Annotated in this window: 51 protein-coding genes (1 of these 51 only partly in view); 25 read left to right on the forward strand and 26 right to left on the reverse strand. The window is 69.3% G+C overall.

What is annotated here, in order from left to right; translation table 11 throughout:
* Positions 1-215 carry the final stretch of a nucleotidyltransferase domain-containing protein gene (locus B0I28_RS23440; protein ID WP_106366291.1) on the forward strand. 586 nt of this gene lie to the left of the window's left edge, so 215 of the gene's 801 nt are visible here — the last part of the coding sequence; the start codon falls outside the window, past its left edge; its stop codon occupies positions 213-215.
* Here B0I28_RS23440 and B0I28_RS23445 read toward each other — a convergent pair.
* Positions 187-735, reverse strand: a complete 549-nt coding sequence (locus B0I28_RS23445) for a hypothetical protein (protein ID WP_106366292.1) — start codon at positions 733-735, stop codon at positions 187-189. The two genes, B0I28_RS23440 and B0I28_RS23445, sit on opposite strands and share 29 nt — an antisense overlap.
* A 131-nt stretch (positions 736-866) precedes the next feature.
* On the opposite strand from B0I28_RS23445, the gene B0I28_RS23450 reads away from it, so the two are divergent.
* From B0I28_RS23450 to B0I28_RS23490, 9 genes are all read left to right on the forward strand, one after another.
* The gene (locus B0I28_RS23450) at positions 867-1,508 is read left to right on the forward strand and encodes an alpha-ketoglutarate-dependent dioxygenase AlkB family protein (RefSeq protein WP_106366341.1); all 642 of its coding nucleotides are present in this window, start codon (positions 867-869) and stop codon (positions 1,506-1,508) included.
* 60 nt (positions 1,509-1,568) lie between these two features.
* Positions 1,569-2,483 carry an EamA family transporter gene (locus B0I28_RS23455; protein ID WP_106366293.1) on the forward strand — a complete coding sequence of 305 codons (915 nt, stop codon included), beginning with the start codon at positions 1,569-1,571 and terminating at the stop codon, positions 2,481-2,483.
* 52 nt (positions 2,484-2,535) lie between these two features.
* On the forward strand, positions 2,536-3,735 hold the full coding sequence (locus B0I28_RS23460; protein ID WP_146148212.1) for a hypothetical protein: 1,200 nt from the start codon (positions 2,536-2,538) through the stop codon (positions 3,733-3,735).
* Positions 3,736-3,893: 158 nt separating this feature from the next.
* On the forward strand, positions 3,894-4,253 hold the full coding sequence (locus B0I28_RS23465) for an ArsR/SmtB family transcription factor (RefSeq protein ID WP_106366295.1): 360 nt from the start codon (positions 3,894-3,896) through the stop codon (positions 4,251-4,253).
* 84 nt (positions 4,254-4,337) lie between these two features.
* Complete coding sequence (locus B0I28_RS23470) at positions 4,338-5,588, forward strand: MFS transporter (protein WP_106366296.1); 1,251 nt, start codon at positions 4,338-4,340, stop codon at positions 5,586-5,588.
* Positions 5,589-5,753: 165 nt separating this feature from the next.
* Entirely contained in the window at positions 5,754-6,503 is a 750-nt protein-coding gene (locus B0I28_RS23475) for a glycoside hydrolase family 12 protein (RefSeq protein ID WP_106366297.1), read from the forward strand.
* A 193-nt stretch (positions 6,504-6,696) separates the two neighbouring features.
* A complete protein-coding gene (locus B0I28_RS23480) occupies positions 6,697-8,730 on the forward strand; it encodes a glycoside hydrolase family 36 protein (RefSeq protein ID WP_106366298.1) in 2,034 nt (677 codons plus the stop codon).
* Between the two features lie 36 nt (positions 8,731-8,766).
* Positions 8,767-10,878, forward strand: a complete 2,112-nt coding sequence (locus B0I28_RS23485) for a beta-galactosidase (protein WP_106366299.1) — start codon at positions 8,767-8,769, stop codon at positions 10,876-10,878.
* A gap of 119 nt (positions 10,879-10,997) precedes the next feature.
* A complete protein-coding gene (locus tag B0I28_RS23490; protein ID WP_106366300.1) occupies positions 10,998-11,708 on the forward strand; it encodes a recombinase family protein in 711 nt (236 codons plus the stop codon).
* Here the strand turns inward: B0I28_RS23490 and B0I28_RS23495 are convergent.
* The 4 genes from B0I28_RS23495 to B0I28_RS23505 all read right to left on the reverse strand — a co-directional run bounded on the left by B0I28_RS23495 (position 11,665) and on the right by B0I28_RS23505 (position 14,620).
* Complete coding sequence (locus B0I28_RS23495; RefSeq protein ID WP_106366301.1) at positions 11,665-12,606, reverse strand: GNAT family N-acetyltransferase; 942 nt, start codon at positions 12,604-12,606, stop codon at positions 11,665-11,667. The genes B0I28_RS23490 and B0I28_RS23495 overlap by 44 nt on opposite strands.
* A gap of 69 nt (positions 12,607-12,675) precedes the next feature.
* Positions 12,676-12,831 carry a hypothetical protein gene (locus B0I28_RS27465; protein ID WP_181245921.1) on the reverse strand — a complete coding sequence of 52 codons (156 nt, stop codon included), beginning with the start codon at positions 12,829-12,831 and terminating at the stop codon, positions 12,676-12,678.
* A 2-nt stretch (positions 12,832-12,833) separates the two neighbouring features.
* Positions 12,834-13,952, reverse strand: coding sequence for a radical SAM protein (locus tag B0I28_RS23500; protein WP_106366302.1), 1,119 nt, complete (start codon positions 13,950-13,952; stop codon positions 12,834-12,836).
* A 77-nt stretch (positions 13,953-14,029) separates the two neighbouring features.
* On the reverse strand, positions 14,030-14,620 hold the full coding sequence (locus B0I28_RS23505) for a hypothetical protein (protein ID WP_106366303.1): 591 nt from the start codon (positions 14,618-14,620) through the stop codon (positions 14,030-14,032).
* Between the two features lie 226 nt (positions 14,621-14,846).
* Between B0I28_RS23505 and B0I28_RS23510 the strand changes: the two genes are divergently transcribed.
* Complete coding sequence (locus tag B0I28_RS23510) at positions 14,847-16,031, forward strand: helix-turn-helix domain-containing protein (RefSeq protein WP_181245922.1); 1,185 nt, start codon at positions 14,847-14,849, stop codon at positions 16,029-16,031.
* The gene (locus tag B0I28_RS23515) at positions 16,031-16,549 is read left to right on the forward strand and encodes an NUDIX domain-containing protein (RefSeq protein ID WP_106366342.1); all 519 of its coding nucleotides are present in this window, start codon (positions 16,031-16,033) and stop codon (positions 16,547-16,549) included. Before B0I28_RS23510 ends, B0I28_RS23515 begins: the two co-directional genes overlap by 1 nt.
* Before the next feature lie 27 nt (positions 16,550-16,576).
* On the opposite strand, the gene B0I28_RS23520 is transcribed toward B0I28_RS23515, so the two are convergent.
* The 5 genes from B0I28_RS23520 to B0I28_RS23540 form a co-directional block, all read right to left on the reverse strand.
* Entirely contained in the window at positions 16,577-19,603 is a 3,027-nt protein-coding gene (locus B0I28_RS23520) for a TrlF family AAA-like ATPase (protein ID WP_425433453.1), read from the reverse strand.
* 509 nt (positions 19,604-20,112) lie between these two features.
* On the reverse strand, positions 20,113-21,771 hold the full coding sequence (locus B0I28_RS23525) for a type 2 periplasmic-binding domain-containing protein (RefSeq protein WP_106366305.1): 1,659 nt from the start codon (positions 21,769-21,771) through the stop codon (positions 20,113-20,115).
* Positions 21,772-21,823: 52 nt separating this feature from the next.
* Positions 21,824-22,774, reverse strand: a complete 951-nt coding sequence (locus B0I28_RS23530; RefSeq protein WP_106366306.1) for a carbohydrate ABC transporter permease — start codon at positions 22,772-22,774, stop codon at positions 21,824-21,826.
* 14 nt (positions 22,775-22,788) lie between these two features.
* Complete coding sequence (locus B0I28_RS23535; protein WP_219926950.1) at positions 22,789-23,745, reverse strand: ABC transporter permease; 957 nt, start codon at positions 23,743-23,745, stop codon at positions 22,789-22,791.
* 249 nt (positions 23,746-23,994) lie between these two features.
* Positions 23,995-25,458, reverse strand: a complete 1,464-nt coding sequence (locus tag B0I28_RS23540) for an alpha-L-fucosidase (protein ID WP_219926951.1) — start codon at positions 25,456-25,458, stop codon at positions 23,995-23,997.
* Between the two features lie 200 nt (positions 25,459-25,658).
* Here B0I28_RS23540 and B0I28_RS23545 point away from each other — a divergent pair, with 200 nt between their 5' ends.
* Entirely contained in the window at positions 25,659-26,396 is a 738-nt protein-coding gene (locus B0I28_RS23545; protein ID WP_106366308.1) for a FadR/GntR family transcriptional regulator, read from the forward strand.
* On the opposite strand, the gene B0I28_RS23550 is transcribed toward B0I28_RS23545, so the two are convergent.
* The 4 genes from B0I28_RS23550 to B0I28_RS27470 form a co-directional block, all read right to left on the reverse strand.
* Entirely contained in the window at positions 26,366-28,369 is a 2,004-nt protein-coding gene (locus tag B0I28_RS23550; protein WP_106366309.1) for a beta-galactosidase, read from the reverse strand. The two genes, B0I28_RS23545 and B0I28_RS23550, sit on opposite strands and share 31 nt — an antisense overlap.
* A 22-nt stretch (positions 28,370-28,391) precedes the next feature.
* Complete coding sequence (locus B0I28_RS23555; protein ID WP_106366310.1) at positions 28,392-30,815, reverse strand: glycoside hydrolase family 2 protein; 2,424 nt, start codon at positions 30,813-30,815, stop codon at positions 28,392-28,394.
* 101 nt (positions 30,816-30,916) lie between these two features.
* The gene (locus B0I28_RS23560) at positions 30,917-31,921 is read right to left on the reverse strand and encodes a LacI family DNA-binding transcriptional regulator (protein WP_181245923.1); all 1,005 of its coding nucleotides are present in this window, start codon (positions 31,919-31,921) and stop codon (positions 30,917-30,919) included.
* Complete coding sequence (locus B0I28_RS27470; RefSeq protein WP_181245924.1) at positions 31,906-32,586, reverse strand: hypothetical protein; 681 nt, start codon at positions 32,584-32,586, stop codon at positions 31,906-31,908. Before B0I28_RS27470 ends, B0I28_RS23560 begins: the two co-directional genes overlap by 16 nt.
* A 335-nt stretch (positions 32,587-32,921) precedes the next feature.
* Here B0I28_RS27470 and B0I28_RS23565 point away from each other — a divergent pair, with 335 nt between their 5' ends.
* The 3 genes from B0I28_RS23565 (at position 32,922) to B0I28_RS23575 (ending at position 36,609) form a co-directional block, all read left to right on the forward strand.
* The gene (locus B0I28_RS23565) at positions 32,922-34,610 is read left to right on the forward strand and encodes a type 2 periplasmic-binding domain-containing protein (protein ID WP_106366312.1); all 1,689 of its coding nucleotides are present in this window, start codon (positions 32,922-32,924) and stop codon (positions 34,608-34,610) included.
* A 74-nt stretch (positions 34,611-34,684) separates the two neighbouring features.
* Entirely contained in the window at positions 34,685-35,662 is a 978-nt protein-coding gene (locus B0I28_RS23570) for an ABC transporter permease subunit (protein WP_106366313.1), read from the forward strand.
* Positions 35,659-36,609, forward strand: a complete 951-nt coding sequence (locus B0I28_RS23575) for a carbohydrate ABC transporter permease (protein WP_106366314.1) — start codon at positions 35,659-35,661, stop codon at positions 36,607-36,609. The genes B0I28_RS23570 and B0I28_RS23575 overlap by 4 nt, the downstream gene beginning before the upstream one ends.
* A 118-nt stretch (positions 36,610-36,727) precedes the next feature.
* Here B0I28_RS23575 and B0I28_RS23580 read toward each other — a convergent pair whose 3' ends face one another.
* Together B0I28_RS23580 and B0I28_RS23585 are read right to left on the reverse strand one after the other, a co-directional pair.
* On the reverse strand, positions 36,728-37,477 hold the full coding sequence (locus tag B0I28_RS23580) for an alpha/beta hydrolase family protein (RefSeq protein ID WP_181245925.1): 750 nt from the start codon (positions 37,475-37,477) through the stop codon (positions 36,728-36,730).
* 35 nt (positions 37,478-37,512) lie between these two features.
* Complete coding sequence (locus tag B0I28_RS23585; protein WP_106366316.1) at positions 37,513-38,334, reverse strand: helix-turn-helix domain-containing protein; 822 nt, start codon at positions 38,332-38,334, stop codon at positions 37,513-37,515.
* Between the two features lie 91 nt (positions 38,335-38,425).
* Here B0I28_RS23585 and B0I28_RS23590 point away from each other — a divergent pair, with 91 nt between their 5' ends.
* The 3 genes from B0I28_RS23590 (at position 38,426) to B0I28_RS23600 (ending at position 40,729) form a co-directional block, all read left to right on the forward strand.
* The gene (locus B0I28_RS23590; RefSeq protein WP_106366317.1) at positions 38,426-39,643 is read left to right on the forward strand and encodes a Gfo/Idh/MocA family oxidoreductase; all 1,218 of its coding nucleotides are present in this window, start codon (positions 38,426-38,428) and stop codon (positions 39,641-39,643) included.
* A gap of 116 nt (positions 39,644-39,759) precedes the next feature.
* Entirely contained in the window at positions 39,760-39,966 is a 207-nt protein-coding gene (locus B0I28_RS23595) for a hypothetical protein (RefSeq protein WP_106366318.1), read from the forward strand.
* A 4-nt stretch (positions 39,967-39,970) separates the two neighbouring features.
* The gene (locus B0I28_RS23600; protein WP_106366319.1) at positions 39,971-40,729 is read left to right on the forward strand and encodes a VOC family protein; all 759 of its coding nucleotides are present in this window, start codon (positions 39,971-39,973) and stop codon (positions 40,727-40,729) included.
* 28 nt (positions 40,730-40,757) lie between these two features.
* Here B0I28_RS23600 and B0I28_RS23605 read toward each other — a convergent pair whose 3' ends face one another.
* Together B0I28_RS23605 and B0I28_RS23610 are read right to left on the reverse strand one after the other, a co-directional pair.
* The gene (locus B0I28_RS23605) at positions 40,758-41,039 is read right to left on the reverse strand and encodes a DUF1905 domain-containing protein (RefSeq protein WP_106366320.1); all 282 of its coding nucleotides are present in this window, start codon (positions 41,037-41,039) and stop codon (positions 40,758-40,760) included.
* A 26-nt stretch (positions 41,040-41,065) separates the two neighbouring features.
* Positions 41,066-41,446, reverse strand: coding sequence for a DUF1761 family protein (locus tag B0I28_RS23610; RefSeq protein WP_106366321.1), 381 nt, complete (start codon positions 41,444-41,446; stop codon positions 41,066-41,068).
* A gap of 81 nt (positions 41,447-41,527) precedes the next feature.
* On the opposite strand from B0I28_RS23610, the gene B0I28_RS23615 reads away from it, so the two are divergent.
* Positions 41,528-42,166: a TetR/AcrR family transcriptional regulator gene (locus tag B0I28_RS23615; RefSeq protein WP_106366322.1), complete on the forward strand. Its 639-nt coding sequence runs from the start codon at positions 41,528-41,530 to the stop codon at positions 42,164-42,166.
* 38 nt (positions 42,167-42,204) lie between these two features.
* Here the strand turns inward: B0I28_RS23615 and B0I28_RS23620 are convergent, their stop codons facing one another.
* Genes B0I28_RS23620 through B0I28_RS23635 form a run of 4 tightly spaced genes read right to left on the reverse strand, consistent with a single transcriptional unit; the run spans position 42,205 to position 45,572 of the window.
* Complete coding sequence (locus tag B0I28_RS23620) at positions 42,205-43,377, reverse strand: ABC transporter permease (RefSeq protein ID WP_106366323.1); 1,173 nt, start codon at positions 43,375-43,377, stop codon at positions 42,205-42,207.
* Positions 43,364-44,032, reverse strand: coding sequence for an ABC transporter ATP-binding protein (locus tag B0I28_RS23625; protein ID WP_106366324.1), 669 nt, complete (start codon positions 44,030-44,032; stop codon positions 43,364-43,366). The genes B0I28_RS23620 and B0I28_RS23625 overlap by 14 nt, the downstream gene beginning before the upstream one ends.
* Complete coding sequence (locus tag B0I28_RS23630) at positions 44,029-45,072, reverse strand: peptidoglycan-binding protein (protein WP_146148214.1); 1,044 nt, start codon at positions 45,070-45,072, stop codon at positions 44,029-44,031. The genes B0I28_RS23625 and B0I28_RS23630 overlap by 4 nt, the downstream gene beginning before the upstream one ends.
* A complete protein-coding gene (locus tag B0I28_RS23635; protein ID WP_106366326.1) occupies positions 45,069-45,572 on the reverse strand; it encodes a hypothetical protein in 504 nt (167 codons plus the stop codon). Before B0I28_RS23635 ends, B0I28_RS23630 begins: the two co-directional genes overlap by 4 nt.
* A 134-nt stretch (positions 45,573-45,706) precedes the next feature.
* Between B0I28_RS23635 and B0I28_RS23640 the strand changes: the two genes are divergently transcribed.
* The 3 genes from B0I28_RS23640 to B0I28_RS23650 are packed head-to-tail and all read left to right on the forward strand — an operon-like array spanning position 45,707 to position 48,340.
* Entirely contained in the window at positions 45,707-46,372 is a 666-nt protein-coding gene (locus B0I28_RS23640; protein ID WP_106366327.1) for a response regulator transcription factor, read from the forward strand.
* Positions 46,369-47,511: a sensor histidine kinase gene (locus B0I28_RS23645; protein ID WP_106366328.1), complete on the forward strand. Its 1,143-nt coding sequence runs from the start codon at positions 46,369-46,371 to the stop codon at positions 47,509-47,511. Before B0I28_RS23640 ends, B0I28_RS23645 begins: the two co-directional genes overlap by 4 nt.
* A gap of 28 nt (positions 47,512-47,539) precedes the next feature.
* Entirely contained in the window at positions 47,540-48,340 is an 801-nt protein-coding gene (locus tag B0I28_RS23650; protein ID WP_245889085.1) for a Nif3-like dinuclear metal center hexameric protein, read from the forward strand.
* Here B0I28_RS23650 and B0I28_RS23655 read toward each other — a convergent pair whose 3' ends face one another.
* Positions 48,341-51,133 (reverse strand): AfsR/SARP family transcriptional regulator, encoded by a 2,793-nt coding sequence (locus B0I28_RS23655; protein ID WP_181245926.1) that lies wholly within the window; start codon positions 51,131-51,133, stop codon positions 48,341-48,343. It abuts the gene before it with no gap.
* 125 nt (positions 51,134-51,258) lie between these two features.
* Between B0I28_RS23655 and B0I28_RS23660 the strand changes: the two genes are divergently transcribed.
* Positions 51,259-51,978, forward strand: coding sequence for a hypothetical protein (locus B0I28_RS23660; protein WP_106366331.1), 720 nt, complete (start codon positions 51,259-51,261; stop codon positions 51,976-51,978).
* 94 nt (positions 51,979-52,072) lie between these two features.
* Here the strand turns inward: B0I28_RS23660 and B0I28_RS23665 are convergent, their stop codons facing one another.
* Complete coding sequence (locus B0I28_RS23665) at positions 52,073-53,341, reverse strand: hemolysin family protein (protein ID WP_106366332.1); 1,269 nt, start codon at positions 53,339-53,341, stop codon at positions 52,073-52,075.
* 35 nt (positions 53,342-53,376) lie between these two features.
* Entirely contained in the window at positions 53,377-54,123 is a 747-nt protein-coding gene (locus tag B0I28_RS23670) for a MerR family transcriptional regulator (RefSeq protein WP_106366333.1), read from the reverse strand.
* Between the two features lie 32 nt (positions 54,124-54,155).
* On the opposite strand from B0I28_RS23670, the gene B0I28_RS23675 reads away from it, so the two are divergent.
* Positions 54,156-54,623 carry a DUF6194 family protein gene (locus B0I28_RS23675; protein WP_181245928.1) on the forward strand — a complete coding sequence of 156 codons (468 nt, stop codon included), beginning with the start codon at positions 54,156-54,158 and terminating at the stop codon, positions 54,621-54,623.
* Positions 54,624-54,663: 40 nt separating this feature from the next.
* Here the strand turns inward: B0I28_RS23675 and B0I28_RS23680 are convergent.
* A partial coding sequence (locus B0I28_RS23680) for an enolase C-terminal domain-like protein (protein ID WP_281260952.1) occupies positions 54,664-55,404 on the reverse strand: 741 nt, incomplete at its 5' end.

Genomic DNA, 55,404 nt, shown 5'->3' on the forward strand with positions numbered 1-55,404 from the left:
GCGAGCGCGTGCTCGCCGTCAAGTCCGGGGCCGTCCCCGACCTCGACGCCGTGCTCGCGGAGATCGCCGCGGTCCGCGACCGCATCGAATCGCTCCTCGACGCCGGAACGACGCCGCTCCCCGCCGAGCCGGACACGGACCGCATCTCGGCGTGGTCGGTCGAGGCGCACCTGCGGCACTGGGCCGCTACCGCTCCCAGAGGGGATCGCCGTTGACCACCGCGAGCGCGAGCAGCGCATCCGCGGTCTCCTCCTTCGTCATGCCCGCGTTGTCGATCGCGCCCCCGCCGGTGACCACGACGTGCCCGCTCCTCGCGGTGAACCAGTAGTCGCTGAACGCTTCCGAATCCGCGTCGGCGAGCGCGTACGACGCCTGGTCCCACTCCGGCGACGGGTGCTCCTCCCCCTGCGCCCGGTCGGCGTACGCGTCGGCGGCGCTCTCCTCGAAGAGGTAGACGCTGAAGGTGACGTTCACGAAGTCGGCGTCGTCGATCCAGAAGAAGCACTCGACCGCGCTCGCGACCTCGCGCAGCGAGTCCGCGTCGGGGTCCCCGTTGTCGTAGACCGCGACCGCGGTGTCGAGCGCGTCGGTGTACACCTCGGCCTCGGTCCGCTCGAAGCCCGTCATCGCCGGGAACGCCTCAAGGACCTGCGCTTCTGTCGGGCACACGTCGGCGGTCGGGTGGAACTCGTACGGCAGCGCCTCCGCGTACTCGGCGGCGCTCGCGCCTGGCATCTCCGATTCCCAAGGGGCGGGCGGGCCCTGGCATCCCGCGGCGGCCAGCAGCCCGAGAACCCCTGCGATCAACACGAATCGGCGCACGATCCACCATATCCGGCGCCGTCAATCCCCTAGACTTGACGGCCGTGAGCGACGAGCTGTTCCCAAGGAGCCGGACCGAGGTGGCGCCCGGCGCCGTCCTCGTGCCCGACTGGCTCGACGCCGACGGCCAGCGAGACCTCGTCGCCGCCTGCCGCGAGTGGGCCCGGAACCCGGCGGGCATGCGCACGGTCCGCACGCCGGGCGGCGGCACGATGACCGCGAAGCAGGTGTGCCTCGGTTGGCACTGGCGGCCGTACGCGTACTCGAAGACCACCGACGACGGCGCCCCCGTCAAACCGTTCCCGCCCGAACTCGGCGACCTCGCCCGCGGGGCGCTCGCCGCCGCGTACGGCGAGGCGCCGCCCGCGGTGTACGACATGGCGCTGGTGAACTTCTACGACGCCGACGCGCACATGGGCATGCACCAGGACCGGGAGGAGCGCTCGGACGCGCCGGTGGTCTCGGTGAGCCTGGGCGACACGTGCGTCTTCCGGTTCGGCAACACCGAGACGCGCTCGCGGCCGTACACCGACCTGGAGCTGCGCAGCGGCGACCTGTTCGTCTTCGGCGGGCCCTCGCGCCTGGCGTTCCACGGCGTCCCGCGCATCCTCCCGGGCACCGCCCCGGCCGGGCTCGGTCTGACCGGGCGGCTGAACCTGACGCTGCGCGCGAGCGGGCTCGGGTGACGGTAAAGGTCACGTCCTTTTCCGTTTGTCACGCGCGGTCGGCGCGGTCATCATGGACCGATGCCCGTCCGCCATGTTCTGCTCGCCGTGGCCGTCGCCGTGATGTGGGGTCTCAACTTCATCGCCATCGACGCCTCGCTCCAGCACTTCCCGCCGATGTTCCTCGTCGCGCTCCGGTTCGCGCTCATCGCGATCCCCACGGTCCTGCTGGTCAAGCGCCCTGATGTGCCGCTGCGCTGGCTGATCGGGTACGGGTTCGGCTTCGGCGTGCTCCAGTTCCTGTTCCTGTACTGGGGCCTGGCCGCGGGGATGCCCACGGGTCTGGCGTCGCTGGTGCTCCAGGCGTCGGGGCCGTTCACGATGCTCCTGGGCGCGACGTTCCTGCGCGAGCGCGTCTCCGGGCCGCAGCTGCTCGGCATCCTCGTCGCGGTCGGAGGCCTCGCGGTGGTCGGCTGGCAGCGGGCCGAGCACGCGAGCGTGATCCCGTTCCTCCTGACGCTCGCGGGCGCGCTCGGCTGGGCGATCGGCAACGTCGCGAACCGGCAGGCGCGGGCCGCGAACCCGCTGCACCTGACGCTGTGGATGTCCGTGGTCCCGCCGCTGCCGATGCTCGCGCTCGCGCTGGTCGTCGAGGGGCCCTCGCGGATCGCGTTCTCGCTCACCGACTACAGCGACCCGGGCGCGCTCGCGGCCGTGCTCGGGCTGCTCTACACCGTGCTCGTCGGCACGGTCGTCGGCTCCGGCCTGTGGACCTGGCTCATGTCCCGCCACCCGGCGGGCGTGGTCGCCCCGTTCTCGATGCTCGTGCCGGTCACCGGCATGACCGCGGCCTGGCTCATCCTCGGCGAGACCGTCACGCTCCCCGAAGCGCTCGGCGGCGTCCTGGTCGTCGGCGGCGTCCTTCTGGGAAGCATCCGCCGCCGCAAGCCCCGGCTCCTGCCACCGGTCGCGGCGCCCGCGGCTGCGCAGGCTTAGACCGGTCCGGCAGCGCTGCAACCGCTCCCGCGGCGGGCGGCGTCTTCCACCCATGAAACGAAGAACAACATCATGGGCCCGCGCGGCCGGATCGATCGGCGGCGCGGCCCTCGTCATGACGGCCTTGGGCTGCAACGGATCGGACGAAGGGTCCGATGACGCGGCGGGCGGCGGGGGCCTCCTCGACGCCGCGCAGCTGATCGAGATCGCCAACGAGAACATCCGCCTCGACATGGAACTGAGCGCCGCCGAGGACCGGATCATCGCCGAATGCCTTGAGGCGCAGGGCTTCACCGTCCACGACATGGTCTATCTGGGCCAGAACGAGCCCTACGAGGTCGACACCGTGGTCTACTCCTATCCCGCCGACCCGTTCCTGCCGACCGTCGACGACGCGGCGCAGTACGGGTTCGGCTGGTGGGCCGACACCGAGGAGATGTGGGAGTCCCAGGAGACCCAGGACTACTACGAGGCGACCAGCGACCTCGGACCCGAGACGCCCGAGTTCGACAATTCCGCGTTCGACGCCCTCTCCGAAGCGGAGCGCCGTGCCTGGCGCGTCGCCTACCAGGGCGAGGAGGCGGTCGAGGCGCTCGAATACGACCCCGAGGCGGGCGGCGAGGACGCCGGCGGCGGCGAAGACGGCGCGCTCGACTTCGGCGGCGGCGGCGAGAGCGGGCCGGAGCCCGGCGGCTGCCAGCTGGAGATGATCGAGCAGCTCTACGACGCTCCATACCAGGTCGAGATCGAAGGGACCGACCAAGTGGACTGGGAGTGGCGCCCGCGGGCGCCGGAGATCGACCTCGAAGCCGCCGGCGCCGAGTACGCCGCCCGGATCGCCGACGCCAACGGCGGCTTCCTCGACTGCATCGACGAGCGCGGCTACCCCGGCTGGGAGTTCAACGACGAAGGCACGCTCGCGATGATCGACTACTCGTCGCTGCTGTACACCGGCGAGACCTACGACGAGGGGGTCCCCGACGGCGAGGACCGCGCCGAGGACACGAACCCGCCTGTGCCCGACCTCCCCGAGGACGTCCCCGACGACTTCGACGGCAAGCGGGCCTACGAGACCGACATGGCCGTGGCCTTCGCCGAATGCGGTGACGAGACCGGCTACCGCGACACCGCGACCTCGACGTACGACCAGGTGGTCGCCGAGCTGTACACGGCGATCGAGACCGACATCTACGCCTGGCAGGGCGAGATCAAGGACTACACCGCCAAGGCCCAGGAGCTGATCTCGGGCTGACCTTCGCCGCTCGGCCCCGTGGTGCGCGGGGGCCGGGCGGACGCGGCGAGGCATCGGAGACGGACACGGGGCGGCGGTTCGCGGGGAACGCGCCGACCCGGATCGGACCGGGATCGCGGAAGAGGCTCGGGCGGCCCGGGCGGACGTAGGATGGCGGCATGCCCGAACGCGAGACACCTGCTCCTGCAAAGCCCTTGCACCACGCCTCCCCCAGCGGCGAGCAGTTCGCCAATGCCGCATCGGTGTTCGCGCTCCTGGCCGACTCGACCCGCCTGCACCTGCTGTGGGTCCTCGCCCAGGACGAGGCCGACGTGTCCGCACTGACCGAGGCCACCGGGGCGGCGCGGCCCGCCGTGAGCCAGCACCTGGCGAAGCTGCGGCTCGCCGGGCTGGTGCAGCCGCGGCGCGAGGGGCGGCGGGCGGTCTACTCGCTCACCGACGGGCACCTGCGCAGGCTCGTCGTCGAGGCCCTGAGCCGCGCGGACCACCAGGTCACCGGGGAGCCCTGGCACCAGTAGGCTCGCACATATGGGCGACGTGTGCGCAAGTGCGCACATGATGGTACGGTCGGAGCATCAGCATCCCCGGACCGAGGACCCGCCGTGCTCTCCGTACTCTGTTCCCGCACCTACCGCCACCTGTTCGCCGCGCAGGTCATCGCCCTGACCGGCACCGGACTCGCGACCGTGGCGCTGAGCCTCCTCGCGTACGACCTCGCCGGGGCGCGGGCGGGCGCGGTCCTCGGGACCGCGCTGGCGGTCAAGATGCTCGCGTACCTCGTCGTCGGCCCGATCGCGACCGCCCTCGCCGAGCGCGTCTCGCGCCAGAAGCTCATGGTGGGCATGGACATCGCACGGGCCGCGGTCGCGCTGGCGCTGCCGTTCACGACCGAGGTGTGGCAGGTGTACGTCCTCGTCCTGGTCCTCCAGTCCGCATCGGCGGCCTTCACTCCCACATTCCAGGCGACGATCCCCGACGTCCTCACCGAGGAGGAGGACTACACGAAGGCGCTGTCGCTCTCGCGCCTCGCCTACGACCTGGAGAGCCTCTTCAGCCCAATGCTCGCCGCGGCCCTGCTGGCGGCCGTCTCCTACAACTGGCTGTTCACGGGCACCGCGATCGGCTTCCTCGCCTCGGCAGTCCTGGTGGTCTCGGTCGCGCTGCCGAAGCTCGCGCCCGCCGCGCACGGCGAAGGCCGGTGGGCCAAGACCACCCGCGGGTTCCGTCTCTACGCCGCAACGCCACGGCTGCGGGGTCTGCTGCTGGCGCACCTGGCCGTGGCCGCCGCGACGGCGATGGTCGTGGTCGACACCGTGGTCCTGGTGCAGGACGTGCTCGGCCGCGGCAACGGCGACGTCGCCATCGCGTTGGGCGCCTTCGGCATCGGCTCGATGACCGCCGCACTCGCCCTGCCGCGGCTGCTGCGGCGAGTCAACGACCGGACCGTCATGGTCCCGGCCGCGTTCACCCTCGCCGCGGGACTGGCGCTCCTGACCGCCGCACTCGGCGGCGGCGTCCTCGGCTGGGCGGGGCTCCTCTCGCTGTGGACGGTCCTCGGTGTCGCGACCGGCGCGATCCTCACCCCGACCGGGCGGATCGTCACCGCCTCCTCCACGCCGACCGGCCGGCCCGCCGCGTTCGCCGCGCAGTTCTCCCTGTCCCACGGCTGGTTCCTCCTCACCTACCCGCTCGCCGGATGGCTTGCCGCGCAGGCGAACACGGGGACGGCCGCAGCCGTCCTCGCCGCGGTGGCGCTCACTGCGGCCGTCGCCGCGCTCCTCGCCTGGCCCTCCCGCGACTCCGCCACGGTCACCGCGGCGCGCGAGACCGAGCAGAAGGTCCTTGCCGCATAGGCGCAATCATCAGACCTCTTTTTTGTTTGGTAAGGCAATCAAACATTGACATGTCTTCCGGGATATATAAGAATGTCCATGTATCAGGCCGGACTCCCACGCGCGGCGGCATCCGCGCGACGGGGTGGGAGCCGCACGGCCGTGCAGGCAGGAAGGAATGGTCAGATGAAAGCAGTCGACAAGAAGGCGGTCTTCGCGCAGATGGTGCTCGCCGTCCTCGTGATCGCCGGACTCCTGGGCTTCGCGACCCCGGCGCAGGCGCAGGTGTACTCCACGTGCGACCGCTGGGGCAGCTACACGCAGGGGTCCTGGACGAACTACAACAACATCTGGGGCGACAACGCCGGGAGTCAGTGCCTCACGGTGAACAGCATCAAGTCCTGGTACGTCGACGCGACGCACACCGGCGGCGGGATCAAGTCCTACCCGAACACCTCGACCAGGCTCCAGACCCCCCTGTCGCAGCTGAACTCGGCGGGCTTCTGGTACAACACCTCTTCGGCGCCGGTGGGCGGCAGCGACCACTGGAACTGGACGAGCGACCTCTGGTCGACGAACAACCAGGACGAGATCATGGTCTTCACCGACTGGTCGGGGAACTCCGCGGGCGGCTGGGGCAGCCAGATCGCGTCCAACGTGACCATCGGCGGCGTCCTCTACGCCTCGGTCTGGCAGGCCGACCCGGGCTGGAACGTCCTCCAGCTCATACCGGCCCAGAAGACGACCACCGGCACCGTCGACGCCTCGGCCGTGTGGCGCTGGGCGGCGGACAACGGCCGACTGCGCAACACCACGTTCGACACGATGCAGTTCGGCCTGGAGATCACCTCGACCAGCGGCGTGCAGAAGCGGTACTCGCTCAACAGCTACAGCGCCTGGTGGAGCAACACCTCCGGCGGCGGATCGAACATCTGATCCGAGCCGTCGCGCCCCGTCCCGGACCCGCGCGGTCCGCGGCGGGGTGCGACCCGTTCGCCGATTCATTCGATCTATTCGATTCGCCAGTCGCGCGATCTCCGAGATTCGGCGCGGAATTCTGGACGTTCTCCCCTTGACGCTTCAGTCGCCACTACGGGATGATCGTAAAGATATGACCTTTGATGCATCGATGAGCGGAACCGAGTTCGCCTGGGACCGGCCCGGGCTGCACCTGCGGTTCGCGTACGACGACGGGCCCGTGCGCCTCGTCCGGCTCGCCGCGGGCCCCGAGGCGGCGTCCGCGGTGGCGCCCTGCCCGATCGTGGAGCTGCACACCGGAGGCCGCAACCGCGAGCACAATACCCAGATCTACGTGCGGTCGGCGACCGGGGTGCGGCTGCGCTACGTCGACCACGAGTCCGACGGGGACGTGCTGCGCGTGCGCCAGCGCGAAGAGGGCCGCGGCATCGAGGTCACGACCGCCTTCCGCGCCGCCGGGCCAGGGCTCCAGATCACGCAGACCGTGCGCAACACCGGCGACCGCGACCTCGTGCTCACCATGCTGACGTCCGCGGTCTTCACGGTCCCCGGCACCGGGTACGACGTGCTGTGGGGCCGCAGCGAGTGGCTCGGGGAAGGGCGCTGGGAGCAGCGGCCGATCGCCGAGCTGCTGCCGGACCTGGCGTTCGCGCAGTTCGGGTACGCCGGCCGCGGGCATTTCGCGGTGACCAGCCACGGGTCGTGGTCGAGCGGCGAGGTGCTGCCCACTGGCGTGCTCGCCTCGGAGCACGGGACATCGGTCGCGTGGCAAGTGGAGACGAGCGCGGGGTGGCACTGGGAGCTGTCGCGCGGGGCGGACTCGGTGACCGTGGGGGTCCTCGGGCCGACCGACCTGGAGCACCAGTTCGCCGAGCGGCTGGCGCCGGGCGCGGAGTTCACGAGCGTGCCCGCGGGGGTGGCCGTGGCCGACGGCGGCCGGGACGCGGCGTTCGCGGCGCTGACCGGGTACCGGCGGGCGATCCGGGTGCCGCGCACGGCGGACACGCGGCTGCCGGTCGTCTACAACGACTACATGAACACGCTCATGGGCGATCCGTCCACAGAGAAGCTGCTGCCGCTCATCGAGGCCGCGGCGGCCGCGGGCGCGGAGTACTTCTGCATCGACGCGGGCTGGTTCTCGGCGCCCGGGGAGGGCTGGTGGTCCGGCGCGGGCGAGTGGCGCGAGGGCGCCGGCCGGTTCACGGACGGGCTGCTGGCGGTGACCGACGCGATCCGCCGCGCGGGGATGCGGCCGGGCCTGTGGCTGGAGCCGGAGGGCGTGGGCGTCGATTCGCCGGTCGCGGCGACGCTGCCGGACGAGGCGCTGTTCTGCCGGTACGGCGAGCGCGTCGTCGAGGGGAACCACTTCCAGCTGGACCTGCGGCACCCTGCGGCGCGCGCGCTGCTGGACGAGACCGTGGACCGGCTCGTCGACGAGTTCGGGATCGGGTTCTTCAAGCTCGACTACAACGTCAACATCGGCGCCGGGACTGACGTCGGCGCGGCCGCGCCGGGCGCGGGGCTGCTGGGGCACACGCGGGCGCTGCGGGACTGGATCCTCGCGGTGCAGGAGCGGCATCCGCGGCTGCTGATCGAGAGCTGCTCGTCGGGCGGCATGCGCATGGACCACCACCTGCTGTCGGCCGTCCATCTCCAGTCCACGAGCGACCAGCAGGACTACCGGCGGTACGCGACGATCGCCGCGGCGGCGCCCGCGAGCGTCCTGCCCGAGCAGGCCGGGAACTGGGCGTATCCCGACGCGGGCATGACGCCCGAGGCGACCGCGTTCGCGATGACCGCGGGCGTCATGGGCCGCATGTACCTCTCGGGGTTCCTGCACGAGCTCGGCGACGAGCAGTCCGCGCTGGTCCGCGAAGCGGTTGCGCTGCACCGGGACCGGCGCTCACGGCTCGCGGTCTCCCGCCCGGCGTGGCCGCTGGGGCTCCCCGGGTGGGACGACGAGGTGATCGCGCTGCTCCTTGAGGCCGATGCGGGGTCGCTGCTGGCGGTCTGGTCGCGCGGCGACGCCGCCGAGATCGCACTGCCCGAGCTGCGGGGGCGCGCGGTGCGGCAGGTCTACCCCGCGTCGCTGCCGGAGTGGAAGTGGACGGACCGGGACGGCGTGCCCGTGCTCGACGTCCCGCCGGGCCCGAGCGCCCGGATCTTCGAAGTCGCCCCTCACTGAACAACACCCAGATCACTTGACGACTAAGGAAACCTGATGTCCGACTGGCCCCAGCCGATCCTGTTCGGCGCCGCCTACTACTACGAGTACCAGCCCGACGTCCTCGGCGGGTTCGAGACCGAGAGCGCGAAACAGCGCCTGGAGGAGGACCTCGACCTCATGGCCGAGGCCGGGTTCTCGGTGATCCGCGTCGGCGAGTCCGTGTGGAGCACTTGGGAACCCGAGAACGGGCGCTTCGACCTCGACTGGCTCCAGCCCGTCCTGGACGGCGCGCTGGAGCACGGCATCGGCGTCGTCCTGGGCACGCCGACGTACGCGGTGCCGCCGTGGCTGGCGCGCCAGTACCCCGAGATCGCCGGGGACCGCCGCACCGGGGAGCGCATCCCTTGGGGCGGACGGCAAGAAGTCGACTACACGCATCCGGGCTTCCGGTTCCACGCCGAGCGCGTGATCCGCAAGATCCTCGCGCGGTACGCCGACCACCCGGCCGTGATCGGCTTCCAGGTCGACAACGAGCCCGGTCTCCACCTGTTCTCGAACGAGGGCGTGTTCCAGCGGTTCACCGACTACCTGCGGCACCAGTACGGCGACGTGGAGACCCTCAACCGCGAATGGGGCCTGGTCTACTGGTCCCACAAGCTGTCCACGTGGGCGGACCTGTGGCGGCCGGACGGCAATGCGCAGCCGCAGTACGAGCAGGCGTGGCGGCGGTTCCAGGCGGAGCTGACGACCGAGTTCATCGGCTGGCAGGCCGACATCACCCGCGAGTACGCGCACGAGGACCAGTTCGTCACCACCTGCATCTCCTACGGCAGGCCCGGGATCGACGAGCGGGCCGTGGCCGAGCGGATGTCGGTCACCGCCGGGAACCCGTACTACCGGATGCAGGACTCGCTCGCGCTGCCGCAGGCGCCGGCCGACGACCGGCACTGGTCGCAGGAGGGGGTCTGGGCGCTGTACCGGTCCGCGGACGCGATGTACGGGGCGCGGCAGGAGCCGTTCCTCGTGACGGAGACGAACGCGCAGGCCATCGGCGAGTCATTCCACAACATGCCCGCGTACGACGGGCAGTGGCGCCAGGCCGCGTGGGCGCTGGTGTCGCGAGGGGCGCGCATGATCGAGTACTGGCACTGGCACACGCTCCACTTCGGCACCGAGACCTACTGGGGCGGCATCCTCCCCCACAGCCAGCGGCCCGGCCGGACCTACCGCGAGCTCGCGCGCCTGGGCGCGGAGCTGCGGAAGGCGGGCGCGGACCTGGACGGGCTGGTGCCGGACGTCGACGTCGCGGTCCTGCACTCCAAGGAGAGCGAGTGGGCGCTCGCGGCGCAGCCCGCGCTGGCGAAGCCGGGCGGCGGCGCCGACCGCGACTCGTTCCACACGATCGCGGGCGCGTTCTACAAGGGGGCGTTCGACGCCGGTCTTCAGACGCGGGTGGTCCACACCGAGCAGCTCGGCGAGCCGGGCGAGGCGGTCGCGCAGTTCCCGGTGCTCGTGGCGGCGGGGATCTACGCGGCCGACGACGGTCTGCTGGACTGGCTGGACCGCTATGCGGCGGCGGGCGGGCACCTGGTGCTCGGTCCGCGCACCGGGTACGCCGACGAGGAGGCGCGGGCCCGCCTGGAAGTGAAGCCCGCGCGGCTCCACGAGGCGGCCGGCGTCTGGTACGACGAGTTCGCGAACCTGCCCGCGCCGGTCCCGGTGCGGGCCGCGGACGGCTCGCCGCTGCGCTTCGACGCGGCGGCCGGGGTGCAGTGGGCCGACGGCCTGATCCTCGAAGGGGCCGAAGCGCTCGCGGAGTACGAGCACCCGCACTACGGCCGGTTCCCGGCCGTGACGACGAAGGCGCACGGGCAGGGGCGCGTGACCTGCGTCGGCACGGTGCCCGACGCCGCGCTCGGCGCGGCGCTGTTCGCGTGGCTCGCTCCTGCCTCCGCTTGGCGGCCGGAGCACGCGAGCGTGACGGCGACCAGCGGCGTGACGGCCGCGGGCGAGACGATCCGCTTCGTGCACAACTGGTCCTGGGACGAGACCGAGGTGGCCCTCCCGGCCGCGGCGGTCGACCTCCTCGGGGAGGTCGAATACGCCGCCGGCGCGTCGCTTCCCTTGGGCCCGTGGGACGTGAAGGTCCTCCGCGAAACCCGCTGAAGACCTGAAGGCCGTATAGCCATCCCTAGCCCCCACCCATCCGTGGATGACGGTTTCACCAAACACCTACGCCCGCTTTAGGTCGTATGTGATGGTGTCACTAGTCATGAGGGATTGCAATGGCAAACAAGGGAACCACCCGCCGGGCTGCGCTGCGACGGACGGGTCTGCGGATCGTCGGGGTGGTCCGTCTGTCACGGGTGACGGACGTGACCACCTCGCCCGAGCGGCAGAAGGAGTCGATCGAGCGGTGGGCGGCCGAGGCTGGCCACCGCATTGTCGGCTGGGCCGAGGACCTCGACGTCTCCGGCTCGACTGACCCGTTCGAACGCGAGGAACTCGGCCCGTGGCTCTCGGAGCGGTCCGGTGAGTTCGACGGGCTGTGCGCGGCGAAGATCGACCGGTGGGCACGCTCGATCGTGCACTTCTCGCGACTGCTGGCCTGGTGCGAGGAGCACGGCAAGCTCGCCGCCACCGCCGACCGGCAGCTCAACACCGCCGAACCGTCGGGCAAGCTCATCGCCTACGTCGCGGCGATCTTCACCGAGATGGAACTCGACGCCATCTCCGAACGCGTCACCTCCGCCCGTGCGAAACTGCGCCAGCAGGGCAAGTGGCCTGGCGGCACGATCCCCTTCGGTTACCGCACCGCCCACGACGCTGAAGGCCGCACCACCGGCCTCGAGATCGACGAGGAACGCGCCCAGTGGGCACGGGCGATGGTCGCCAAGCGATTGGAGGGCTGGTCGTTCCAGAAGATCGCCGACTGGCTCAACGAGCAAGGCGTCACCAGCGGCAAAGGCAAACCAAAAGCCCCCGCGGTTCGCTGAGCACGGGGAACCCGATGATTAAGAGGGCCAGGACTCGTGTGTGCATGAGCCCGAGATCGCTGAGTCCGTCGGCTCGGCAGATCCGGTCCGAGGGGCTATCGAGTTCGGTCTGCAGAAGCTGGTAGGCGGCATCGTTGGCGCTGCCCCACCGCATCGCGGCCCGCCAGAGGGCTCGCCCGAATCCCCTAGCCCGGAACTCGGGCAGGACCGCGAAGTATTGGCCGAGCAGCCGCAGACGACCGCGCGAGTCGGGGAGGGTACGCATCGGGCCGATCGCACCGACGACCTTCATGGAGTCCTTGACAGTAAGCACCGGCCCGTCGTCGATTCCCTGGTCAATGCGCTCGGCCAGGAAGGGGAACCCCTCGCCCGCATTAACCGCAAACGCGCGGAAGCCGCTGGCTGATGCAGGGGGTTGTTCGACACACACGGCTACATGCTCGGAGTCCGTGCACGAATTGCTGCCGCGCACGAACGTCTTGAGCTGCACGCGGACGGTCCGCTGGGCGTGCCTGTCAGGCAATTTGCCGAACCAGACGAGTCGAGCACGGGCGACGCCATGGTCCGCTGCAAGCTTTGCCCCCACGTCGCCTCCCGTCCGGCGAGCGCGCTCAAGATTCCCGTAGCAGTAGAGGTCCACCGTGCCCGCACCCCTTTGATTGAGCACGGGGATGAGAACGTACGCGTCCGAATCGACGATCGCCTTGGTGAGGATGCGGGCGGTCTTCCTTCCGCCCCAGACCCGATCCTTGTCGTACGGGAGGTATTCTCCCGCCTCGGTGGTCGCGAGGAGTTCGGACCAGATCGCGGCGGCGTCCTCGTCGGGGTGGATCGGCCCGAGCGACGGCAGGCAGGGAGCCTTGCCGACCACCTCGGCAAGCGCTGCGGGATCGGTCATAGTCCCCAACCGTATCGGGAGCGCGCGGGCACCGGTGGGTATCCAGCACCGGTGCCCGCGCGATCTTCTCTAGTAGGGGTTGTCGTCCCCGGCGTTGCACGAGCAGGCGGCTGACTCGACGAGGACGTCGAGGTCATCGACGAACTCGGGCGCGGTCTGGTCGGTCTCGTACTCATCGGTCGATCTGAACGGCTTGAGTTCGAGGGTGATCGGCATCGCAGCCATGGCTATTCACCTCCCCTCGGTTCTCCGTGCTGGCAGTACATCCCCAAGGGGGCCTTCGACTCCTGGTACTGCTTTGCGAGCGGACGGCAGGTCCAGCAGGTACCGGAGAGCGCACATCCGGAGCAGCCCCCGGTGCGGAGCATGAGCCGGTCGGCGACCTCCTTGAGGCGGGTGAGTCCGAGCAGACCCTCGGTCATGAGCGAAATCGCGTCGTCGCGGCCGATCTTGCAGATCGACGCTCGTCCGAACGGGTCGGAGTGAAAGAACGTGTGCCCGGCGTTGCAGCCTTTGAACGGTTCACGTTTCCGCAGGTATTCGGTCGATTGGACTTGGAGAGGCTCACCGCCCCCGTAAATGGTCGGGCTCATGTTGACGAAGGTGTGGAACGGAAGGCCGAATGAGCGTGCGAGGTCCTCCATCGCCGCCACCTCGTGGTCGTTGGTCGAGGTGACGATGTTGTTGAGTTTGATCGGCAGACCGGCCTCAACTCCGGCTTCGAGCCCTGCGATGAACCGCCGGTACGCTCCGTGGCGCTTGGTGAGCTTGTCGTAGGACTCCTCGGTCGCACCGTAGACGGATAGCGTGATGCGGTACGGGCGCAAGCGCTTGAGCATGGCAAGGATGCGCGGGTCGGACAAGCGAGACCCGTTTGAGGAAACCGAGATCATCATTCCCAGTGCGAAGGCTCGCTCGTAGGTCTCCGTGAACAGTCGGTCGATCATCGGTTCACCGCCGGTGAGCTGGATGAACACCACGCCTGCGTCGCGCATGATGCTCAGAAGGCGGGCCCTTTCGGGCCAATCGAGCCCTTCGAATCGCTTCTGAGCGAGGTAGCAGTGCTCACAGTCGTAGTTGCAGCCGAGGTTCAGCTCGTAGGAGGCGCGCACGTATCCGTACATGGAGGGCTGGCGGATCAGGACCGTCGGGTCGAGCGGCGCGCCGGCCAGGTCGATTCCGAACTGGCGAGCCGCAGCGTCGACCAGCCAGGAAGGGGTTGGTGCGTCGCCGCCGAGGGCGGTGAGTCTGAGGAAGTCGGCCTTCGGGATGGTGATGCCTCCGCTCTCTCCGGGGCGCAGGACCAGGTATTTGCCCATGAACGGGGCGGCGATGAGTTGGTGCACAGCAGTCGCTCCTCGGTTGAAAAAGGGGGAGCGGGGCGCGCCGCCCACCAACGGCAGCCCCGCTGAAGGGAGATGGTTCAGAGCCGCCCTTGTTGAGCGGCGAGGGTGAGGATGTGCTCGGCTTCGCTGCGCCAGTGGCGCCTGCGCTCGTCGGGCGTTCCCTTCCAGCCGGGCCGTGTCACGAGGCCGCAGATCCGGCCGTTGTCGTGAAGCAGGTCAGCGACCGGCATGAGGGCGTTCTCGGTGTTCACTACGCTCAGCACCGCGTGCTCCGCGGCCAGGGTGGGCTCGACGGCGAACCGGAACCCGTCGAGGTCGAACACCCCGAGCACGCTCGTGGGCAGCGGCGCAGGCTGCACAGGCCGGGTGTTCCCAGCGTGCCAGTCGGCAATGAGCGAAGCGATGTGGCTCCGCTGCTGGACCTTCCATGCCGGGGTCTGCTCGTTCGAAGGCGCTTCCCATCGCATCTCGCGGACTACCCCGCCTGCGTGAATAGCGTGCCCGATCTTGATCGGATGGCCGTTGTAGTCCAACCAGACCGAGGCGTACCCGGTCTTGCGGCGTGCCTTGAGTCGCAGAATGTTCCCGGTCGAGGTCTGCCACTCTCCGAGGTTCTCGAACTCATTCACGCTGCCTTGCCTCGTCTCCTGCGTCGCCGTGCGCGCCATCAGGCCCCCAAAACTGCTGTGTCGGTACTCCGATCGGATGGGTGATGCGTTCTCTGTGGTGCATCGGTGACCGCCGTCTTGCGTTGGATGGCAACCCGCCCGTAGCCTTGATTTCAGCAGGCACAAATCGTCCAAACCAGAGCATCAATGCCGCACTCATGCGGCAGAAATGCGGCATCAGGCCGCTGAACTGGAAAGTCGCAAGACACCGAGGCGAAGGCGATCCGTGGGAAAACGACGAGACGCGTTCATCAGACGACGCAAGGCCATGGGCATCAGCCAGGAAGAACTCGCCGACCGGATCGGAGTTGACCGGACTACAGTCTCACGCTGGGAGCGAGGTGAAAACGACCCGCAACCGCTCTACCGCCGTAAGCTCGCCGACCTCCTCGACGTTGACAAGGTTGAACTGGATCGCCTCCTACTCGGCGCTGACGACCGAGCACCAGAGCAGATCACTTCAGCCCGTGATCTCACGCGGCCGCACCTCCACGAAGCGGCCATAACAGTCGATGACCTCCAGAGAATCGAGCAGACCCGCACCCACTTCCAGGAGATGTACCGCCGCGTCGGCGGCGTGCCGACGCTCCCGCGGATCAACGCCATTCTGGACCAGCGAGTCGCCCCCATGCTCCGCGCCGCCTACGAGAACCAACTCGGCCGCCAGCTCTTCCGCGCCGCAGGAAGCCTCACCGCGTTCGCCGGAGTCTGCGCCTACGACGCCGACCAACAGATGGCCGCCACCGCCCGCTTCGCCGAAGCCCTCAGCCTCGCCCGCGCCTCAGCTGACCTCCAGTTCGAGGGCTACCTCCACGCCCTCCTCGCCAACCAGGCCATGCACCTGGGCGAACTCAGGCAAGTCCTCGACCACACCGAGACCGTCCTCGACGCTCTCGGCGACCAGCTCAACCCCGCGCTCGTCTGCGACCTCCACACCCTCGCCGCCAAAGCGCATGCCCGAGCCGCGAACACCAACGCCTGCCACCGCCACCTCGAAGCCGCAGAGACGAACGCCGAGCGCGCCTGGAACGGCCCCAGCCTTCCCGAAGTCTCCTACATGACCGCCGGCCTCATCCAACTCCAGACCGCAGAAGCACTCCGCCGACTCGGCGACACCGCCGCCGCCCGCACCTACGCCGACGAGGCCATCCGAACTGCACCAGACACCCACCTGCGAGGCCAAGTCCACCGCTGGGCCGGATACGCCCTCGTCCTCACCGCTCAGGGCGAGATCGACGAAGCCGCCGACGCAGCCACAACCATGCTCGACCGAGCCATCGGCATGGAATCCGGCCGCCTCCACGACCGCCTCACAAGCGTCATGCGCGCCCTCCGCCCGTACTCGGCAGAAACCGCCGTAGCGAGTACGCTCGAACGCGCCGAAGTCCAACTCGCGGAACCGGGAGCATGATGCGCTGGCAGGTCAACTCCAAGCGAACCCTCTACCGCGACCAGTGGGTCCATCTGCAAACCGCAGACGTAGAGCTCCCCGACGGCCGCCACCTCGACCACCGCCTCATCGAAACCGGCCCCGGAGCGGGCGCCGTCGTCGTCAAGGACGAGAAGGTTCTCCTCCTGTGGCGCCACCGCTTCATCACCGACACCTGGGGCTGGGAAATCCCCATCGGCGGGATCGAAGAAGGAGAGTCTCCCGAGGCTGCCGCAAGACGCGAACTTGAGGAAGAGACTGGTTGGCGTTCCGTTGGAACAATGCACTACCTATGCTACATTCAGCCCTCTCCGGGGCTGATGACAGCCGAGCATCACATCTTCAAAACAGAGCTCGTTCAACATATTGGCGCACCTATTGACGGATTCGAATCTGAACGCATTGAGTGGATTCCACTTGCCGATATCGGATCTCTCATTGATAAGGGAGACATTAGTGCGGCAACGACAATGTCTGCACTTCTACGCTGCTTGATATAGAGAGTGCCAGAATCTAATTTCAACCGATCATCTGATTTCGGGAAATGATTCATACTTGAGTCGACGATTATCAAACGCAGGCTTGGTTCCTTCCAGAACGTTAAGGGCAAATTCTGCAACATTCAGTTCGGAAATGCTGCCGCATTTTACGGTGAACCTGTTTTCATTCAGCTTGCAGTGAATGATCTGATCTGCATCCCCGACAACTGCCAGATTCGCATTATGCGTGACAACTATTGTTTGGCGTCGACCTGCCGCCTCATAAATTGCAGGAACCAGCTTCGATGCAATAGTCTCGTTATCAAGGTTTTCTTCGGGCTGATCGAGAATTAGCGGAGTGGTTCGTCGATCTACTACAAGGTAGAATAGTGCGAGCACGAGGCCGCGCTGCCCCGGTGATAGCTGAGAAAGCGGCAGTCCATCACCGGTCAGACCGAATCTCACTTCGAGCCAAGAAAGATCGAAGATGCTCATTAGAAAGTCCTCGATATTGACCGTGCTCTTGATCGCGGAAGCAGGATCTCTAAAAGGTGATTCAGCACCTCCTCGCTCATGCTCTAGACGTTTAAGCGCATCAGAGAGTTCGCCGGCGAGTTGAGACCAATTAGTGCCTTCGACGCGCTGAGGCATCTCGTCAAGCCATTCAGGCAGAGAGCCATTTCGGCGTCCGTCGAGGGCTCCTGACAAACTAATCCAGCTTGGGAGGATTCGAAGATCCGCACTAAACTCGAGCCCGGCATTCTGAACAACTTCAGAACTTGAAATGAATCTGGACGCTGGCTCGTAAAGGCTGGAGACGGCATCAAGCTGCTCCTGAAGTACCGCGTGGATACGACCAGAGTGCGAAATTATTAGCTCGCGCAACTCATCCAATTGCCCAGGCGCTTGCACAATTTGCATCCGCAATGCCTCTAGACTTGAAAGCGAGTCGTTATCACTTTCGGTACCGATGATGGATGCGACACGCTCTTCAGACTGAAGGACTCGTTGACGCGCCCGCTCGCGAGCGGTATCCGCAATCACAAATTCCGCCGCTAGTTCACGCCGCTCCGCTTCCAGCACTTCAATTTCGAGATCCAGTCGATAATGCTCTGCCACGGTTGCCCGGAGATCTTCCTCGATTCGGTCACGCCAAGAAAGATACACCGACGAATCGACTGTAAACGATAGGAAGCGATCACTACCCTCTCCCATGAGAATCTGCGCCTCTGCGGCCAAATCGACAGCATCTGATCGCAACGCATCAGCCTGGAGTGCGATAGCATTCATCCTTGACAAAGCTTGACGAGTCTTCGCTTGGGCCTGCTCATTTTCTACGCGGGACGACAGTAGTACAGCTCGTTTGAGTTCTACATCTTCTGAGCGAGCTTTTAGAATGTCAAGTTCGGGATTTTTCACGCTCGAGGCGTCGATTTCGGCAAGAGCGGCCTGGTCGAACTTCAGCGCGGTGTTAGCTTCCGCCAACTCCTCTTCTCGCAATGTAAGTCTTCCCTCGACCTCCTTAAGACTATGCTCTGCAAGGAAAGCGGTAGTAGCGGTATACATAGAGATGACTGCACGCAAACTGTCTCGGATTCGATCTATTTCTGCCCTTGAGGCTTGAGCTTTCTGTGAAAGAAGTGCGTCAAAATTCTTCTCCTCAGCACGGTCCTCTTCTCGAATATGGGTAAAAAGGACGGTTCGCAGCTCCCGTTCAAACTCATCAGCTTCTCCGCCAACAGGATCGATATTGCACACTCGTTCCACAAATGCCTGCGGAAGATACTCCACCGAAACTGGAGTAGACCGATCGTATTCTTCGTGAAGTCGCACACGGCGGGCTGCCCCAGTTTCCCATCTTATTTCTGAGTAATATTCTTTAGCGACTTTTTTGTTGTTGGGCCGGAGAAACCGGCTTGGCGTCAGGAAGGCGAACTCTCCAATTCGGGAGGAATTTCCAGCCAGAGCAATGCAATCTAGCAGCGCAGACTTGCCCTGGCCCTTGTTGCCGACGACGGCCACAAATCCTGGATTGAGTGGAATGGAGTAGTCGAAAAGATTGTGTTTGGGATTCTCCGACCGGATTTCGATGTTGGTTATAAATCGCTCGGGATTCTTCCTGATTCGAGCAAGAGCGGGCGGTTCCAAGCCAACATAGACCCTGCGGTCAAATTCCTTTAGCGCATACGAAAGACCAGAAAATGTGGGAGTTGTATTCAACCATGTCTGACATGCCCCAAGTCGCATAGATTCAGGGGAGTCTGAAAAGTCATGCGCATCGCTGCAATCTAGGACACGAAAGTTTACCTCACTCGACCGCAATGACTTGACGTCACCTTCCCAACGTGAGGTATCGCTGTATGCCGTGAATATGAAATTTGCTTTATTGACCACATTTTTCTTGGCAGCAATCGACTGATCAGACCACTTAATATCAGCCCATTCCGTCTTGCCAATTCCAACTAGTGCTTTGTTTTGAAAGTATGGACTTTCCAGAACCTTCTCTACATCCGCTAGGGAGACATTGAGATTATTGAACCCTTCCTTGAGGTCTGATCCGTAGTTTTTCAGCTGAGCAACTGGAACAGATTTTTTGATCTTCTTGCCAAAATCGATTAGTGAATCACGGGTGATCGTGCCGCCCCAATTCAATTGGTCATGCTCCGGTGATAGTTTGACTCGAGGTTGCATCGCATTAATGAATTGGGCTTGGATCACGTCCGCCCCAAGCTCCGGATCAAATATGACGTGCAGATTTACCCTAGACAGCTTTCCATCCGTGCCACCGAACTGATCTAGGCGCATTTCAATGACCGGCAGAACTTCTTCTAGGTTCTGCAATTGCCCGTTTTCGAAGGCCGCACGGACTCTGCGGTAACCGTCGAGAAACCAGTAGTCATTGATTCCGATTACCTTAATCTCTTCAGGAACGCGTCCAAGCTCAGCAATGTAGCGATCCCAAACTTCATCGGTATTGCCTCCATACTGTTGAACGATTGACGCAGGGGTGTGGACGTGCAGGTCCCAGATGCCCCAGTCCGTTCCGCGCTGCTGCTCAGATACCTGTCCCATCATTTGCCATTCCTCCGGGAAGCGCAAATTGTTCGGCTTAAAAATGATCGTTAGATTCTGTCTGATTTGCTTGGATTGCATTCGCATCCAGCATTTCCAAACGAGGAGCGGATGGGTGGGTTTGACCGAGCGCCCCCGAACTTAACAATCTACCGGATTCGTTTTGATGCCAAGAGACAGGTTGGAGATGGTGAACAATCAACAAGATCAAAAGTTGTGGAACAACCCTGAACATGCCAGTGCTGATTCTTGTTGAAACCGAGGGTAAGTTACTCGATTATGCGCGATGCATGAGGGCGTTAGCTAACGAAACGGCTTCTTATCATAAAATCTACTCATACTTATCTATGATATGATGAACCTGCAGAAACACATTCGTGAAACCGTCATCTCCGGGCACCCAGAGGGGAACCGTAGGCGCCATCCTCGCCGACGGGTCCGACAAGAACCGCTCGCACACCGGCCCGTGTCCCCCGAAAGGGGACACGGGCCGGTGTCGTGGAGGACGGGGACTACTTCGACTCGTCCCAGGCCGTCTGGTAGATCTCGACGTAGCGGTCGGCGCCGAGGTCGGTGAGGTTCTGCTGGAACTCGTCCCAGTCGGCGTCGCTGTCGATGTCGCGGACGCCGGTGACGAATTCGGCGCTCGCTTGGACGATGAAGTTCTCGATGTTGGTCTGGATCGTGGCGAGCTCCGTGGCGGTGTCGCCGGTGATCTTGACCTCCCAGAAGGGGAACAGCTCGGCGGACTCGTGTCCTTCGTAGAGCTTCGTGGCCTCGAAGAGGCGGCGCTCGTAGCCTTCGGCCGTGTAGATGTCCGTCGCGGTGACCTGGCTGTTGCGGAACTCCGCGTCGGAGAAGAACTGCGCCATCGGGCCCCACGCGTTCTTCAGCTGCTCGCCGCTGGGGGCGGTCGTGAGCTCGAAGTTCGGTTCGAGCGACTCGTCGAGGGCCACGTCGCCCTCCTCGGGCTGGACCCAGTCGACGCCCTCGACGCCGAACTCGGCCTGAAGGTGTCCCTCGTAGGAGACCATGAAGTCGATGATCTGCATGAGCTTCTGCTGCTTGGCCTCGCTGGAGCGGTTCGTGATCACGAAGGTCGCGCCGGGCGCGGCGCCCGCGCCGCCACCGCTGTAGTAGGTGTCGTCGCCGCCGGGGCCGGCTAGCGGCGCGACCGGGTCGTACTGCGCGTAGCGGCCGTCCTCGTTGTCGGCGCTGACGAACCACGGGTGCATGACGGCGACCGATCCGAGGATCACGCCTTCCGCGCTGTTGCCCTTGGCGGTGAGCGCGTCGCCGTTCTGCGTGAACGCACCCTCGTCGATGAGCCCGTCGGCATAGAGGGAGGTGACGTACGAGATGGCGTCGCGCCATTCGTCGCGGGTCGCCTGCAGGGTCACCTGGCCGTTCACGGCGCCGAGGGCGGAGGGGTTGACGCCCTCCGCGTTCGAGTACATCTCGGCGGTGTAGAGGAACGGGTTCATCAGGTACGACAGGAGCGTGGCGCCGCCCGATGCGGAGAGCGGGATCTCGTCGGCCTGGCCGTTCCCGTTGGGGTCCTGGGTCTTGAAGGCCTCAAGGACGGTCCGCAGCTCCTCGGGCGTGGTGGGCTGCTCCAGGCCGAGGGTGTCGAGCCACGCGGAGTTCATCCACAGCTTCGACGGGTACGAGCAGTGGTAGCAGTCGTTCCACGCGGGGATGCCCCAGATCTTGCCGTCCGGGGCGGTCGCCAGCTCCTGGAAGCCGGGCTCCTTCTCGAACGCGGCGGTGAGGTTCGGGGTGTCCTCGCCGATGAGGTCGTCGAGCGGGAGGATCACGCCCTGGCCGCCGAGTTTCACCAGCTCCTCCATGGAGAACTGGTCGACCCACGGGATGAGCATGTACGCGTCGGGGTAGTCGCCGCTGGCGAGGGAGATCTGCCGCTTCTCGGCGGCCGCGGTCCCGTCCCAGTTGGTGGTCTCGAACTTGAGGTCGACGTCGAACTTCTCTTCGATCAGTTCGGTGAACGCGTTGTTCTCAAGGTCCTGGCCCTGGGCGGCGTCCTGGGGGGCGAAGATGGTGATCACGTCGTCCGGAGTGGTCTCCGGTCCGGAAGAGCACGCGGCGAATGCGAGGGAGGCGACGGCGAGCGCCGTTCCCGCCGCTGCGGCTCGGGCGAATCTGCTGGTCATCGTTGACTGCCTTTCGATGAGGAGTGGTGACGGGGATGAGGAGTGGGCGCGGTCAGCCCTTGACGGAGCCGAGCATCACGCCCTTCGTGAAGTGCCGGGCCACGAACGGGTAGACGAGGAGCACGGGCACCGTGGAGATCACGATGAGCGAGAACTTCATCAGGTCGGCCATCTGCTGGGCCGCGAGCTGGTCGGCGATGTTCGTGCCGCCGCGGGTGTTGACGATGAGGATGTCGCGCAGCACCAGCTGGAGCGGGTAGAGGTCCTCGCTGCGCAGGTAGATCAGCGCGGAGAAGTACGAGTTCCACTGGCCGATGCCGTACATGAGGGCGATGACCGCGAGCAGCGGCTTCGACAGCGGCAGCACCACCGACCACAGGAAGCGGAGGTCGGAGGCGCCGTCGAGCTGCGCCGCCTCGTACAGCTCGCCGGGGATCGAGGAGCGGAAGAACGTCATCGCGATGAGCACCTGCCAGGCCCCGATCGCCGCGGGCAGGATGATCGCCCAGCGGGTGTCGAGCAGGCCGAGGGCGCGCACGACCATGTAGGTCGGGATCAGGCCGCCGGAGAACAGCATCGTGAACAGGACGCCGCCGATGAGGATCTTGCGGCCCACGAGTTCGGTGCGCGAGAGCGGGTAGGCGATCATCACGGTGAGCGCGACGCTGACGAGCGTGCCGACCACGGCGTAGAAGACCGAGTTCCCGAAGCCGGTGAGGATCTGGTCGTTGCTCAGCACCGCCTCGTAGCCGATGAACGTGAACTCGACCGGCCACAGGAACACCCGCCCGCCCGAGACCGCCGCGGGGCTGGAGAACGAGCTGGCCACGATGTTGATCAGCGGCACGAGCACGATGAGCAGAAACGTCGACAGCAGGATGTAGACGCCGACCATGAAGACGCGGTCGACGCGCGTGTCCTGCACGGTCGTGGAGCGGCGGCGCCGCGGCTTCGGCTTCTCGGTCGCCGCAGCGGCCGGCGGGGTCGCGGTTTCGAGTGTCATTGCAGGCGCTCCCTTCACCACAGGCCGTTGCCGGTGATGCGCTTGGAGACGGCGTTGACCGCCAGGAGGAGGATCAGGTTGATCACGGAGTTGAACAGCCCCACCGCCGTCGCGAGGCTGAAGTCGGCGCTGAGCAGGCCGATCTTGTACGTGTAGGTCGCGATGATCTCCGAGGTGGAGAGGTTGAGCGGGTTCTGGAGCAGGAACGCCTTCTCGAAGCCGACCGCCATGATGTTCCCGACCGACAGGACCATCACGACCACGACCGTGGGGGCGATCCCGGGCAGGTCGACGTGCCAGATCTTCCGCAGGCGCGAGGCGCCGTCGAGCCGCGCGGCCTCGTACAGGCTCGGGTCGATCCCCGCCAGCGCGGCCATGTAGATGATCGCCGAGTACCCGGCGGTCTGCCACACGTCGCTCCAGACGTAGACCGAGCGGAACGCGTTCGGGTCGGAGAGGAGGTTCGCGTTCACCCCGAAGAAGCCCATGACGTCGGCCATGAATCCGATGCGGGGGGTGAAGATCAGGATGAGCATCGAGACGACGACGACGGTCGAGAGGAAGTACGGGGCGTACGTGACCATCTGGACGGTGCGCTTGAAGAACCGGGCCCGGACCTCGTTGAGCGCCAGCGCGAGCAGGATCGGGACGGGGAACCCGGCGAGGAAGCCGTAGAGGCTCAGCATCAGCGTGTTGCGGATGAGGTCCCAGGCGACGGGGTTGGCGAAGAACCGCTCGAAGTGGCTGAGGCCGGCCCAGGGCGAGCCCCAGATCCCCTGGACCACGTTGTAGTCCTTGAACGCGATCACGTTGTTCGCCATGGGGATGTACTGGAAGATGACGAAGTACGCGACGGGGAGGACGAGCAGGAGGTAGAGCTGCCAGTGGCGGCGGAGGTTCCGCCTGCGGGTCCGGCTGCGGCGTTCGCGCGCCGTCGATGCGGCGGTGCGCGCCGGTGCCGCGGCGGTCACCGGTCGGATCCTGTCGTCAGGTGCTTCTGGTTCGTGGTGCTCACACCCGCTCCTTTGCGGTCCGGTTGGAACTGTAACGGTAAAGTCGTGCGCTTCCTCACGTCAATACTTGAGGCTCAAAAACATCAGATCTTTTCTTGCATCCTTTCGCCAATGCGATCGGAAACGGTGGTGTTCATCCGTTTCATCCCATCGGACTACTGTTGATGGGATGAATTGATTGCATCAATCGCCCCGGCGCACTCGGGGTCAATCGGTCGCGAGGTCCGGGACGCGGTCGGCGAATTCGAGCTTGACCACGTACGCGGGCGAGGCGAAGGGGGCTTCGGCGGCGGGGAGGGCGAGGTGGAGGCCGGTGTCGTCCTGGCGGTGGCCGGGCAGGTCGACGGCCGCTCCGGCGGCGGGGCCGAGGAGGAGTGCGCGCCGCAGGCCGGTGAGGTCGATGCGTCCGGCGGCGAGGGTGGGGATCGCGAGTTCGGTTCCGGGCCAGTCGAGGACGGTCGCGTACAGGACCGTGCCGTCCTTGCTGCGGGTGAACCGGAGGTCGCCGCTCGTGCCGCGCACGGGTGCGACGAAGTTGCCGCCGCCCATGGTGGTCGGACCCTCGCCGAACACGGTCCAGGGCCGGGTGTCGTAGACGGACTCGCCGAAGCGGGCGAGGTAGTCGCCGATGCCGAGGAGGATCTCCCGCTGCTCCGGGGGGATGACGCCTTCGGCGGTGGGGGCGACGTTGAGGAGCATGGTGCCGCCCTTGGCGACCCGGTCGACGAGGGAGTGGACCAGGACCTCGACCGGGTAGTAGCCGATGCCCTCGGTGTAGCACCAGCTGGAGTCGGAGATGCTGTCGTCGGTGAGCCAGTAGGGCTCGTGGAGGCCGGCGGGGCCGCCGCGCTCGTAGTCGAACATCGCGGCCCGGTCGTTCATGCCGTCCTTGTAGGTGGTGGCGACCTGCGTGCCCCAGTCGGACTCGCGGTTGTAGTAGTAGGCGAGGAATTCGAGCAGGCTCGCCTCGTCGAGCTTGTCGAGGTTGAAGTCCTGGCAGATGAGCTCGGGCCGGTAGCGGTCGATGACCTCTTTGAGCCGGTCGACCCAGAGGCGCTCGTGCTCGGCCTTGCCGAGCTGGCCGTAGAGCTTCCGGAGGCTCGGGTCGGTCTGGGGCGCGACGTGGTCGAAGTAGCCGGTGAAGTGGTAGGCGTGGTGCATGTAGACCATGAACCTGAGCCCGGCGGAGCGGATGGCGTCGGCGTGGAGGCCGACGAGGTCGAGGCCGGGGCCGCGGTCGACCGAGTTCCACTCGTTGGTCTCGCTGGGCCACAGGGAGTACCCGTCGTGGTGCTCAGCGGCGAGCCCGGCGAAGCGGGCTCCCGCGGCGGCGAACAGTGCGGCCCACGCGTCGGGGTCGAAGGCGCCGCCGTCGGCGGTGAGCCGGGGCTTGAACTGGACGTGCCGGCCCTCGCGGTCGGTGCCGCCGTCGATGAAGCGGTGGTAGGGCCAGTCGGCGGGGTCGCCGTAGACCGCTTCGTGGTGCGCGCGCTCCTTCGTGTCCGGCACGTGCATGTGCCGCGGGTACCACTCGCTCTGGAACGCGGGCGCACTGTAAGCGCCCCAATGGAAGTAGATGCCGAACTTGGCGTCCTTCAGCCACTCGGGCACGGGGTCGTGCCGCTCGACCGAGGCCCATGTCGGCTCGTAGGCGCTGGCGTCGTCGGTCATGGGGGGCCTCCTCGGGGCGGTGCGACGGTGAACTGCGCGTCGGAATCCTATATACATTCGATCTTTTCCGTCAATGCGGCGGAATAAACCTGCGTTATCTCGCTGTTTGTCGGAATTGCCTTGTCAGTCATTGGATTATTTCAGCGTTGTAGGGCGGCAGCCGGTTGCACTTCGCCGTCCGACTCGGCCATACTGCTGCCATGTCCCGCACCGACGACGTCATCAACGGCATCAAACAGCTCATCCTCCGCGGCGAGCTGCGCCCCGGCCAGCGCCTCCCCGTGGAGAGCGAGCTCGCCGCCACGCTGGAGGTGTCGCGCGGTTCGCTCCGCGAGGGCGTCCGCGCGCTGTCCATCCTCGGGGTCCTCAACACCCGCCAGGGCGACGGCACCTATGTGACCAGCCTCGACGTCTCGAAACTGCTGGCGCCGCTGGGGTTCCTGGTGGACCTCCAGGGCGAGGGGCAGGCCGAGCAGGTGCACGCGATCCGGCGGCTCCTCGAATGCGAGTCGGCCCGCCTCGCGGCCCCGCGCATCACCGGCGACGCCCTTGATGAAGCGGACGCGCTCCTCGACGAGGCGCAGCTGATCCTCGACACCAAGCCCGAGGAGCACGAGCGGATCATCGAGATCGACATCGCGTTCCACCGCCTCATCGCCGACCACTCCGGGAACACCCTGCTCGCGGGGATGATCGAGGCGCTGGCAGGGCGCACGGTGCGCGAGCGGCTGTGGCGGAGCCTGCGGGAGGACGGCGCCGACCGCCGCGCGCACGAGGAGCACCTGGCGATCTGGCGGGCCCTGCGCAGCGGCGACGCCGACGCGGCCCGGGTGCGCATGGCGAACCACCTCATCGGCGTGGAGGAAGCGGTCCGCCGTCTCGCCGACGAGCGCCCGGAAGCGGCAGATCATTCGAATGCCACCACCTCGGCGTCGTAGGCGCCGAGGATGAACCCGCCGTCGTGGCGCGCGTCGGCGAGCACGCCGGTGCCCTTGCCGTGGAACGCGATCGGTTTCGGTTCGGCGTCGAGGTTGAGGTAGAGCACGTGCCGGTCATCCAGGGCGCGGGCCATGACGCCCGCGGGGACCTGCGGGCCGGGGGCGACGCCGAGGCGGGCGAGTTCAGAGTCCAGGAGCGGGTCGAGGATTTCACGCCGGGCCGGGAGCGCGACGTAGACGGCGCGTCCGGCGCCGTACCGGTTGGCGGTGACGAGCGCCGGGCGCCCGTCGAGCCCGGCGGCGCGGGCGAGGACGTCGGCGGTGCCGGGTTCCACCAGGTCGAACCGGGGCGTCGCGGCGGTGATCGTGCGGCCGTCGTACTCGACGTCGAGCTGCTCGACGCCGGTGCGGCCCAAGGCGAGTTCGTTGAGCATCGCGGTCTCCTCGTAGGAGCCGACGCGGATGCCGAAGACGTCGTCGAGGCGGCCCGGACGGGTGGCGGCGAACGCCTGCCCGTCGGCGTCCAATGTGGCTGAATACGAGGTCATGATCGCGGTGCCGCCCCGCTCCACGAAGTCGCGGACGCGTGCGGCGGCCGCTTCGTCGAGGACGAGCACGCCGGGGATGACCAGGAGCTTGTAGTCGAGGCCGCTGCGGGCGAGGTCGACCAGGCGCGCGTCGAGGTTGCGGTCGAGGACCGCTTCGAACGCGGTCCGCGCCTGGGCGTCGTGCCGCTCGGGGAGGGCGGCGCTCGCGATCTGGCTCGGGAAGTCGAGGGCCACGGCGATCTCGGGGCGGGGCCGGTAAGGGAAGCCGCTGCCCTGGAGCTTCGCGAACTCGGCGGCGATCCGCCGGTACTCGTCGAGCTTGCGGTTCGGTCGGCCGTCCCAGTCGACCATGCCCTGGAGGAACTGCTCCTCCCCCGCGTGCATGGTCTGCCAGGTCCAGCCGCACACGAGCTGGTTGCCGAGCATGAGGGACGCGTACGCGGACTTGCGGATCGAGCCGGGCACGGCGGTCATGGTGGTGAACTCGGTGCACCAGAACGGGGTCGTGTTCTCGTACTGGATGCGGGCCATGCCGAACAGGGCGCCGCGCAGGCCGTCGTCGCCGATAGCCGTGCCGCCAGGGTAGAAGCCGTTCCCCGCGCGCGTGATCCGTCCCTTGTAGGCGATCGGCGCGTAGTCGAAGTGCTTGCCGTCGGCGTAGTACCACATGTTCGTTGTGGTGAGGACGCCAGGCGCGTTCGCGTCGACCACGTCGAGGAGCTCGCCGAGGTAGGTCTCCACTTCGTGCGAGACCAAGCGGCGGAAGTCGAGCACGCGCTCGGGGGCGCCCGAGTAGGTGCCGGACTTCGGGAGGCCGACGTCGGCGAAGTCGCCGACGCGGCGGGACCACCGGTGCCCGGCCCAGGCCGTGTTCAGCGCCTCGACGGTGCCGTACTTCTCCTGCAACCAGGCGATGAAGCGGGCCCTGACGGTCTCGGAGTAGGAGATCGGGCCGTCGCCGGGCTCGTTGTCGATGCCGAACGCGGCCAGCGCGGGGTGGGCGGCGTAGCGTTCGGTGACCTTGGCGGCGAAGCGCATCGCGTGCGAGCGGAACGCGGGGTCGCCGACGTCGTCCATGTACCGGTGGTTGGGGTAGAGGCGGTTCCCGTTCGCGTCGACCACGTCGATCGACGGGTGCTTGCGGTGCAGCCACAGCGGCGCGGGGCGCACGGCGAGGTCGAGAACGACGGCGATGCCGTGGTCCTGCATGAGGTCCATGACCTCGTCGAACCAGTCGAAGGTGAAGACGCCGTCGCTCGGTTCGAAGGTGTCCCAGGCGAGGTGGCCGAGGCGGACGAGGCGGATGCCGGCCTCGCGCATCATCGCGGCGTCGCGGCGCCACGTGGCCGGGTCGGAGTCGTGCGGGTGGTAGTTGGCGCCGACGATGAGGTCGGGCAGGTCCTGGCCTGCGGCGGAGCGGTTCACGGGTGTCCTCCGGTTCGGCGGTTCAGTAGACCTTGATGGAGTCGACGTCGATCGGCCGCTCCGGGAACGAGAGCCGGACGGCCTTGGCGAGGCGCACCGGGAACTCGAATTCCGGGGAGGCGTCCGATCCGGCGTCGGCGCAGTGGAGCGGCTCGAAGGTGTCGCCGTCAGGGCTCGTTTCGAGAACCCACGGGTGGACCGGGGGTTCGGCGAAGCGGACTTCGATCCTGTTGACCTCGTAGGGGAATTCGAGGCTGGCGGTGAGCCACGCGCCGGGGCCGCGGTCGGCGGCCCGCCAGCATTCGGTGCTGCGCGGGTCGGTCGCGTGGCCGCCGCCGTGGCCGGGGAGGGCGCTGCTGGCGGCGACGGGGCGGTAGTCGGCGAGCGAGTAGGTGCCCGCGCCTTCGGGCGCCTCGGTGATGTACGGGGCGGGCGGCGCGAGCCTGCGCGGCCGGACGGGACGGGGCTCGCCGACCGCGGTGAGTTCGATCTCGACCGGGGCGAGCCCGTCCGAGGCGGCCCGGATGCGCTGGCGCCCGGGGACGTAGCTGCGGAACTCGATGGCGACGGCGCCGTCGTTGAGGCTCTCGGTCTCGGCGCCGAGGGTGATCGCGGTGCCCGAGGGGAAGAGTCCCTCGCCTTCGACGACGGTGAGCGTGACGGACCGCTCGGCGGCGACCCGCTCGCCGTCCGCGTCGAGGAACTCGACGATGAGCTGGGCGTCGCCGGTGCCGTCGGTGGGGATCTCGTCCGCGTCGGCGCGCAGGCGCATCGCGGCGGCCTCGCCGGGCGGCGGGAACGCGGGCGGCGCGATGCCGAGCAGGCGCTCGCGGTACCAGTGCCAGGGGCGGCGCGGGAGCCGGTAGTAGTCGATGAGGCCGTTGCGGCCGCCGCCCTTGGCGATCGTCTTGTAATGGAAGGCGCACCAGAAGAGCTTCCCCGAGCGCCACGGGTAGTCGGTCTCGACGCCGTGGTGCCACTTCACCTCGTACTCGCCCGCGCCGTGGCCCTGCACGCCGTGGTACTCGGACACGATGTTCGGGATGCCGGGGTCCATGAACAGCTCCGCGCCGTCGCCGTTGTACCCGGCGATGTCGCCGAGCACGTCGAAGCCCTTGCGCTGGGCGCCGCCGACCGCGGCGGGCCGGGTCGGGTCGAGGACGTGGACGAGGTCCACGAGCTCCACGGTGAGCGCCTTCGCCTTGTCGACGACGCGGTCGTTGGTGAAGAACGCCTCGTTCCCGACGCTCCAGACGACGATGCTCGCGTGGTTGCGGTGGGTGCGGATCATCTCCCGCAGGGACTGCCGCAGGCTCTCCTCGAAGTCGGCCTCGTGCTCCTCGTGGACGGGGTAGGCGCTGGCGGTCCAGTAGCCTTCGGCCTCGTAGCCGCCCATGCCCCAGAAGTGGAGCTCGGACCAGAACAGGACGCCCTGCCGGTCGCATTCGGCCGCGAAGTACGGGTGGTGCGGGTAGTGGGAGCCGCGGATCATGTTCATGCCGATGGCCTTCACGAGCGCGACGTCGCGGCGGATGCCCGCCCTCGTCCCGGCGTCGCCCCAGCCGCCGCGGTTCTGGTGGACGTTGGCGCCGTGGAGGTCGAGGTGCTCGCCGTTGAGGAAGAAGCCCCGGTCGGCGGTGAACTCGAACCAGCGCACGCCGAACTCGGTGGACTGGGCGTCGCGGGCCTCGCCGTCGACGGACACGGTGGCAGTGAGGTCGTACAGGTGCGGGTGGTCGGGGTGCCACAGCAGCGGGTCGTCAAGGGCCCCTTCGAGTGCCACGGTCGCGGTGGCGCCGCCGGGGATCGTGGCGCGCTGCGGTCCGAGGTCGGCGACGGGCCGGCCGGCCTGGGTGACCGCGGCGGTGACGTCCACGTCGACCGGGTGCGGCTCGTCGTTGACGACCTCGACGGCGGCGCGCACGAGGGCGCGCGCACGGTCGGCTTCGGGGGTGGTGACGCCGAGGCCGTGCCAGTCGATGCGGACCCGGTCGGCGACGATGACGCTGACGTCGCGGTAGATGCCGCCGTTGAAGCTGTAGTCGCCGCCGCGGGGCGCCAGGCGCGGGTTCCAGTGGTTGTCGACCCGCACGAAGACCTCGTTGGGTCCGGGTCGGACGAGGTCGGAGAGGTCGACGGTGAAGGGCGTGTAGCCGCCGTCGTGGCGGCCCGCGGGCCGCCCGTTCACGAACACCTCGGCGGTCTGGAACACGCCGAGGAACTCCAGGGCGATCCACTTCCCCGCCCACGACTCGGGCACGTCGAGGGTGCGGCGGTAGCAGCCGTGGCCGATGTAGAAGCGCAGCTCGCGGAAGTCCGGCAGGTCGAAGGAGTGCGGCAGGCCGACGTCGAACCAGTCGGGGTCGGCGGGTTCGCGCTCGGCGCCGGGGTGCTCGCCGTAGGCGAAGGTCCAGCCGTCGTTGACGAAGCGGTGCTCGCGGATCATGCGGGGGGCCTTTCGAAGGTGGGCGGTGAACCTTCACGAACAAGTTTCGGGAAGGTTCACGATAGGGTCGTGAAGAGGTGGTGTCAAGGGTGCGGCAGCGGTCAGGCCGAGCCCCTCCAGAGGAGCCTGGAGGGCACCGATCGCTCGATCGGGTCGATGCGGGCGAAGTCGGCGCCGGCGAGGATCTCGACGATGTCCATGACGTGCCGGGCCAGCTCGTCGCGGTCGAGCGCGATCGAGGTGAGCGGCGGATCGACCGCCTCGCCCAGCGACAGGCCGTCGACGCCGACGATGCGGACCCGGCCGGGCACGTCGATGCCCAGCGCGTGCGCGCTCTGCACGGCGCCGAGGGCCATGAGGTCGTTGAACATGAGCACCGCGTCGGTGTCGGGGTGCCGCTCCATCAGCTCGGCGAAGGCCCTGCCGCCGCCGGAGATCGACTCGTCGCCGATGACGACGCCCGACAGCGCCTCCCCCACGGCCTCCTCGTACCAGCGGCGCCGCGCCGAGGGCTCGTAGGTCCCGAAGTACCGCTGGAAGTGGCCGGACTCGACCATCCCGAAGCGCCGCGCCCCGCGGTCGCGCAGCTCCTTGACCGCCTCCTGTATCCCGGACTGCATGTCCAGGCCGACCGAGTGGAAGCCGGGGAGGCGCTCGGCGTCGTGCGGGACCTCGGACTCCATCCGCACCACCGGGAGGCCGCCGCACACGTCGCGCAGGCGCTCGTCGGCGATGCCGAAGTGGCCGACGATGACGTCCACTTGCGGCGCGAGGAGGCTCAGCGCCTCCTCGACGCCGCTCTCCCCCGCCGTGAGCATGATCTGCCAGCCGCGCTCGGCCGCGGCGGCGAGGAGGGACGCGGCGATGTCGGTGTAGTACGGGTTGCCGAAGGACGCCACCATGACGCCGAGCGCGTGGGTCTTCTCGCGGGTCACGAGGTTGCGGGCGAAGCGGCTCGGGCGGTAGCCGAGGCGGTCGGCGGCCTCCAGGACCTTCCGCCGCGTCGACTCGCTGATGCCCCACGCGTCGTTCATCGCCCGCGAGACGGTCTGGCGGGACACGCCCGCCGCCTCCGCGACGTCGATGATCGTCACCCGCTTCGCCACGTGACCGCTCCTTCCCCGTTGCGGGCCATCGTATTGGCACCCGCGGTCGAGGGTTCGGCGCGGGAGCCGCGGCGGCGGAGCGCGTCCGTGTCCACGGGGAGGGCGGCGCGCACGTCGGCGCGGGCGGCCTCGACGATCGGCGGCAGGTCGGCGCCGCGGAAGCCGCGGGCCGCGCCGACGATGAGCCTGCGGCCGTCCCAGGCGGCGGCCACGGCCCGGTCCGCGCCCGCGGCGACGAGCCATTCGGCGTCGCCGTCCTCGAAGACGCGGACCTCGACGCCCGGATGCGGCGAGGAGAACGAGAAGCCGCCCTGCGCGACCACCGGCACGGTCGTGTCGGCGACCAGCACGCGGTCGGCGGCGCTCAGAAACGCCTCCATCGCGTGCGGGCCGTTCTCGACCCGCACGAGGTCCGCGAGGCCGAGACGCCGGTGGCCGGGGGCGGCTTCCGTCGGGCCCCAGTGCCAGCGGAGCCTGCCGAGCGCCGGGGACGCTCCGGCCTCCGCGGGCCGCGCGGAGTCGAGGGAGAGGTCGAAGTCCTCGATCCCGGGCCCGCCGCGCAGGGCCGCTCGGAACGGGCCGCTCCCCAGGAGGAAGCGCTCGTGCGCGGGCGCACGGAGGTCGACGGGGCTCGGGTGCGCAGCGCGCGGGTCGTCGGGCGTCACGGCCTCCTCCTCAGCGGTGGTGAACCTTCACGATAATGTTCCGGCGACTCGGGGGCAAGAGCGCAGACCTTCCTTCATCGCCGCGCCGAAAGATACGATGTATGAGATTCGAGCACTCAAGCCCTTGAATCTATCGGGCCTAGATTTCTGGGCAAACCAGTCATAATCAGGGCAGTTTGTTTCACTAGTAAACACTGTCATCAGATTTTTAGGGGCGCGAACTCTTGTGCGCGGCCACGACGCGGGTTAGTTTCATATATCAACAAAACCAAATCGATGGCTCCCCGCTGCCCGCCGACTCCCCTCCGGGCAGCTGCCTGCGAGAGGACAGTTCCATGCAATCCCCTACCCCCTCAACGCCGTTCAAGCGCCGGTCCCTGTTCAAGGGCACCGCGCTGGGCGCCCTCGGCGCGGCGGGCCTCCCGTTCGCCGCCGCCTGCTCCGACATCGAGTCCAACAACGGCAGCACGCAGGCCACCGAGGGCTTCGACTTCCTTCCCACGCACGAGGACTGGCCGCTCCCGGTCCAGCCCGACCTGGTCGGCGAGCCGCCGAACCACCCTTCCGCGTTCACGTCCTACCCCGAGCCGGTCCAGGCCATCACCGACCTGCCCTCCGGCACCGGCTCCTACGAGCTGACCGTGCCCTGCTGGGGCACCCCGCCGGCGCAGGACGACCCGTACTTCGCAGCGGTCTCCGAGGCCTGGGGCGGCACGAAGGTCACGCTCCGCCAGGGCGACGGCATGACCTACGGCGACACGGCGGTCCAGTGGGTCAAGGCCGACGAGTACGGCGACGGCATCCAGCTGTTCAACTACATGACCGGCTCCTTCAGCAACTTCCAGGAGACCGTCGTCAACTCCTTCTACGACCTCACCGAGATCGTGCAGGGCGACATCGCCGAGCGCTGGCCGCTCCTGGCCGCCCTGCCGACCGACTCGTGGGGACAGGCCGTGTGGTCCAAGGACCCCGACGACCCCGACACCGCGGGCATCTACGCCATCCCCATGACCTACAGCGGCGGCCAGGGCAACGGCATCCTCGCCCGCACCGACCTCCTGGAGGCCGAGGGCCTGGCGATGCCGACCACCGTCGAAGAGCTCCTTGAGGTCTCCCGCGCGTGGACCACCGACTCGCGGTGGGCCTTCGTGGGCCTGGACTGGTTCATCGGGCAGTGGTTCGGCCTCGGCGGCATCGACGGCTGGAACTGGGACCCCGAGCAGAAGAAGATGGTGAACAACATCGAGCGGCCCGAGTTCACCGAGCTCATGGAGTTCCGCCGCACCCTCTGGGACGAGGGGCTCATGCACCCCGACGCCCCGACCGGGACCCTCGACGCCGCCGCGATGCAGGAGGCCGGGCAGGTCATGTTCACCCAGGACAACCTCGTCCGGTGGGACGACTTCAACCAGAAGGTCAAACGGGGCGAGGCCGAGGGCGCGGTCGCACCGCTCCCGCCGCTGGCCGCCAAGGGCCGCACGCCCATCGTGACAGTGTCCCCCGGGATCGCCGGCTGGACCTTCCTCAACAAGAGCCTCTCCAAGGAGCAGGTCGAGGAGATCCTGGACGTCGCGAACTGGTGCGCCGCGCCGTACGGCACCACCGAGCGCCAGCTGCTCGAATACGGCGTCGAGGGCACGCACTTCGACTTCGGCGCCGACGGCAACCCCGTGTTCTCCACGCCGGGCGTGGAGATCGTCAAGAACCCGGTGAACTACAAGGCGTTCGCCCAGGTCGACACCTTCCTCACGGGCGACCCCGACATGGTCGCCGACCGCTTCGAGTACAACGCCTCGATCCAGCAGTACATCGTGGAGCCCCCCTTCCAGGGCATCCGCATCGAGGCCCCCGCCGCCGCGAAGGCCGCGGGCACCACCCTGTGGGACCAGCAGCAGGACATCGCCTTCGGGCGCGCCGAGCTCTCCTCCATCCCCGAGATGGTCGAGACGTACCTCGACAACGGCGGCGAAGAGGCGCGTCAGTACTACACCGACGCTTACAAGGCCGTTTACGGCGAAGAGTAGTGAACCGGTGGGGCGGTCCGAGGGGGCCGCCCGACCGCCCCTGCAACGGATCTAGACGACTGGAATCTCAAGCGATGGCAACACTCCAGAGCACGGCACCCCCGGAAGCGGCCCCCCGCCCGCCCGTGGTCAGACGCAAGCGCACGGTGCGCCAGCGGCTGCGCCACGACTGGCCCCTCCTGCTGCTCGCCCTTCCCGTGGTCGCCCACCTCATGGTGTTCCACTACTGGCCCTCGGCCTGGAACATCATCGCGTTCATGGACTACAGCCCGTACCGGCCGTTCTGGGAGAACCCGTTCGTCGGCGTCGCGTGGTTCGGGCGGCTGTTCAACGACCCGTACTTCACGCCGGCGCTCCTCAACACCCTGAAGTTCGCGGCGCTGAACCTCCTGTGCATGTTCCCGCTGTCAATCGTCCTGGCCCTGGCGATGAACTCGATCATCTCCATTAAGGTGCGCAGCGCGTTCCAGTCCGTGGTGTATCTGCCCCACTTCTTCTCGTGGGTCCTGGTCGTCACCGTGTTCGTGCAGGTCCTCGGGGCCGACGGCCTGGTCTCGAACTGGCTCCTGGACGCCGGCGGCGAGCGCCTGAACTTCACCTCGAACCCCGACTCGTTCCTGCTGCTGGTGTGGATGCAGTGGGCGTGGAAGGACGCGGGCTGGGGCATGATCATCTTCCTCGCGGCGCTCGCGTCGATCAACCCGAGCCTGTACGAGGCCGCGGCCTCCGACGGCGCGAACCGGTGGCGCCGGATGTGGCACATCACGCTGCCGGGCATCCGGCCGGTCATCATCCTGCTGCTGATCCTCCAGATCGGCGGCATCCTCTCCGTCGGCTTCGAGCAGTACCAGTTGCAGCGCCAGGCCGTCGGCTACCAGGCCACGGAAGTGCTCGACACCTACGTGTACTACCAGAGCATCGTCGGCAACCAGGGCGAGTCGTTCGGTACCGCCGCGGGCCTGTTCAAGGGCGTGATCGGTCTGATCCTGATCCTCGTCGCCAACAACATCGCGCACCGCTTCGGAGAGCAAGGGATCTACCAGAAGTCATGACCGCCATCGCCGCACCCAAACCCAAGCCCAAGCGCCGCACCAGCAACCGCCCCGTCTGGGACGAGGAGCCCTCGCTCGCCGGCAAGGCCGTCAAGGCCCTGTTCCTCATCTGCTACGCCGCCGCGATCGTCCTGCCGATCTGGGCGGTCGTCGCCACCAGCTTCGCGAGCGAAGCGGCGCTCCAGCGGGCCGGCGGGAACCTGCTGATCCTGCCGACCGACGTGAGCCTCCAGGCGTACCGCGAGATCTTCTCCGGCGGTGCGCTCACCGACTCGCTGGTGCTGACCCTGACGCTCACCGCCGTCGGCACCGCGATCAGCATGGTCCTCACCATCTGCGGCGCCTACGCGCTGTCGCGGACCGGTTCGCTCCTGCACCGCCCGATCCTGTGGCTCATCCTGCTCACGTTCCTGTTCGGACCGGGCATGTACCCGAGCTTCCTGGTGGTGCAGCAGCTCGGGCTGTTCAACAGCTACTGGTCGCTCATCCTGCCCGGCGCGGTGGGGACGTTCAACATCATCATCCTGCGCGCGTTCTTCATGAACTCGATCCCGGGGGAACTCCTGGACGCGGCCAAGATGGACGGCGCGGGCGAGTTCCGCACCCTGTTCACCATCGTCCTGCCGATGTCGAAGGCGATCCTCGCCGTCATCGCGCTGTTCTACGCCGTGGGCTACTGGAACATGTACTTCCAGGCGGTGCTGTACACGCCCGGCCTGGAGACCCAGCCGATCCAGGTGGTGCTCCAGCGGATGCTCATGTCCACGCAGGGGCTCCCCGAAGGCGCGCAGGCCGCCGCCCAGTACCAGGACCAGGGCGAGTCCGCGCCCACGGCGGCGCTGAAGATGGCCGTCGTGGTCTGCACGATCATCCCGATCGTGATCATGTACCCGTTCATCCAGAAGCACTTCACCAAGGCCGTCATCACCGGCGCCGTGAAGGGGTAGAAGCTCTCGGTCCGTGAGGGGATTCGAAGAGAAGGGCGTCCGGATTCGTTGCCGGGCCCGGACGCCCGCATAAACCGCGAAGGCGGCCGTCCTGTCCGGACGGCCGCCTTTCCGGTGCTCAGGCAGTGCGTTCGAGGTACGACGCCGTCAGCTCCACGAGGCGCTCGCGGGCCGGGACGGTCTCGAAGCCGTGGCCCACGCCGTCGAAGACGTGCAGGTCGAGCCGGTCGCCGTACAGGCCCTGGTACTCCCCCAGGAGCCGCGTGCCGAGCACGAAGTCCTCGGAGCCCACGGCCAGGAGCACCGGACCGGGGTAGGCGGCGGCGGCGGCGAACGGGTCGATGCCCGCGGCGTCGTCGACGAACCCCTGGTGGACGGGCAGGCCGCCGAAGTCGTCGTAGCCGTGCTCGGCGATGGCGTCGGCGCGGCGCTTCGCGCCCTCCTCGCCCATCGCGACGGCCCCGGCGGCCGGGGCCCACAGCGCGAGCGAGCGGACCGGCCGCTTCGCCGCGGCGAGCTGCGCGGTGAGCCCGCCGAGGCTCATCCCCATGAGCGACAGGCGGTCCGGGTCGACCGCAGGGTGGGCGGCCAGCGCGTCGAGGACGGCGAGGGCCTGGGCGACCTGGTCGGAGACGGTGAGGTCGGCGAAGTCGCCGTCGGAGTCGCCGCATCCGGCGAAGTCGAAGCGGCAGGCGGCGACGCCGCGGGCGGCGAGGCGTTCGGCGAGGCGCACGAACGTGTAGCCGAACTCGGCGCGGTTGCCGCCGAAGCCGTGGCAGAGGGCGACGGCGGGGGCGTTCGGCGCGGTCGGGAGGTGGAGGACGCCGCGGAGGGTGCGGCCGTCGTGGTCGATGTCGATGTGTTCCATGCGGACCTCGTCTGATCGGGAGTTGTCTGGAGGGGTCATCGGTGCTGCCTGCGGTAGGCGGCGGGCGGGAGGCCGCATTCGAGCGTGAAGGCGCTGTAGAAGCGGCTGACGGAGCTGAAGCCGGATTCGGTCGCGACGGAGGCGATCGGGAGGGCGGTGGTGACGAGCAGGCGGCGGCCTTCGGCGAGGCGGCACCTGGTGATGTAGTCGCCGATGGTGGTGCGGACGATCTTGCGGAAGTGGGTCATCGCGTAGTTGGGGTGGAGGCGGGCGGCGGCGGCGACGTCGGCGACGGTGAGGGGTTCGCGGAAGTGCTCGGCGATGTGCCGGACCATGGTGACGGCGTGCTGGAGCGCGGGGTCGGCGCCGGTGTACTCGTGTTCGGGTTCCCGGGGGGCGTCGAGGGCGAGGCGGCGGACGCGGGCCTCGACTTCGAGGAGGAGGATGCGGCGGCGCTCGGGCTGGCCGCTGGCGAGGTCGGCGGCCCACTGGGTGAAGTTGGCGGGGTCGGATTCCTTTGCGGCCGTCGGGGGTGCGATGAGAGGGATGCCGGAGAGGAGGCGTCCGACGAGGGCGGTGGGGAGGCCCCAGCCGAGGAAGGTCGCGAAGGGCACGTGGACCCAGTGGGCGCGGGTGGCGGCGTTGGCGACGAGCTGGTGGGGGACGGCGGCCCAGAACGCGGCGACGGAGCCGGGGCCGACCTCGACGGGCAGGCCGCCGAAGAGGTAGAGCATGGTGCCGCCCTCGGCGACGAAGTTGATCTCCAGGTCGTCGTGCTGGTGGGCGGTGTCCATGAGGACGGGGCGCCCGGCCCAGCCCACGAGTTCGGGCGGGGCGATCTCGATCTGAGGATCCAAGAGATACACGCTCGCTTCGATGAAGAATTCTCCGATCAGAACTTATACGGTGGTGCCGCAGCGGCCGTCACCGGCCGCGTCCTGTGACCACATGGCAAGAGGAGTCGTTGTGTTCTCGATCGGTATCGTCGGCGCGGGCCAGTTCTCGGGCGCGTTCGCGAAGCTGTTCAACGCCCACCCGGGGGTCTCCCGGGTCACCGTCACCGACCTCGTGGCCGACCGCGCTGCGACGCTCGTGCGGGAGCTGGGCCTGGCGGGGGCGGAGGACGACTTCGACGCGATGCTCGCCTCCGACGTCGACGCCGTCGCGGTCTTCACGCAGCGGTGGACGCACGGGCCGCTCGTGGTGCAGGCGCTGCGCGCGGGCAAGCACGTGTACTCGGCGGTGCCGATGGCGTTCACCGTGGAGGAGATCGGCGCGATCATCGAGGCCGTGAAGGAGACCGGCCTGACGTACATGATGGGCGAGACCAGCCAGTACAACCCGACGACGGTGCTCGCGCGGCAGAAGGCCGCCGAGGGCGCGTTCGGGCGGGTGTTCTACGCCGAGGGCGACTACGTGCACGACATGGACCACGGGTTCTACGCGGCGTACCAGTACAGCGGCGGGGAGGACTGGAAGCGCACCGCGAGCTTCCCGCCGATGAAGTACCCGACGCACGCCGTGGGCGGGGTGCTCGGCGCGTGGGACACGCACGCGGTGAGCGTGAGCGCCATCGGCGTGCCGGACCGGCGCGGCGACGGCGTCTTCGACAAGTCCGTGAGCATGTTCGACAACGACTTCTCGAACGCCACCGCGCTGTTCGAGACGGCCGACGGCGGCAGCTTCCGCACCAACGAGTTCCGGCGCGTCGGCCTCGCCCACTGGATCCCCGAGTCCCGGTTCACCTTCTACGGCACCGAGGGCATCCTTGAGCAGAACTCGCGCGCCACGTTCTGGCACAAGCGGTCCGCAGAGCTGGAGGACGTCACGGAACTCGTGCAGCCCGGCTGGGCGACCGGCGCGGACGACCCGGTCCTCGCCAAGGTCGACCCGGCGCTGCACGACTCGTTCATCTCCGGGCACGCGCCGGTCCACGACACCTCTGCGCTGCCGGTCGAGTTCAAGGGGCTCGGCAACGGGCACATGGGGAGCCACCAGCTGCTCGTGCACGACTTCGTGACGGCGGTGAACGAGCAGCTGCTGCCGAGCGTGAACGCGTGGACGGCGGCGCGGTACACGCTGCCCGGTCTCATTGCCCACGAGTCGGCGCTGCGCGGCGGCGAGCGGCTGAAGATCGACGACTTCGGCGACGCCCCGCGGGGCTAACGCGCGGTTCCGCCCGGCGGGCATCGGGCGGCTCGCGCCGCCGCTCGCCCGTCCGGGCGTGCGGCGCATGTTCGCGCCGGGACCGGGTAGCCCGGGGGGTGAGCAGAGGAGGAGCCATGACGGACATGGAACCGAACGAGCTGATCGACCCGCCCGAGCCCGGACCCGGCGACCCGGTCCCCGGCCCGCCTGACCCGGACCCGATCCCGGGCGACCCGCACGACCCCGATCCGGCCAGGCCCGTCCCGGACGAGCCGGGCCCGACCGAACCGGACCCGACGCGCCCGCTCCCGGACGAGCCGGCGCCGCCGCAGCCCTGGTAGCCGCATGGCGATCCACTGGACGACCGTGCTGCTGGACTTCCCCGGCGCGGACTTCGACGCGGCGGCCGGGTTCTGGACCGAGGCCACCGGGAGCGCGCTCTCGTCGCCTTGGGCCGAGCACCCGGAGTTCGCCTCGCTGGTGCCCGCGCACGGCGACCCGTACCTGGCGCTCCAGCGCCTGGGGCGCGGCGCGGCGCGGGTCCACCCGGACTTCCACGTCGAGGACCTTGCGGCCGAGACCGAACGGGCGCTGGCGCTCGGGGCGGCGAAGACGGGCGGGGAGCCCGGACTCGTGGTCCTGGCGTCCCCGGCGGGGCTGCCGTTCTGCCTGATCGTGCACAAGGAGGGCCAGTCCGACGTGCCGCCGCCGACGGATTGGAACGGCCGGGCGAGCCGCCTCGACCAGATCTGCGTCGACGTGCCTCCCGAGGCGTTCGACCGCGAACTGGCGTTCTGGAGCGGGTTCACCGACTGGCCGCGGTCGACCTCCGACAACGGCGAGTTCCGCCGCCTCCTGCCGCCGCCGGGCCTGCCGGTGCACTTCCTGCTCCAGCGCCTCGACAGCGCGGCGCCCGGGCAGGACACCAAGGCGCACTTGGACTTCTCGTGCGCCGATGTCGAAGCCGAGACGGCCCGGCACGCCGCCGTCGGGGCCGTCCCGGTCCGCCGCCACCGCCACTGGCAGGTCATGCGGGACCCTGTCGGCCTGGAGTACTGCCTGACCGACAAGGCCCCGGACGGCTCGTGGGCGCCGGGCGCCTGATTCGCCGAGTCAGACCTCTTCGGGCCCTTCAGTTCAGGCGGCGGGAGAGGTGGACGCGGACCTCGTCGCCGTCGCCCTTGCCGATGCGGCGGCGGATCGCGGCGGCGACGGGGAGCTTGTGGGTGCCGTCGCCGAGGGCCATGAAGGCCCCGCGGAACGGCTCGCCGTCCACGGTGCCCTCGACCTTGACGAGGCCGCGCGTGCCGAAGACCGCGGCCGAGTCGGGCAGCTGCACGCAGGTCCAGGTGTCGCCGGGCCGGACTTTGCCGAGGACGGCGGTGAAGTCGATGTCGAGCGGTCCTTCGGTCATGATGCCTCCTCAGGCGGGTTCAGGGTTCAGGCGAGCCAGCCGACGAGTGCGCCGATCAGCGTCAGTTTCGCGATCCAGTCGAAGGCGTGGAGCGCGGCGAGCGGCACCGGGATGCCCTCGTGCACCACGGCGCCCGCGAGGATCGCCGCGGGCAGCACCCCCAGCGCGAGCCCGAGCAGCGCGCCCGCGTCGGCCCCTTCCCATCCTGCGGCATGCATCAGGCCCGCGACGAGGATCGCGGCGACCAGGCTGCGCGCGACGACCGCGGCCATCTGGACGGCGACGGGGACGCCGGGCCGAGGCGTGCTGTGGCGCCCGACGTACGCGGCGACCGGCGGCGTGCCGTACAGGACCGCGCTGAAGACGAACGAGACGACTGTGGCGACGGCGATCCCTATGAGCACCATGGCGACCTCCTTTAAAGTACGTTCCAGTACTGAAACATGGTAGCCCTGGTTTTCAGTCCGGTCAAGTACTAAAATTCGGGCATGACCGACACCGCCCGCCGCCGCGGCCGTCCCCCCGGGCGCACCGGCGCCGACCTGCTCGCCACCGCCCGCGAAGTATTCCTCGAACACGGCTACGCGGGCACGACGATGGACGAGGTCGCCGCGCGGGCCCATATCTCCAAGGCCTCGCTCTACCGCGCGCACCCCTCGAAGCACGCGCTCTTCGCCGCCGTCGTCCGCGCCTGGGCCGAGGCCGGCCGCGACGCCATGCGCCCGCACCTGGAGCGCCTGGTGGCGGGCGACGACGTCCGCGCCGATCTGATCGTCCTCGCCGGGATCATGCGCTTCGGCATCCTCAGCCGCGACGTGCTGAACATGCGCCGCCTCGTCACCGGCGAGGCCGAACGCCACCCCGACGTCGCCGCGGGCTACCTCGAAGCGAGCTGGAACCGCAACATCCGCGCCCTCGCCGACGCCTTCCGGACCCTCGCCGACCGCGGCGCCCTCCGACTCGACGACCCCCTCACCGCCGCCGACCAGTTCACCTGGCTCGTCATCGGCGCCCCCCTCAACCGCCGCCTCCTCACCGGAACCGACGCCCCCGACACCCCGGACAGCCCGGTGGAGAGCGCAGTGGACCTCTTCCTGGCCGGATACGGCACGCCCGCCGCCCCCTGACGCGGCCCCGCGCCGTCGGCGCGGGGCCGCCCTTCCCGTCATGGGGAGGTCAAAGCTTCGGTCGGGGAGAGCCTGGCGGCCTTGACCGCCGGGTAGAGGCCCGCGACCGCACCGATCGCGGCGGTGGCCGCGATGCCTCCGGCGAGGGCCCAGGCGGGGATCGTCGGGGGCCAGTCCTGCCAGGTCGCGTAAGTGGCGGTGATGAGGGAGCCGAGGGCGACTCCACCTGCGCCGCCGAGCAACGAGAGCAGGAGGGACTCGGCGAGGAACTGGCCGCGGATGTCGGCGCGGGTGGCGCCGAGGGAGCGGCGGAGGCCGATCTCGCCGCGGCGTTCCAGGACCGAGATGACCATCGTGTTCGCGACCCCGACGCCGCCGACGAGGAGCGCGACCGCGCCGACGCCGAGCAGGAGGCCGGTGAACGACGCCTCCGCGGCTTCGGCCGCCACCAGGGCGTCCGAGGGCCGGGAGACCTCGACCTCCTCGGGGTGCTCCGGGTTCGCCGTCGCGCCGAGGACCGACTGGACGTCGGCCACCGCGGTCTCGGCGGCCCGGGTGTAGACCTCCGTGGCGTGCAGGTCGAAGCCGAGGTAGGTCGAGGCGGCGTCCCAGCCGACGAGCGCCGCGTTGTCGAGTTCGGGCGCGAGCTCGACCGGGGCGAGGACGCCGACGACGGCGAACCACTGGCCGCCGAGCCAGATCTGCACGTCGGGGCCCGCGGTGACGCCCAGGGCCGCGGCGGCATCAGCGCCGAGGACCGCGGCCGGGAAGTCCCCGGCCGCGCCGTCGATCCATTGGCCCTCGACGAGTTCCGCGCCGACGACGTCGAGGAGGTCGGGTTCGGCGGCCTTGACCGCGATGCCGCCCGACTCGTTCTCGGGGATCTGATCGGTGCGGTAGACCTTCGCGTCCGGCACCGTGCCGGTCGCCGCGGCCGATTCGACCGGGCCGATCCGCTCGATCATCGCGACGGCTTCGAGCGGGAGCTGCGACTCGCCGCCGAACAGGGCCTGGCCCGGGGCGACGGTGAGCAGGTTCGTGCCGAGCTCGTCGAGCTTGCGATCGAGTTCGGCGGAGCTGGACGCGGAGATGCCGACGACCGCGGTCATCGCGGCGATGCCGATCGCGATCCCGATGGCGGACAAGGTCACCCGCAGGGGGCGGGACCGCAGGCCGTGCGCGCCGACGCGCAGGAGGTCAGTCCACCGCATCGCGCACCATCCGGCCGTCGCGCATCTCGATCCGCCGCGGCAGGGCCGCGGCGATGTCACGGTCGTGGGTGATCACGACGACGGTGGTGCCGCGCTCGTGGAGGCCGCGGAGCAGGCCCATGACCGCCGCGCCCGAGGCCGAGTCGAGGTTCCCCGTCGGCTCGTCGGCGAGCAGCAGGCGGGGCCCGCCGACGATCGCGCGTGCGACGGCGACGCGCTGGCGCTCGCCGCCGGACAGCTCGTGCGGGCGGTGCCCGGTGCGGTGCGCGAGGCCCACGGTGTCGAGCGCGGCCGCGGCGGCCTCGCGGCGCTTCGCGCGGGGCACGCCCCGGTACAGGAGCCCGTCGGCGACGTTGTCGAGGACCGGGACGCCTTGCGCGAGATGGAACTGCTGGAACACGAAGCCGAGCTCCGCGGCCCGCAGGCGCGACAGGCGCCGGTCCGAGAGCGCCGCGACGTCCTCCCCCGCGACGCGCACCCTGCCGGAGGTGGGCCGGTCGAGCGTCCCCGCGAGGTTGAGGAGCGTCGACTTCCCCGAGCCCGAGGGGCCGACGATCGCGACGAGTTCGCCCGCGCCGATCTCCAGCGACACGCCGTCGAGCGCGGTCACGCCCGGGTAGGTCTTCGCGACCTCCTCAAGCACCACGACGCTCATTCGGGCACCGCCACGGTCGCGCCCGCCTCCAGGTCGCCCGAGACCTCGACCCGGCCGTCGGCGAAGACGCCGGTCTCGACGGGCACGAGTTCGCTCGCGCCGCCGTCGACCACTTCGACGCCGTAGCCGCCTTCGCGAAGCGCCAGGAGCGCTTCGACGGGCACGGTGAGCACGTCTTCGCGGGTCTCCGAGACCAGCTCGACCGTGACCGGCGCGGACACGAGCGCCCCGAGCACCGACTGGTCCTCGACGGCGACGGTGACCTCGACGGTCTCCGGCTCCTCCTCGCCTTCCTCCTGCGAGCCCGAGACGGTCTGCCCGATCGCGGACACCACGCCCGCGGCCTCGGTGCCGTCCGGCAGGACCACCGTCACCGCCTGGTCGGCGGCCACCAGGTCCTGGTCGGCGATGTCGAGCTGCACGGTCACGCGCCGCTCGTCTGAGGTGTACGACAGGACGGGCCCGTTGGCCGGGTCGCCCACGGCCGCAAGCTGGTCGGCGACTCTGACGGGCTTCGGCGAGAACAGGACGGCGCCCACGGCCACCGTCCCCGTCTCCTCCAGCCCGTTGTCCTCCTGCCACTCCTCGACCGCCGCCGCGGTCGCGTCCGTGAAGGCGTCGTCCTCGGTGAACCCGTCGTAGCCGAGGTCCACGAGGTTCGACTCCAGTTGCGCCACATCGGGTCCCTCGACACCGGGCGCGAGGTCCCGCCACAGGGGCAGGTCGCCGGTCATGGCGACCACCGGCGCGTTGTCGACGTCGTAGACCGCGTCTCCGGCCCCGATCACCGTGCCCGGCTCGGGCAGCCACGTCACCACACCGGGCGCCGCGCCGTTGAGCGTGTGCGCCTCCCCGTACGAGAGCGTGCCCACGACCTCCTCTGACCGGGCGAGGTCCTGCTGCTCCACGACCGCCGTCGCGCCGGGCGCGTCCGCCGACGCCGCCGGCTCGTCGCCGCCGGTCCAGTACAGGGCCCCGGCCGCGGCGAGGCCCGCCGCCGCGGCCGATCCGGCCGCGATCGCCACCGTCCGCCGCCTCACTGGCCGCGCACCTCTCCGAGGACGTCCTGGCACGCCTCCATCGCGGCGTCCCACTCCGGGTCCGCCTGGCCCTCCTCCAGCAGCGTCGGCCCGAAGCCGTCCTCGCCCGGGTCGGGCATGCCCTCGACCCCGTTGTCGCGCATGCACTGCGCGAACTCCAGCAGCGCCGCCTGCACCTCGGGGTCCGACAGGTCGGCCTCGCCGGACGCGAGGTGCTCCTGGCACGCCTCGACCGCCTCCGGCTCGTCCTCCATGATCTCCCGCAGCTCCTCGGCGCCCTCGAACCCGCCGTCAGGGTCGGGGTCGGGGAAGTCGATCCCCTGCTCCCGCATGCACTCGGCGAAGTCCTGGAGGCCCTGCTCCTCGCTCACCTCCCCTTCGGTGGCCTCCTCGGAGGCGGTGCCCCCGGCGCTGGCGACCTCGTCGGCGGGCTCCTCGCTGCATGCGGCGAAAAGCGTCAGCGCGGCCAGCGCGGCCGCTGCGAGCAGTACTCGTCTCATCGTGGCGTCTCCTTCGTTCTCGGATGGACGCCGCAAGTGAAGCCGGGGCGGCATGTGGTCTGCGTGAGCGTGCGTGCTTACGCCGCGCTTACACCGGACCTGGCAGCATCGTCGTGGACGGGGAGGAGCCGGGGATGCGCGTACTGGTGGTGGAGGACGAGCGGATGCTCGCCGACGCGATCGCGAAGGGCCTGCGGGCCGAGGGCATGGCCGTGGACGTCTGCTACGACGGGGACGCGGCGCGGCTGCGGCTCGCGGCGTACGACTACGACGTGGCGGTCCTGGACCGGGACCTGCCGCGCGTCGGCGGCGACGACCTGACCCGGAAGGTGGTCGCCGGGCCGCATTCGACGCGGGTGCTCATGCTCACCGTCTCCTCGGGGATCGACGACCGCGTGCACGGCCTGTCGCTGGGCGCCGACGACTACCTGGCGAAGCCGTTCGCGTTCGCGGAGCTGGTCGCGCGGGTGCGGGCGCTGGCGCGGCGCACGGCTCCGGCGGCGCCGCCGGTGCTCGAACGCGCCGGGATCACCCTCGACACGGTGGGGCGGCAGGTGTTCCGCGGCGGCCGGTACATCCCGCTGTCGAAGAAGGAGTTCGGGGTCCTCGCGGAGCTCATGCGCCCCGGTGCGGCGGTCGTCACGTCGGAGCGGCTGCTCGAAAAGGTGTGGGACGAGCACATCGACCCGGCCACGAACGTGGTCCGGGTGGCGATGATGACGTTGCGCCGCAAGCTGGGCGACCCGCCCGTGATCGAGACGCTGCCGGGCTCCGGCTATGTCATCAGGGAGGCGCCGTGAAGCTCCGCACGAGGCTGACGCTCTGGTACGGCGGCGCGTTCTTCGCCGCGGGGGCCGTGCTCGTCGCCGTCGTCTACCTGATCGTGCGCGACCGCGTCACCGCGAACATGCCCGTCTCCGGGGACTCGGTCGAGTCCCTCGTCCAGGCGCGGGCCCAGCTCGGCATGACCGACGAGCAGCTCACCGCCCTCATCGACACTGTGATTCAGCGCCAGCAGGCCGCGAACGACGCCACGCTCCAGGCGGTCCTGTTCGGGTCGATCGTCGCGCTCGTCGTCGTGGGGCTCCTCGCGGTCGTGTTCGGGTCGCTCATGGCCGGGCGGGTGCTGCGCCCGATCGACGCGATCACGGCGACGGCCCGGCGTGTGGCCGACCGGTCGCTGCACGAGCGCATCGACCTCGACGGCCCGAACGACGAGCTCAAGCGGCTCGCGGACACGTTCGACGGGATGCTCGCCCGGCTCGACCGGGCCTTCGAGGGGCAGCGCAGGTTCGTGGCGAACGCCTCCCACGAGTTGAAGACGCCGCTGGCGATCAACCGGACGCTCCTGGAAGTGGCTGCGGCGGAACCGGATGCGGGCCACCGGGTGCGGGACCTGGCCGCGAACCTCCTGGCGGTGAACGAGCGGCACGAGCGGCTCATCGACGGCCTGCTCACGCTCGCCGGGAGCGAGCAGGCCCCGGTCGACCCGGTCCGGGTGGACCTGGCGGACATCGCCGCGCACGTCGCGGCGCAGTTCGCCGATGAGGCGTCGGAGGCGGAGGTGGCCGTGGAGGTCGCGAACGCTCCGGGGGTCGTCGTCGGGGACGCCGCGCTGCTGGAACGGCTGGTCGCCAATCTCGTGGCGAACGGCATCCGCCACAACCACCCCGGGGGAACGCTCGCGATCACGACCGGGACCGTGGAGCGGCGGGGGCGGATCGCCGTGTCGAACACCGGGCCCGTGGTCGCCGCGTACGAGGTCGACGCGCTGTTCCAGCCGTTCCGCCGCGGGGAGGGGCGCGACCGCGTCGAGTCCGTGCGCGGCATCGGCCTCGGGCTCTCGATCGTCGACTCCATCGCGCGCGTCCACCACGGGGCGCTGACCGCCGTCCCGAACCGGGACGGGGGCCTGACCATCACCGTGGAGTTCCCCTAGCCGGAACGGATACAGTGCTCATGTGGCGATGACGGCGCAGGACGTAGTGGATCTGGTCGATGCGCACCTCGGGGTGCCGCGGCGTGAAGTGACCGTGGACGAATACCTTGCGGGCGAACCGGACCAGGAGGTGCACGGCGTCGCGTTCACGATGATGGCGACGCTCGACGTGCTCCAGCGGGCGGCCGCGCAGGGCCTCGACCTGGTGTTCTCCCATGAGCCGCTGTACTTCCACCACCGCGAGGAGTGGAACGCGATGCTCGCGGGCGCGGACGATCCCGTGCACCGCGCGAAGGCGGCGTTCATCGCGGAGCACGGGCTGGTGGTGCGGCGCCTCCACGACGCGGTGCACGACACGCGGCCGGACCGGATCATCGACGGTGCCGCGCATGTGCTGGGCTGGAAGGACTTCGAGCGCGGCGACCTGCCGGGCGTCTTCGACGTTCCGGCCACGACGCTCGGCGCGCTCGCCGGTCATGCGGCGCGGGCGTTCGGTGCGAGCGCGCTCCGCTACATCGGCGATCCCGAGCTGCCGGTCTCGGTTGCGGGGCTCCAGCCCGGGTTCTTCGGGTTCGAGAAGAACCGGGCGGCGCTCGCCCGCCCGGAGGTGGACGTGCTCCTCATCGGCGAGTCGAACGAGTGGGAGACGGCCGCGTATGCCGCCGACGCGGTGAGCGCGGGGCTTGCCAAGGGGCTCATCGTCATCGGGCATGTGCCCTCGGAGCAGGAGGGGATGGCCGCGACGGCGGGCCGCCTCGCCGAGCTGCTGCCCGGGTTCCCGGTCGCCTTCGTTCCCACGGCCGACCCGTTCGCCACGCTGCTTGCTTAGCTACTCGGCCAGGCGCTTGCGCGCCTCGTCCACGTCGGGGTGCTGGAGTTCGTCGAGGACGGTCTCCGCTTGGCGCCACGACTCGCGGGCCGCGCCGCGGTTGCCGGAGGCGGCTTGGGAGTCGCCCAGGTTGAGCAGGCACACCGCGGTGTCGTAGCGGTTCCCGAGCTGCCGGTTGAGGCGGATGGCCTCCTGGAACGTGTCGATCGCTGCTGAGAAGCGGCCCAGCTGGTGGTGGACGAAGCCGATGGTGTCCAGGGCCGCGGCCTCGCCGAGCGGATCGGCGATCCGCTGGAACCCGGCGCGCGCCCGCAGGCCGTGGTCGAGGGCGCTCTCCTGCTCCCCCACGTGGGCGAGGAACCAGGCGACGAGGTTGAGGGTGGTGGCGCTGTCGGTGTCCTCCAGGCGCTCTTCGAGTTCGAGCGCCCGCCGGGCGTGTTCGAGGGCCCGAACGTAGTCGTCCCGTCCTGAGTAGAGGATCGCCAGGTTGGTGAGGACGAGCGACTCGCCCTTGAGGTCGCCGAGGTCACGGTACAGCTCCATCGACCGCGTGAAGTGGCGTTCGGCGTCGTCGCCGCGGCGCATCCTGGCGTGCGCGCGGCCGACGCCGCGGTGCGAGTACGCCTCCAGGGCCGGGTCCGCGAGCCGTTCGGCGGCTTCGAGGGCGACCTGCTGCGAGGCGATCCACTGGCTCCAGGCGCCTTGGAGCTCGAAGTACCCCACGAGGATCATCGCGAGCTGCCAGGCCGACCGGTCGTCGCCGCGCGCGACGGCCCAGTCCACGAGGGTGAGCAGGACTTCGGCCTCGGCGGCGAACCAGGCCATCGCGGCGTCGTGGTCGGCGACGGTCTCCGGGTGGGCGACCGCGGGCGGCTCCCCCAGCGACAGGCTGGCCCGCTGCGGGTTGAGGATCGTCGCCGCGACGTGCCCGGTGTGGAGGTAGTGGTCGAGGATGCGGCGGGCCGCGTCGTTCCGGTCGGCTTCGGACGCTTCGACGTGCAGCAGTTCGGTGCTGTACTCGCGCATGAGGTCGTGGAGCGCGTACCGGCCCGGGGCGGGCTCCATGAGGAGGTTGACGCGCACGAGTTCGTCGACCCGCCGTGCGGCCGACGCGGGCGCGCAGTCGCACAGACTGGCCGCGGCTGCCGCGGTGAGGTCGGGGCCGGGGTGCAGGCCGAGAAGGCGGAGCAGGCGGGCGGCGTCGGGGCTGAGCGAGCGGTAGGACCAGGAGAAGACCGCGCGCACGTCGGTCTCGGTGGACGGGGCGCCGAAGGCGTCGAGGCCGGCGCGCAGCTGCTCTGCGAGCGTGGACAACCGGGTGCCGCGATTCGCCACGGCCTGGGCGGCGGCGATGGCGAGCGCCAACGGCAGGCGCGCGCTCGCGGCGATGATGTCGTCGGCGGCGCCGCTCTCGGCCGCGAGCCGCTCGCGGCCGATCCGGCGCGAGAGGAGGCGGCGGGACTCTGCGAGGGTGGGCAGCTCCAGGCCGATCTGGGCGGCGCCCTCCTCGGCGATCAGGCCCATGAGCACGTCGCGGCTGGTGACCAGGACCAGGCACCCGGCCGAGCCGGGCAGGAGCGGGCGCACCTGGTCGCTGCTGTTCGCGTTGTCGAGGACGATGAGCATCCGGCGTCCGTCCATTGCGGAGCGGTAGGCGGCGGCGAGCTCGTCGGGGTCCTCGGGGACGTCCTCGCCGCGCACGCCGAGCGCCCGCATGAACCGGGCGAGGACCCGGTGCGGCGGGAGCGCCTGCTCGCGGTGGTAGCCGCGGAGGTTGGCGAAGAGCTGGCCGTCGGGGAACTCGTCGGCGACGCCGCGGGCCCAGTGGACGGCCAGGGAGGTCTTGCCGATCCCGGCGGTGCCGGTGACCACGCCGACCAGCGGGCCCGACGAGTCGTCCTTGGCGGCCAGCAGCGCGTCGAGGCCCGCGAGCTCGGCGGCCCGGCCGGTGAAGGCGACCGTGTCGGAGGGGAGCTGGCGCGGCACGGCCAGCGGCGTCGCCGCGTCCGGCTCGGTCTCGGTGCGGCTGGTCAGGATGCTCTTGTGCAGCGCGAGCACCGCTTCACTGGGGTCGATCCCGAGCTCGTCGCGGAGCAGGCGGCTGTACCGGTGGTAGGCGTCGAGCGCCTCGCCGCGCCTGCCGGACCGGTGCAGCGCCTCCATGAGCGCGGCCCACAGGCGCTCGCGCAGCGGGTACCGCGCGGTGAGCGCCACCAGCTCGTCGACCAGGTCGGCCGGGTTCCCGTCGTGCAGCAGGAGGGCCGCGCGGCGCTCGATCAGCGCCAGCCGCTGCTCGGTCAGGCCGGGCACGACCTCGCGGTGCAGGGCCTCGGACGGGACGTCGGCCAGCGCCTCGCCCCGCCATTCGCCGAGCGCCGCCGCTACCGCGGCCAGCTCGCGGGCGCCGTCGCCCGCGGCGGCATCGGCTTCGGCGATGCGGCGGCGCATCCGCCCCACGTCGGTGCGGTCGGCCGGGACGTCGAGCCGGTAGCCGTCGGGGCAGGTCGCCACCAGGTGCGCGGCGTCGATCCGCTCCAGCTGCGCCCGCACGCGCACCGCGCACAACTGCACCGCGCGGCGCGGGTTCCGGGGCAGGTCGGCGCCCCAGACGGCGTCGGCCAGCTCGTTGACGCCGACCTTGGCCCCGGCCTTGACCACCAGGGCGGCGAGGAAGGTCCGCAGGCGCGGGGCGGTCAGCTCCAGTTCCGTGCCGCCGAGCGCGACGCGCAGGGGCCCCAGGACCCCGAACTCCACCGCGGCGGACGGCGAGGCGGGCGCGGTGGTCTCGGGCATGCCACCCATTTTGCCCCACCCCTGCGACGCGGCGCGTCGGCGATGAAGCCGTTTTGAAGCCGGGGCCCGGAATGATTGCGCCCGGGGCCGCTTCACGGCCCCGCCGACCTTGAAGGGATCTCCGGATGTCCATCCGTTCCATGTCCGCGCTCGCCTTGGGCGCCTTGATGCTGCTCGCCGGATGCAGCGACGCGGGCGACGCCGACGCCGCAGGGGAAAGCGACTCCTCGGACCAGACCACGGCCGGGACGGACGACCAGACGTCGTCCGAGCCGACTCCGACCACCTTCGACGACTTCCCCGGCGAGGAGCTGCTGTACTTCGACGCGGAGTCGGCGTCGATCGGCACGCGGATCAAGGCCGTCGGCACCGAGTGGACCACGGAGTTCCTCGACTACACCGCGGACGCCGGCAGGCACTACCTGGTGATCTACGTGGTGGCGACCGGCGAGCTGGACGACCGCGGCCTGGACCACGCCGGCCTGTCGAACCTCGGCTACACGCTTGAGATGCGGTACCCCTCCTCCGCGGGCTCCTGCTCGGCGGACTACACGGCGAACGACCCGGCCTACTGCACCTACGACGGCTGGAACTCCACCATCCTCAGCGCCCAGTTCGAGCCGCTCGCCAGCGACGACTGGACGAACTACCTCTGGATGGAGGGCAGCATCTTCGGCGTCGAGATGGAGCCCGGCCAGACCATGGTCGGCGCCGTCGCCGTCAGCGTCGAGGACAGCGCCGCACCGACCGGCGGTTTCGAGTTCTGCGCCCGCGGCAAGGACAACACGCTCGACAACAACGTGTTCCCCTGCATCGCGGCCCCGGACCCGGCTCCGATCGGCTGACCCCGCGAGCAGCGCCTCCGGCTACCGTCGCGCGGGGAGCCGGAGGCGCTTTTCCGTGCCCGCCGGGGTGGGGCGGGAAGTCCGGGCGGGCGGCCTAGTCCGGGGTGCGGCGGAGGCGGATCTTGGTGATCGCGTTCCGTTTGATCTCAAGGACTTCGGCGGTGTAGCCCTCGATGGCGACGGTCTCGCCGGGGCGGTCGGGGACGCGGCCCAGGTAGTCGAGGACCAGGCCCGCGACGGTGGCGTAGTCGCCGTGGCCGGTGCGCTCCAGGTCGACGTCGAGGTCGACGAGGTCGTGGAGCGGGAAGCCGCCGGGGAGGACGATCGCGCCGTCCTCTTCGCGCTGCACGGTCTGGATGTCGCGGTCGAACTCGTCGTAGATCTCCCCCACGATCTCCTCGACCAGGTCCTCCATGGTGATGATGCCCTCGACCGCGCCGTACTCGTCGACGACGATCGCGAACTGCTCGTGCTCGTCGCGCATCTGCCGCAATGCGTCGGTGACCTTGAGGCTCTCGGGCAGGAGCATGCTCGGGCGGGCCCGCTCGGCGGCGGTCGCGTCGGTGCCGACCAGGTCGCGCAGGTGGACGGTGCCCTGCACGTCGTCGATCCCGGTGGAGCCCACGACGGGCGCGCGCGAATGGCCGGTCTCGATGAGGATGCGCGCGGCCTCGGCCGCGGAGGTCGCGACGGGGATGGAGGTGACGTCGCGGCGCGGGACCACGATCTCCCGCAGCACCCGCTCGGCGATCTCGAACGCGCCGGAGAGGATGGTCCGCTGGTCGGCGGTGAACTCGCCCTGCGACTCGATGAGGTCGCGGATCTCCTCTGTGGAGACCTCCTCGCGCGCGGCCTGCGGGTTGTTGCCAGTCAGGCGCACCACCAGGTCCGTCGAGACCCCGAGCAGCCAGACCGCCGGGCGGGCGAGCATGGCGAGGACGTCGAGCGGGCGGGCCACCAGCAGCGCCCACCGCTCGGCGCGCTGCATAGCGATCCGCTTGGGCGCCAGCTCGCCGAACACGAGCGTGACGAACGTGAGCACCAGCGTCACGAGCACGATCGCGACCGACTCGGCTCCGGAGCCGAACATCGACAGCGCGGGCACGAGCGGCTGCGCGAGCGCGACCGCCGCGGTCGCCGACGCGAGGAACCCCGCGAGGGTGATCCCGATCTGGATCGTCGCGAGGAACCGGTTCGGGTCGCGGGAGAGCTTCGCGAGCACCCGCCCGCCCCGCGAGGTGCGCTCCAGGCGCTGGATCTGGCTGTCGCGCAACGTCACCAGCGCCATCTCGCTGCCCGCGAACACCGCGTTCAACCCGATCAGCACCACGACGAGCCCGAGCTGGCCTCCATAGCCGCCCACGGCAACAACCCCCTCGATCCGACGTTCCCGAGAGCCTACCGACCGGGGCCGTCCGACAGCTCCGCGGCCAGAAACGCTCCGGCGCGGAGGAGAGCGATCGTGCGGTCGGCGATGGACTCCAGGCGGGCGTCGAGGGCGGCGGCGGACTCACCGGTCTCGCCGAGGTCGCGGATCGCGGTGATCGCGAGTTCGACCTCGGGGATGCGGTAGCCGCCCGCGCGCAGGGCCGCGGTGATGCGCGCTTCGCGGATCGCGGTGAGGCCGTAGCGGCGCGACGATCCGGAGGGCGTGGTGACGCGGTTGGGTGCGACCAGGCCGCACTGCTCCCAGAAGCGGAGCGTCGAGCTGCGGACTCCGAGCGCCTGGGAGAGTTCGGTGATGGTCATGGCATCGGAGGCGACGGGCTCGGCCTCGGTCTCGGCCTCGCCGCTGATGGCTTCCAGTGCCGTACGCGCGGCGAGCGCTTGCGCGCGTTCGTCGTGCAATCGCTGGTGCAGGCCGCTGGCGAGCGCCGCTGCGGTCGCGCGGGGTTCGGAGCGGATCGCGCGCATGACGTGCCGGGCCGCGACCGGGCCGACCGCGAACGCGAGGTCGCGGTAGGCGCGCAGCGCCTCCACATGCCCGGCCGCGAACCGGCGGTACCCGGCCGCCGAGCGGGACGCGGGCGGGATGACGCCCTGCGCTTCGAGGTCGCGCACCTGCTGCACCGAGTAGCCCGAGGCCGCGGCCACCTCGGCCGTGCCGAGCGGTGCACCGTCCACGCCGCGCCTCCAACCCTCCATAAGCACTTCAGCCATACGCTTGAACCATGACCATGGAGCAGATCCTCGACACCGTCCGATCCTTCGACGGCGTCCTCGAACTCGCCCCCGCCGAAGGCGGCGAGTTCCCCGAGATCGCCTGGGGCGACCACTTCTTCTACTACGCCCCCGACGGCCAAGTGCCGCAACGGGAGCAGCCCTACGCCACGATCATCACCAAGGACTATCCCGACGACACCGCCTGCGACCTCGACCGGCCGGGCCGATGGCGGCTGAACGTCCACGTCGGCACCGAGGCGTTCACCGACCTCATCGGGGAGCGCCCCCGCGAGGAGGGGGCGCCGCGCGACTTCACCGCGACCGACACCGTCCTCCCCCACCCGCTGTACCGCCTCCAGGGCTGGATCGCGATCGTCAACCCCGGTGAACGCACCGAGGCCCAGGCGCTCGGGCTCCTGTGCGCCGCCCACGACGACGCCGTGCGCCGGGCCGAACGCCGCGCGGCCCGGCCCGGGTCCTGACCCGGGCCGACCTCGCGGACGCGTCCGCCGACGGCGTCGTTCACCAGTCGTGGATGGTGCCGTCGTGGAGGCGGTTGAAGGGGAGGTAGGCCTGGACGTAGGGGTACTTCCCGGCTTCGTCGGTGTCGAGGTCGACGCCGAGCCCGGGTTGGTGGCCGGGGTGGAGGTGGCCGTCGGTCCACGTGAACGACTGCTGGAAGACCTGGTCGGTCTTGGCGCCGTGTTGCATGTACTCCTGGATGCCGAAGTTGTGGATCGCCAGGCCCAGGTGCATGGCCGCGGCCATCCCGACCGGCGAGATGTCGGTGGGCCCGTGCATCCCCGACTTGATCTGGTACTGCGCGGCATAGTCGAGGACCTTCTTCAAATGCGAGATGCCCCCGGTGTGCGTGACCGCGCTTCGGACGTAGTCGATGAGCTGCTCGCGGATGATCTGCTGGTAGTCCCACACCGTATTGAAGATCTCCCCGACCGCCAGGGGCGTCGTCGTGTGCTGGCGGACCAGGCGCAGGGCCTCCTGGTTCTCGGCGGGAGTGACGTCTTCAAGCCAGAACAAGTCATAGGGTTCGAGGGACTTGCCGAGCTGCGCGGCCTGGATCGGGGTGAGGCGGTGGTGGGCGTCGTGCAGCAGCGGCACCTCGGACCCGAACTCGTTCCGGACCGCCTCGAACACGGTGGGCACGTGCCGGAGGTAGGAGCGGGTGTCCCAGTCCTCCTCGGCCGGGAGCGCCCCGCGCTGGGCCGGCTCGTGGTCGTAGCGGACCCCTGCCATCGCCTCGAA

This window comes from Glycomyces artemisiae, assembly GCF_003002955.1.
GTDB lineage: Bacteria > Actinomycetota > Actinomycetes > Mycobacteriales > Micromonosporaceae > Glycomyces > Glycomyces artemisiae.

Excerpts from the sequence above, each read along its gene's own strand:
- B0I28_RS23445 (WP_106366292.1), bottom strand. The coding sequence starts at position 735 with ATGCCAGGCGCGAGCGCCGCCGAGTACGCGGAGGCGCTGCCGTACGAG.
- B0I28_RS23455 (WP_106366293.1), top strand. The coding sequence starts at position 1,569 with ATGCCCGTCCGCCATGTTCTGCTCGCCGTGGCCGTCGCCGTGATGTGG.
- B0I28_RS23460 (WP_146148212.1), top strand. The coding sequence starts at position 2,536 with ATGAAACGAAGAACAACATCATGGGCCCGCGCGGCCGGATCGATCGGC.
- B0I28_RS23465 (WP_106366295.1), top strand. The coding sequence starts at position 3,894 with ATGCCCGAACGCGAGACACCTGCTCCTGCAAAGCCCTTGCACCACGCC.
- B0I28_RS23475 (WP_106366297.1), top strand. The coding sequence starts at position 5,754 with ATGAAAGCAGTCGACAAGAAGGCGGTCTTCGCGCAGATGGTGCTCGCC.
- B0I28_RS23480 (WP_106366298.1), top strand. The coding sequence starts at position 6,697 with ATGAGCGGAACCGAGTTCGCCTGGGACCGGCCCGGGCTGCACCTGCGG.
- B0I28_RS23485 (WP_106366299.1), top strand. The coding sequence starts at position 8,767 with ATGTCCGACTGGCCCCAGCCGATCCTGTTCGGCGCCGCCTACTACTAC.
- B0I28_RS23490 (WP_106366300.1), top strand. The coding sequence starts at position 10,998 with ATGGCAAACAAGGGAACCACCCGCCGGGCTGCGCTGCGACGGACGGGT.
- B0I28_RS23495 (WP_106366301.1), bottom strand. The coding sequence starts at position 12,606 with ATGACCGATCCCGCAGCGCTTGCCGAGGTGGTCGGCAAGGCTCCCTGC.
- B0I28_RS27465 (WP_181245921.1), bottom strand. The coding sequence starts at position 12,831 with ATGGCTGCGATGCCGATCACCCTCGAACTCAAGCCGTTCAGATCGACC.
- B0I28_RS23505 (WP_106366303.1), bottom strand. The coding sequence starts at position 14,620 with ATGGCGCGCACGGCGACGCAGGAGACGAGGCAAGGCAGCGTGAATGAG.
- B0I28_RS23515 (WP_106366342.1), top strand. The coding sequence starts at position 16,031 with ATGCGCTGGCAGGTCAACTCCAAGCGAACCCTCTACCGCGACCAGTGG.
- B0I28_RS23520 (WP_425433453.1), bottom strand. The coding sequence starts at position 19,603 with ATGATGGGACAGGTATCTGAGCAGCAGCGCGGAACGGACTGGGGCATC.
- B0I28_RS23525 (WP_106366305.1), bottom strand. The coding sequence starts at position 21,771 with ATGACCAGCAGATTCGCCCGAGCCGCAGCGGCGGGAACGGCGCTCGCC.
- B0I28_RS23530 (WP_106366306.1), bottom strand. The coding sequence starts at position 22,774 with ATGACACTCGAAACCGCGACCCCGCCGGCCGCTGCGGCGACCGAGAAG.
- B0I28_RS23540 (WP_219926951.1), bottom strand. The coding sequence starts at position 25,458 with ATGACCGACGACGCCAGCGCCTACGAGCCGACATGGGCCTCGGTCGAG.
- B0I28_RS23545 (WP_106366308.1), top strand. The coding sequence starts at position 25,659 with ATGTCCCGCACCGACGACGTCATCAACGGCATCAAACAGCTCATCCTC.
- B0I28_RS23555 (WP_106366310.1), bottom strand. The coding sequence starts at position 30,815 with ATGATCCGCGAGCACCGCTTCGTCAACGACGGCTGGACCTTCGCCTAC.
- B0I28_RS23565 (WP_106366312.1), top strand. The coding sequence starts at position 32,922 with ATGCAATCCCCTACCCCCTCAACGCCGTTCAAGCGCCGGTCCCTGTTC.
- B0I28_RS23570 (WP_106366313.1), top strand. The coding sequence starts at position 34,685 with ATGGCAACACTCCAGAGCACGGCACCCCCGGAAGCGGCCCCCCGCCCG.
- B0I28_RS23575 (WP_106366314.1), top strand. The coding sequence starts at position 35,659 with ATGACCGCCATCGCCGCACCCAAACCCAAGCCCAAGCGCCGCACCAGC.
- B0I28_RS23580 (WP_181245925.1), bottom strand. The coding sequence starts at position 37,477 with ATGGAACACATCGACATCGACCACGACGGCCGCACCCTCCGCGGCGTC.
- B0I28_RS23590 (WP_106366317.1), top strand. The coding sequence starts at position 38,426 with ATGGCAAGAGGAGTCGTTGTGTTCTCGATCGGTATCGTCGGCGCGGGC.
- B0I28_RS23595 (WP_106366318.1), top strand. The coding sequence starts at position 39,760 with ATGACGGACATGGAACCGAACGAGCTGATCGACCCGCCCGAGCCCGGA.
- B0I28_RS23600 (WP_106366319.1), top strand. The coding sequence starts at position 39,971 with ATGGCGATCCACTGGACGACCGTGCTGCTGGACTTCCCCGGCGCGGAC.
- B0I28_RS23605 (WP_106366320.1), bottom strand. The coding sequence starts at position 41,039 with ATGACCGAAGGACCGCTCGACATCGACTTCACCGCCGTCCTCGGCAAA.
- B0I28_RS23610 (WP_106366321.1), bottom strand. The coding sequence starts at position 41,446 with ATGGTGCTCATAGGGATCGCCGTCGCCACAGTCGTCTCGTTCGTCTTC.
- B0I28_RS23615 (WP_106366322.1), top strand. The coding sequence starts at position 41,528 with ATGACCGACACCGCCCGCCGCCGCGGCCGTCCCCCCGGGCGCACCGGC.
- B0I28_RS23620 (WP_106366323.1), bottom strand. The coding sequence starts at position 43,377 with ATGCGGTGGACTGACCTCCTGCGCGTCGGCGCGCACGGCCTGCGGTCC.
- B0I28_RS23625 (WP_106366324.1), bottom strand. The coding sequence starts at position 44,032 with ATGAGCGTCGTGGTGCTTGAGGAGGTCGCGAAGACCTACCCGGGCGTG.
- B0I28_RS23635 (WP_106366326.1), bottom strand. The coding sequence starts at position 45,572 with ATGAGACGAGTACTGCTCGCAGCGGCCGCGCTGGCCGCGCTGACGCTT.
- B0I28_RS23640 (WP_106366327.1), top strand. The coding sequence starts at position 45,707 with ATGCGCGTACTGGTGGTGGAGGACGAGCGGATGCTCGCCGACGCGATC.
- B0I28_RS23650 (WP_245889085.1), top strand. The coding sequence starts at position 47,540 with ATGACGGCGCAGGACGTAGTGGATCTGGTCGATGCGCACCTCGGGGTG.
- B0I28_RS23655 (WP_181245926.1), bottom strand. The coding sequence starts at position 51,133 with ATGCCCGAGACCACCGCGCCCGCCTCGCCGTCCGCCGCGGTGGAGTTC.
- B0I28_RS23660 (WP_106366331.1), top strand. The coding sequence starts at position 51,259 with ATGTCCATCCGTTCCATGTCCGCGCTCGCCTTGGGCGCCTTGATGCTG.
- B0I28_RS23670 (WP_106366333.1), bottom strand. The coding sequence starts at position 54,123 with ATGGAGGGTTGGAGGCGCGGCGTGGACGGTGCACCGCTCGGCACGGCC.
- B0I28_RS23675 (WP_181245928.1), top strand. The coding sequence starts at position 54,156 with ATGGAGCAGATCCTCGACACCGTCCGATCCTTCGACGGCGTCCTCGAA.